Below are 54,073 nucleotides of genomic sequence, written 5' to 3' on the forward strand. Positions count from 1 at the left end.
GCGGACATACGGAGATCCCGTGGCGGCGCGGCGGGCCCGAGGTGCCCGCAGACTAGTCGGCCGCCCGGAGGCGGCCGAATGTCATAGGTCATGGAGCGCGGATGGCCTGATACGACAGGCCCGTGCGTTAGGCGCGCTTGCGGGCACCGGTGCCGCGGCCGCTTCGGCTCGTGGTGCCACGCGTGCCCTGCTTCGACGCCGCCTTCGAGCGGCCCTTCGGCGACGGCTTGGCCTTCGGCTTCGCTTCCACCTTCGGCTTGCGCTTGGGCTGCAGCATCGTGCCGGTGCAGTTCTTCGAGCCGCAGAGGCAGGCCCAGATCTTCTTCATGCGCGGCGTGTGCGCCTCGCCGAGCGTAATGCCGTAGTTGTACGTCAGCTCCTCGCCCGCCTTGATCGCCTTCTTGGCTTCGATGAACACGCGGTCCTTGGTGCGGTCGTCGCCGTCGGCTTCCTCGATGATCGAATCGCAGTTCGGCGAGCAGCTGTGGTTGATCCAGCGCGCCACGTTGCCGCGGCGCGCACCGTCGATCACGTACTCGTCGTTGAGCGTGAACAGGAAGGTGTGGCCGGAGTCCGCCGAACCGTCGTCGCTGTTATCGACGTCGTCGTGCGTGCGGCGCTGGCCGCGGTATTCGATGATCCGTTCGCCCTTGGCGATCGGCGCGATGGCGAACACGCCCGTTCCGTGGATGGCGGAGCGGCGGGCGACGACCTTGCTGGGCATGCGGTGGACCGGATGAAGGGATGCCGCATTCTGCCGTGCCCGAGCGTCGCGGTCACCACATCACGTTGCGGGTGAACCGGCCGGACGCCTGCATTGGCGCGGGCCGGCGTCAAATCGTACAATTCCGGTCCCGATTCGAAACCGCCTGGACGAGGCTCCCGCGCATGCTCCGGGTCACCAAGCTCACCGACTACGCGACCGTCGTGCTCACGGTCCTCGCCGCCGCCCGTGGCGAGGTGCTGAGCGCGACCGAGATCGCGGACCGCGCGGGCTTGGAAGCGACCACGGTCAGCAAGGTGCTCAAGCCGCTCGCGCAGGCCGCGCTGGTCGAAGGCTTCCGCGGCGCGCATGGCGGCTATCGCCTCGCCCGCCCGGCTCGCGACGTCGCGCTCATCGAGGTGATCGAGGCGATGGAAGGCCCGCTGTCGGTGACCGAATGCAGCGTGCACGAAGGGCACTGCGGCATCGAATCGTCCTGCGGTACGCGCCGAGGCTGGCGTCGAATCAACGATGTGATCACGCAGTCGCTGCGCGCGGTGACGCTGCAGGACCTGCTCGATCCGGAACCCGATCCACGCGCCACGCGCCGCATCGCCGTGCGGCTGGCGAGCGCCTGAGGCAACGCATGAACGAACACATCGCCAACGCCGAGATCCACCAGCAGCTCGGTCGACGCTACGAAGCCGGCTTCGTCACCGACATCGAGTCGGACACGTTCCCGGCCGGCCTGAGCGAGGACATCGTTCGCGCCATTTCGGCCAAGAAGGACGAGCCGGAGTGGATGACCGAGTGGCGCCTGTCCGCGTACCGCCACTGGCTGACGATGACCGAGCCGCACTGGGCGAAGCTGGACATCGCGCCCATCGATTTCCAGGCGCTGAGCTACTACTCCGCGCCGAAGGGCCCGAAGTACAAGTCGCTGGATGAAGTGCCGCAGGAGCTTCTCGACACCTACGACAAGCTCGGCGTGCCGCTGCATGAGCGCGCGAAGCTGGCGGGTGTCGCGGTCGATGCTGTGTTCGACTCGGTGTCGGTCGGTACGACGTTCCGTAAGGAACTCGCCGAGAAGGGCGTGATCTTCTGCTCGATGTCGGAAGCGATCCGCGAGTATCCGGAGCTCGTGCGCCAGTACCTCGGCAGCGTCGTGCCGGTGGGCGACAACTATTTCGCAGCGCTCAACTCCGCCGTGTTCTCCGACGGCAGCTTCGTCTTCATTCCGAAGGGCGTGCGTTGCCCGATGGAGCTGTCGACCTACTTCCGCATCAATGCCAGCGAGACCGGCCAGTTCGAGCGCACGCTGATCGTCTGCGAAGACGGCGCTTACGTGAGCTATCTCGAAGGCTGCACCGCGCCGATGCGCGACGAGAACCAGCTGCATGCGGCCGTCGTCGAACTGGTTGCGCTCGAAGGTGCCGAGATCAAGTACAGCACGGTGCAGAACTGGTATCCGGGCGACGAGAACGGCGTCGGCGGCATCTACAACTTCGTGACCAAGCGCGGCGAATGCCGCGGCGCGAAGTCGAAGATCAGCTGGACGCAGGTCGAAACCGGCTCCGCGATCACCTGGAAATATCCGAGCTGCGTGCTGCTCGGCGACGATTCCGTCGGCGAGTTCTATTCGGTCGCGCTCACGCATCACCGCCAGCAGGCCGACACCGGCACCAAGATGATCCACGTCGGCAAGCGCACCAAGAGCAAGATCATCAGCAAGGGCATCAGCGCGGGTCGCGGACAGAATACGTATCGCGGGCTGGTGCGCGTCGAACGCACGGCGGACGACGCACGCAACTACACGCAGTGCGACTCGCTGCTGATCGGCAAGAAGTGTGGCGCGCATACGTTTCCGTACATCGAGGTTCGGCATCCGGGCGCGAAGGTCGAGCACGAAGCGACGACCTCGAAGATCAGCGACGACCAGATGTTCTATTGCCGGTCGCGCGGTATTTCCGAGGAAGACGCGGTGTCGATGATCGTCGACGGCTTCTGCAAGTCGGTGTTCAAGGAACTGCCAATGGAGTTCGCCGTCGAGGCGAAGAAGCTGCTCGAAGTGAGCCTTGAAGGTTCGGTCGGGTGAGAGCCCGCGCTTAGCGACTGCCGGAAAGGCATTCGCTGCGTCACGCACGCTTGGGCAGGACGCCCGGGCCGGGGCAACCCGAAGCGACGAACGTCGCGCCATGGACGACTACGCAGATCACTGAGAAGCGAAACGAAACGATGCTGAAGATCGAAAACCTCCACGTCCGCGTCGCCGGCAAGGACATCCTCAAGGGCCTGACGCTCGACGTCGCGGCCGGCCAGGTCCACGCGATCATGGGTCCGAACGGCGCCGGCAAGTCGACGCTCGGCAACGTGCTCGCCGGTCGCGAAGGCTACGAGGTGGTCGACGGCACGATCGAGTTCGACGGCCGTGATCTGCTCGCACTCGAGCCCGAGGAGCGCGCCGCTGCCGGCGTGTTCCTCGCGTTCCAGTATCCCGTCGAAATTCCTGGCGTGAACAATACGTATTTCCTGCGCGCCGCGCTCAATGCACAGCGCAAGGCGCGCGGCGAAGACGAGCTCGACTCCATGCAGTTCCTCAAGCGCGTGCGCGAGAAGCTCGCCGTGCTGCACCTGAAAGACGAGCTGCTCCATCGCGGCGTCAACGAAGGGTTCTCCGGTGGCGAGAAGAAGCGCAACGAGATTTTCCAGCTCGCGCTGCTGGAGCCCAAGCTCGCAATCCTCGACGAAACCGACTCCGGGCTCGACATCGACGCGCTGAAGGCCGTTGCGGACGGCGTCAACGCACAGCGTTCGCCGGATCGCGCCTTCCTCGTGATCACTCATTACCAGCGCCTGCTCGACTACATCCGCCCCGACGTCGTGCATGTGCTCGCCGACGGCCGCATCGTCGAGACCGGCGGGCCGGAACTGGCGCTCGAACTGGAGCAGCACGGCTACTCGTGGGTGAAGGACCGCATCACGCCCGAGGCCGCTGCCTAACATGAGCCCCCTGCTCGACTCCCTGACCGCCGCGTTCGACACCTTGCCGCTGCGCGAAGCTGGCGGCCTCGGTGATGCACGCCGCGACGCACTCGATGCGCTGCGTCGCGACGGCCTTCCCGGCCCGCGAACCGAAGCGTGGAAGTACACCAGCCTGCGTCCGCTTGAGCGCCGTACATTCGCGGCCGCCAACGAGCCGCTGGTGTTCGACACCGCGTGGGTCGCCGCAATTCCGTCGCCACGCATCGTGTTCGTCAATGGTCGATTCGCGGCCGAGCTGAGCGACATTGCGTCGCTGGGCGACGGCGTCAGCGTCGAGCCGCTATCAGCGGTCCTCGGGCGCGGTGATGCGCGCGAATGCAACATCCTCGGTCGACGTTTCGACCGCGCGGATGAACCGTTCGCGCGCCTCAATGCGGCGCTTGCGATCGATGGTGCCGTCGTTCGCGTTGAGCCGGGTGTGCATGTCGCGCGACCACTGCATGTCGTGTCGATCGGTGCAGCGATCGGTGCCGATGTCGCATCGCATCTGCGTCACCTGTTCGACCTGCGCGAAGGCGCGAAGCTCGAAGTCGTCGAACACGCGATCGCTGCCGCGCCACACTCGAACCTCGCCACATCCGTCGCACACGCGCACCTGAAGCCCAACGCGCAACTCGTGCACGCGCGCCTGCAGGACGAGAGCGAAAGCGCGCAGCTGTTCGCGCGTACCGACGCCGTGCTCGCGCGCGATGCGAGCTATCGCCGCCTCGATCTGGAACTCGGCGCCGGCCTGTCGCGTCACGAACTCAACATCGCGCTGCAGGGCGAACGTGCCTGCGCGGACGCGAATGGCGTGCTGCTGGGCGGCGGCCGTCGCCATCTCGATACGCGCCTCGGGCTCGACCATGTGGGTCGCGACAGCCGTTGCGAGCTGACGTGGCGGGGGCTCGCGGCCGGTCGCTCGCGCGCCGCGTTTCATGGCGGCATCCTCATCCGCGAAGGCGCGGATGGCACACAGGCGTCGTTGTCGAACAAGAACCTGCTGCTGTCGGACGCCGCCGAGATCGACTCGCAGCCCGTGCTCGTCATCCATGCCGACGAAGTGCAGGCCGCGCATGGTGCGACCGTCGGCCAGCTCGATCCGACGTCGCTGTTCTACCTGCGTTCGCGCGGCATTCCCGTCGCTGAAGCACGCGCACTGCTGACCGCGGCGTTCTGCCGCGAGACGCTCGCCGTGCTGAATGACGGCCCGACGCGTGACCTGCTGGCTGTGCGCCTCGATGCCGCGCTCGCGCGAATCGAGTCGCCATGAACGCGACCGTCGCCCCGCTCACCGTCGACTGGACGCGCGTCCGCGACGACTTCCCGCTGCTGCAGCGCGAAGTCCACGGCAAGCCGCTCATCTATCTCGATTCCGCCAACACGTCGCAGAAGCCGGCGCACGTCATCGACGCAGTCGACACGTTCTATCGCCGCCATAACGCGAACGTCAGCCGCGCCGTGCATGCGCTCGGCTCGGAAGCGACTGATGCCTATGAAGGCGCGCGTCGCCGCCTCGCCGGTTTCCTCAACGTGCGGCCGGACGACCTCGTGCTTTGCAGTGGCACGACGTTCGCGATCAACCTCGTCGCCTACAGCTGGGCGCTGCCGCGGCTGAAGCCCCGCGACGCGATCGTGCTGACGCGCATGGAGCACCACGCCAATATCGTGCCGTGGCAGATCATCGCGCAGCGCACCGGCGCGGTGATCAAGGTGGCGGAGATCGACGAACGCGGCGAACTCGACCTCGATGCGCTGTATGCGCTGCTCACGCCCGAAGTGAAACTGCTCGGCCTGACGCACGTCTCCAACGTGCTCGGCACGGTGAACCCGGTGCGTGAGATCTGCCGCGAAGCGCATCGCCGCGGCATCGTCACCGTGGTCGACGGTTCGCAGGCCGCACCACATCGCACGCTGGACATCGCCTCGATCGGTTGCGACTTCTACGCGATCACCGGCCACAAGATGGTCGGCCCCACCGGCACCGGGGCGCTGTGGGCGAAGCGCGAACACCTGCAGGCCATGCCGCCGTTCCTCGGTGGCGGCGAGATGATCCGCGAAGTTCGGTTCGAAGGCACCGTCTACAACGATCCGCCGCATCGCTTCGAAGCGGGCACGCCGAACATCGCAGGTTTCGTCGGGTTGGGTGCTGCGGTCGACTATCTGTCGACGATCGGAATGGCCGCGATCGAAGCGCGCGAGAAGGAACTGCTCGCCCACGCGACGGAAGCGCTGTCGGCCGTCGAAGGCCTGCGCATCTTCGGCCAGGCGCGAGAGAAAGCCGCGGTGATCAGCTTCCTCGTCGAGGGCGCGCACGCGCACGACCTCGCCACGCTGCTCGATCTCGAAGGTGTCGCGGTACGCTCGGGCCATCACTGCGCGCATCCGCTGATGCATCACTTCGGCGTACCGGCGACCTGCCGCGCGTCCTTCGCGTTCTACAACACGCACGACGAGGTCGATGCCTTCGTCGCCGCACTCCGCAAAGTCCGCCGCCTTCTTGCGTGATCCGATGACCGACCTCCGCTTTCGCAATGCCACGCCGCGCGACATCGATGCGATCGTCGCGCTTGTCGAATCGGCCTATCGCGGCGACGACAGCCGTGTTGGCTGGACCACCGAAGCCGATCTGCTCGATGGCCAGCGAACCGACGCCGACGACGTACGCGCGAGCATCGCGCGGCCCGACAGCGTGATCCTGCTTGCGATCGATGCCGCCACGCGCGAACTCGTCGCCTGTGCGCACGTCGCGCAGGAGGACGGCAACGGTTATTTCGGCATGTTTTCCGTGCGTCCCACGCTTCAGGGCGGCGGCGTCGGCAAACAGTTGCTCGCGCGCGCGGAACGCCTCGTCTTCAACCATTGGCACCTGCCGGCCATGTGCATGACGGTGATCGACGTGCGCGCCGAGCTCATCGCGTTCTACGAGCGCCGCGGTTACCGGCGCACTGGCGTCAAGAAGCCGTTCCCGTACGGCGACGAGCGCTTCGGCCAACCGCGCCGCGACGACCTGCGTTTCGAGGTCCTCGAAAAGCGCGCACCCGCTCGCGCCTTGTCCCGCGCCTGAGCATGGACGGCTGGGCGCGCGTCGGCACGACCGGCGAGATCCTTCCGGGGGAACACCGCGTCGTCTGGGACGGTGACACTCCGATCCTGGTCGTGAACCTCGAGGGCGACTTCTACGCCCTGCTCGACCAGTGCACGCACGAGGACTACGAGCTGTCGGCGGGCCCGGTCGATGCGGACGAAGGCCTCGTCGAGTGCGTGCTGCACGGCGCGCGGTTCGACCTGCGCAGCGGCCGCGCGCTGTGCGGCCCGGCGTATCTGCCGGTGACCAAGTTCCCCGTCGAAGTCGTCGACGGCGTGGTCTGGACTCGCGACGACCGCTGAAAACAGCACGTGTTCCTGAGGACGGCCGCTTCCGTCGGAGCTGATTCGTCGATTTTGTAATTGCGAATCATTCTTAATTGCGTTTCAATAGCGCCACGGCCGGTCGCCTTGGCGCCACGGCTGCCCTTCGCTACAGCCGGATCCCATGACGTACATCAGGAGTCGCAAGCACGCCCCGCACCCGGACGCGCACCGCAGCCGGTCCATCGGCGCCACCCTGCTCGCCGGCCTCGCGCTCGGCGCATCGTTCGGGGCAGTCGCGGCCAGCCCGGCAGACGACGACAAGCAGACGCTCGACCGGGTCAAGGTCTACGGCGCGCGCACCAAGAGCTACGCCGGCGAGTCGAGCTCAGCGAAGTTCACACAGACGCTGGTCGACACCACGCAGACCGTCAACGTCATTGGCAGCGACCTGTTCAACGAGCAGGGCGGCGACGTCTCTCACCGACGCGCTGCGCAACAGTCCGGGCGTCGGCACGTTCTACGCCGGCGAAAACGGCAACACGAGCACGGGCGACGCGATCTACCTGCGCGGGTTCGACACGTCCGGCAACATCTTCGTCGATGGCGTGCGCGACCTCGGCGCGGTGAGCCGCGACGTCTTCAACATCGACCAGATCGAAGTGACGAAGGGTCCGGCCGGAACCGATACGGGCCGCAGTTCGCCGACCGGCTCGATCAACCTCGTCACCAGGCGCGCGAACCTGCGCGACGCCGACAGCGCGTCGGTCTCGATCGGCACCGACAATCAGTTGCGCGGCGTTGCCGACGTCAATCACCGCATCGGCGAAGGCTCCGCGCTGCGCGTGAACCTGATGGCGCAGGACAGCGACGTGCCGGGCCGCGATCGCATCAACAACAGCCGATGGGGCGTCGCGGCGTCGCTGGGTTTCGGGCTGGATGGCCCGACGCGCACGCATCTCGACGTGCTGCACGTGAAGCAGGACAACATTCCCGACGGCTGGGTGCCCACGGTCGGGCTGCCGGGTTATTCGACGCCCGACGCGACGCGGCCGTTCCTCTCGTACGCAGCGCCTGTCGATTCGTCGAACTTCTACGGCACCACGGCCGATTTCGACCACGTGACCGCCGACATGGCGACGCTGCGGTTCGAGCACATGACCGACAGCGGCGCGCAGCTGCGCAACATCACGCGCTGGGGCCGTACGTCCCAGGACTACATGCTGACGTCGTTCACCGCGACCGCGGCGAATCTCAAGACGGCGAACCCGGCCGATCCGTCGACGTGGACGCTCGCGCGCAGCAATCCCACGTTCAAGGACCAGGTCAATTCGATCGTCACCAACCAGACCAGCCTGGTGACACACTTCGGCGAAGGTTTCGTGCGCCACGACCTGAGCACCGGTGTCGAATTCGTCCACGAAACGCTGGATCAGCGCGGCATCGCGCCACGTGCGAACACCGCGTGGCCCGCGGCGAATCTGTACAACCCGGATGCCAACGTCAGCGGGCTCATCGCCGAGCACAACGGTGCGGACAGCTCCGGTCGCGTGAACACCGTCGCCGCTTATGCGTTCGACACGATCAGCTTCGGCACGCAGTGGCAGATCAATGGCGGCCTGCGCGTCGATCGCTACGACGCGACGTACCGCAACGCACGCGCCTGCATCGCTACGGTGACGGCGACATCGAATGCGCCGGCGTGCAATGGCGTGACGGTCGGCACCGTGCTGCCGTATCTCGACTCCACGACGTCCGACACGCTGCTCAACTGGAAAATCGGCGCGCTCTACAAGCCGACGCCAGACTCGAGCATCTACGCGAACTACGCCTTGTCATACCAGCCCCCAGGGGGTTCGACGCTGGAACTGAGCGGCGCGGCCAACAGCGCGAACAATCCGAACTACGACCCGCAGAAGGCGCGCACCGCGGAACTCGGCACGAAGTGGAACCTGATGGGTGACGCGCTGCTGCTGACGGCGGCGCTTTACGACACGCGCATCGAGAACGAAGTCGTGCTCGATCCGTCGGTGAACGCGTACTACCAGAACGGCGAGAAGCGGGTCCGCGGCATCGAATTGAGCGCGGTCGGACAGCTCACCAAAAACTGGTGGGTGTCGACGGGTTTCACGACGATGGACACGCAGGTCACGGCCGGCCCCAATGTCACGGCCGACGGTTCGCAACAGCTCGCCTACACGCCCGACCACGCGTTCACCGCGTGGACGACATACCGCTTCGACAACGGCCTGACGCTCGGCGGCGGCGCGCGCTACAACGGCGAAATGAAGCGCGGCACCGATGCCGCCATCGGCACGCCGGCGTTCGTCGGCGACTACTGGGTCTTCGACGCCGTGGCGACCTACGCGTTCAACGACGCGTTCGACGTCCGCCTCAACCTCTACAACCTCACCGATCGCGACTACGTTGCGGCGATCAACAAGAGCGGGTATCGCTACACGCCCGGCCAGCCGCGTTCGGCGCTGCTGACCGTCAACGTGAGGTTCTGACGATGCTGCTGCACGTGCCCGGCATTCTCGATAGCGACACGCTTGCGGACATTCGCCAGCAGCTTGCGGACGCCGACTGGACCGATGGCCGCGCGACCGTCGGTCCGCAGGGCGCCCAGGTCAAGCGCAACGAGCAGTTGCCGGATGCGTCGCCACTGCGGCAGCGCCTTTCCGCGCTGGTCGTCGAAGCGGTGTCACGCAGTCCGCTGTTCCATGCCGGCGCGTTACCGGCGCGCATCTTTCCACCGCGCTTCAATCGCTATCGCGGTGGTGGCGAATACGGCTTCCATGTCGACGGCGCGATCATGGCGGTCGACGCGGCAAGCGGCGCGCAGCAGATCCGCAGCGATATTTCGTGCACGCTGTTCCTCAACGAGCCGGACGATTACGACGGCGGCGAGCTGATCGTCAGCGATACCTACGGCGAGCACGAGGTGAAGCTGCCGGCGGGCGATCTGATCCTGTATCCGTCGAGCAGCCTGCATCGCGTTGCGCCGGTGACGCGCGGGGAACGTCTTGCATCGTTCTTCTGGGTGCAGAGCCTCGTGCGCGACGACAGCCAGCGCCGCACGCTGTTCGAACTCGATGCATCGATCCAGGCGCTGACGGACACCGGCGCCGAGCGCGAACCGCTATTGCGATTGACCGGCGTGTATCACAACCTGCTCCGCCGCTGGGCCGAGACCTGACGGCACCACGCTTTCCCATCATTCGCGGCGCACGGATGACGCCTGCCCCGACCACGACCCGAATCCATGACGCCGACCACCAACAAGCCGCGCACCGCATCCCGCAACACCACGTATCGCTGGGTTCGCCAGATCCACCTGTGGGTCGGCGCATGGGGCGCGCTCGCCGCCCTGCTGTTTGGATTCACCGGGCTGTTCCTCGCCAATCGCATGGGCGATAGCGCATTGCCGCAGGGCAAGTCCAACGAGGTCGGCACGCTGACGCTTGCGGTTCCTGCCGACGCGCGTGCGAATCCGAAGGCACTCGCCGCGTGGCTGCGTACGGCGTATCACCTCGACGCCACCGGTACGCGCGGCGGCAAGCCGGAGGGCGGTCGCGTGCAGGGTCGTGATGTGCAGCAACCCGCGAAGTGGTCGCTGACGGGTGGCAACGCGCGACATTCGTGGACGTTCGATTACGTGCCCGGCAACGCGACGGCTGAGCTCAAGCGCAGCGAACAGTCGCCGCTCGCTGCACTGCTCCGTCTGCACAAGGGCGTCGGTGGCGGACTGTTCTGGCGCGTGCTGCAGACCAGCTTCGCGATCGGCATGATCCTGCTCGGCGTGTCGGGCATCTGGATGTGGGCGCGCGGCCGCACCGCACGGCAGATGGCCTTCAGCGTGATGGGGCTTGCGACGCTGGTATTCGTCGCGGCGCTCGCACTCGCGCTGGCGTAATCGTCGCGCTCAGTCCTCGCTTTCGAGGGACAGACCCGCGCCGCTCGGCGCGTCGGCAGGTGTGAGGCGGATGAGCAGCGCTTCGCCTGCCCCGTCGAGCACGTGGCGCAGTCGCGCATCGCCGGCCTGCAGGATCGCGGTGTCTGCCATTGCGAGATCGGGCAACCCGCTGCCGTCGGCGAAACGCGTGTGTCCGGCGAGCTGGTGCACGATCCATGTCGACTGCGGCTCGGCGAATACGACCATCGCGCCCACAAGCGGACGCCGCCACAACTCGGCAGCGTAGCGCTCGCGTCGCCACATCAGGTTGAAGTCGTGCGTCGGGCCGTCGACGAGTTCGCCATGCACCGCGACTTCGCCTGCGAAACGGTGGCGCCCGTAAGGCGGCAACACGTCGGCGACGACGCCGTCGTCGAACCGCAACCGCACGCCCTCGCCCGCAAGCAGAACGAGCTCGCGGTCGACACCCGGTAACGTGGAGAACGGGCCATCGGCGGTGATCTCCGCGATGGACAGGCGCCAGTCCCAGTCCGCCCCGTCGATGCCCGGCTCGGCGTGAATCTCGCGCGTCCAGCCGGTGCCGTTGCGCCAGCGCGTGCGGCGGTACTCGTACGAAGGGATGACACGGGATCGGGCGGGCATGGGACGTCCGTGCGTGCGGCCCCGCCAGTATGCCGACGGGGCCCACACGCACGGAACCGCCGGCGGGCTCCCTGCCCGCCGGCGGTATACATCCCTGTCGGGGTCCATCCCCGTGTGTCAGGCGTCCGAGCCTGCCAGTCGTCTTCCCTGCGACCGGTGTGGCAGGTCAGCGCTGCAGGCTGGCGGCGCGCGCCGGCGTGCGCGCGGCGGTGGCCGGACGCGCCGGGACGTTGCCGAGCACGATGCGGTCGCGGTTCTTCTCGATGGTCTTGAGGCCGATGCCCTTCACCAGCGCGAGCTGGTCGATGGTGCGGAACGGGCCATTGGTGGTGCGGTAGGCGACGATTTCCTGCGCCTTGGCCGGGCCGACGTTGACGAGCACGCGGTCGAGCGTCGCGACGTCGGCGGTATTGATGTTGACGCGTTCGACCGCGGCCGCCGGAGCGGGGGCCGGGACGCGGGCGGGCGGAGCCGGGGTCGCGGCGGCGGCGGTGCTGGCGAGGGCGAGCGAAAGCGCGAGGGTCTTGAGGAGGCGGGCGAGGTTCATGACGTGATCCCTGTCGGTAAGTGGCCGTGTCGGCCGGTGAGGACAGTCTCCCGGTCGCGCCCGTCCCGGCCGATCGGCCGTTTGCCCCGCGGAGTGCAGGATTCTCCGTGCCGTGGGGTAGGAAAAGTCCGAGACACCGCGGGCGCTAGAATGATCGGCCCGCTTTTCCCCTCCCCCGAGGCCTCCATGGACGCCCGCCGCGTCGAAGCATTCGTGTCGAAGAAGTGGGACGACGAGATCGTCCCGCAGCTGGTCGACTACATCCGCATTCCCTGCAAGTCGCCCATGTTCGACGCCGACTGGGTCGCCAACGGCTACATCGACCAGGCCATCGCCCAGATGGAGCAATGGGCCCGCGCGCAGGCCATCGAAGGCGTGCATCTGGAAGTGGTGCGCCTCGAAGGCCGCACGCCGCTGATCTATGTCGATGTGCCGGCCGCGAACGGTGGCAGCGACGAGGATCCGATCCTGCTCTACGGCCACATGGACAAGCAGCCCGAGATGACGGGCTGGGACGACGACCTCGGCCCGTGGACACCGGTCATCAAGGGCGACCGCCTGTACGGCCGCGGCGGCGCCGACGACGGCTACGCGATCTTCGGTTCGCTCACCGCGATCATGGCGTTGCGCGAACAGGGCCTGGCGCATTCGCGCTGCGTGATCCTGATCGAAGCCTGCGAGGAATCCGGCAGCTATGACCTGCCCGCCTACGTCGACCACCTCGCCCCGCGCATCGGCATGCCGTCGCTCGTCGTCTGCCTGGACTCGGGCTGCGGCAACTACGACCAGCTCTGGTGCACGACGTCGCTGCGTGGCCTCGCCGGCGGCAACCTCACCGTGCGCGTGCTGCACGAAGGCGTCCATTCCGGCGACGCGTCGGGCATCGTGCCGTCGAGCTTCCGCATCCTGCGCGACCTGCTCTCTCGCATCGAGGACGAGGACACCGGCCGCATCCTCATCGAAGGCATGCATGTCGAAGTTCCGGCCGAGCGCATGGCGCAGGCGAAGGAAGCCGCGCGCGTTCTCGATACCGCCGTGTTCGACAAGTTTCCGTTCCTCGACGGCATGACGCCGATGGCGAGCGACCTCACCGAACTCGTGCTCAACCGCACCTGGCGCCCGGCGCTGTCGGTGACGGGCGTCGACGGCATGCCCTCGCTGTCGTCAGCCGGCAACGTGCTGCGTCCGTTCACAGCGGTGAAGCTGTCGCTGCGTCTTCCGCCGACGCTCGACGGCAAGCGCGCCGGCGAACTGCTGGAAAACGCGCTCACCGAAAGCCCGCCGTATGGCGCGCAGGTGACGCTGGAACTCGAGAAGGCGAGCACGGGCTGGAACGCGCCGGCAATGTCGGAATGGCTGGGTCGCGCGATCGATGAATCGAGCCGCGCGTACTTCGGCCAGCCCGCCATGTACATGGGCGAAGGCGGCAGCATTCCGTTCATGGGCATGCTCGGCGAGAAGTTCCCCGGTGCGCAGTTCATGATCACCGGCGTGCTTGGCCCGCATAGCAATGCGCATGGCCCGAACGAGTTCCTGCACATCCCGATGGGCAAGCGCGTCACCGCCTGCGTGTCCCATGTGATCCACCAGCATCACCTCGCGTCGCAGCGCGGCGAGACGGTCGGCGTCGCGGCAGTCGCCGGCGGCGAAGACCGCGGTAACCACGGCTGTTGCTGACGCCTGAACGCCGGTCGTCGCAACACCGCGGCGGCCGGCTTTCCTGCACGCGGCGGCAACACGGCCGCATGGACGATCGACGCTCCTGACGGAGGCGACGCCATGTTCCACGGCTTCTTCGGTTACCTGATCGGCGGCGCGATCATCGGTGTGCTCGCGCGTTTCCTGAAGCCGGGCCCCGACCCGATGGGTTTCATCATGACCATCCTGATCGGTGCCGCCGGCGCCGCGATCGGCGGGATGGTGGCCGGCCGCGGCGCGATCGCCTGGGTCGTCGCCATCGTCAGCGCGATCGTGCTGATCGCGATCTACCAGCGCATTACCGGACGAGGCCGCGGGCCTCGCGACCGAATCGCGCGCTGAGGCTCAGCGCAGCAGCGCGTCGACCACGCGGGCCGCGAGCGTTTCCGACGACTCGTTGACGGTGTCCAGCACCAGCTCGGCGTTTTCCGGCGCCTCGTATGGCGAATCGATGCCGGTGAAGTTCGGGATCTTTCCCGCGCGCGCCTTCGCGTAGAGCCCTTTCACGTCGCGCGATTCGGCGACGTCCAGCGGCGTGTCGACGAACACCTCGACGAACTCACCGTCGTCGAACAGTTCGCGCGCAAGTCGGCGCTCGGAGCGGAACGGCGAGATGAAGCTCACCAGCACGATGAGGCCGGCGTCGGTCATCAGCTTCGCGACTTCGGCGACGCGGCGAATGTTCTCGACGCGATCCTCCGCCGTGAAGCCGAGATCCTTGTTGAGACCGTGGCGCACGTTGTCACCGTCGAGAATGTACGTGTGCAGACCCATCGCGAGCAGGCGCTTTTCGACGAGGTTGGCAATCGTCGACTTGCCCGAACCGGAGAGACCCGTAAACCACACGCAGCGCGGCGTCTGACCCTTGAGGCGCGCACGCGTGGCCTTGTCGACATCGACGTGCTGCCAGTGGATGTTCGCGGCGCGACGCAGCGCGAAGTCGATCGTGCCGGCGGCGACCGTCGCATTCGTCTGGCGGTCGATCAGGATGAACGCGCCGAGCTCGCGACTGTCCGCATACGACTCGAACGGCACCGGCGTGTCGAGATACAAGTTGCAGTACCCGACCTCGTTCATCTCGAGGTGCTTGGCCGCAAGCGATTCCTGCGTGTTGACGTCGACCTTGTGCTTGATCTCGGTGACGCTCGCGCCGACCTCGCGCGCGCCGATCTTCAGCCAGTACGGACGACCCGGCAGCAGCGGTTGTTCGTCAAACCACAGCACGTGCGCGGCGAACTGGTCGCTGACTTCGCTGGGGTCGTGCGCGGCGGCGATGACGTCGCCGCGACTGATGTCGAGTTCGTCGGCGAGCGTGAGCGTGATCGCTTGGCCGTGCGTGGCCCCGTCGAGATCGCCGTCCGCGGTGACGATGCGCGCGACCTTCGACCGACGTCCCGACGGGAGCGCGACGACGTCGTCGCCCGGTTTCACTGCGCCCGCCGCGACGGTGCCTGCGAAGCCGCGGAAATCCTGGTTCGGGCGATTCACCCACTGCACGGGCAGGCGGAAGCCGAGATCGCTGGCCGGCGCATCCACCGGAACCGATTCGAGGAATTCGAGCAGCGACGGACCTTGGTACCACGCCGTGTTCGGCGAGCGGGCGATCAGGTTGTCCCCTTCGAGCGCCGACAGCGGCACCGCGGTGACGTTCGCGATGCCGAGCGACGCGGCGAGTTCGCGGTATTCATCCGCGATGCGCTCGAACGTATCGCGGTCGTAGCCGACCAGGTCCATCTTGTTCACCGCCAGCAGCACGTGGCGGATGCCGAGCAGCGAAACGATGTAGCTGTGGCGACGCGTCTGCGTGAGCAGGCCTTTGCGTGCGTCGACCAGCACGACCGCCGCGTCGGCGGTGGATGCACCCGTCGCCATGTTGCGCGTGTACTGCTCGTGCCCCGGGCAGTCGGCGACGATGAACTTGCGCTTCGCCGTGCTGAAGAACCGGTAGGCGACGTCGATGGTGATGCCCTGCTCGCGCTCGGCTTCAAGGCCGTCGAGCAGAAGCGCGTAGTCGACGCGTTCGCCCTGCGTGCCATGACGACGGCTGTCCGACGCGAGCGATGCAAGCTGGTCTTCGAACAGCCCGCGCGTGTCGTGCAGCAGGCGCCCGATCAGCGTGCTCTTGCCGTCATCCACGCTGCCGCAGGTGATGAAACGGAGCAGGCCGCGCGACTCGTGATCGGCGAGGTAGGCGGCGACCGTCGCGGCCGCGTCGTCCATGCGCGTCATCAGAAGTAACCCTCGCGCTTCTTCTTTTCCATCGATGCGGACGGATCCTGGTCGATCACGCGGCCCTGCCGTTCGGATGTCGTCGCGACCAGCATCTCGGCGATGATCTTTTCCAGCGTGTCGGCGTCGGAGTGGATCGCGCCTGTGAGCGGATAGCAGCCGAGTGTGCGGAAGCGCACGCGACGCATCGCCGGCGTTTCACCGTCGAGCAACGGGAAGCGTTCGTCGTCCACCATGATCAACGCGCCATCGCGTTCGACGACGGGACGCTCGGCTGCGAAATACAGCGACGGCACGGGGATCTTCTCGCGGTAGATGTAGAGCCAGATGTCGAGCTCGGTCCAGTTCGACAGCGGGAATACGCGCACCGATTCGCCCGACTGGATGCGCGTGTTGTAGAGGTCCCACAGCTCGGGGCGCTGGTTCTTCGGGTCCCAGGCATGCTGCCGATTGCGGAACGAGAACACGCGTTCCTTCGCGCGCGACTTTTCCTCATCGCGGCGTGCACCGCCGATCGCGGCGTCGAAACGGTACTTGTCCAGCGCCTGCTTCAGCGCCTGCGTCTTCATGACGTCGGTATGCACCGTCGCGCCATGCGACACCGGGCCGATACCCTGCGCGATGCCGTCGGGATTGGTGTGCACGCGCAGCTCGACGCCGGTTTCGGCGGCGCGGCGATCGCGGAACTCGATCATCTCGCGGAACTTCCACGTCGTGTCGACGTGCAGAAGCGGGATCGGCGGGCGTGCCGGATGGAAGGCCTTGACCAGCAGGTGCAGCAGCACCGAGCTGTCCTTGCCGACCGAATACAGCATCACCGGATTGCGGAAGCCGGCCGCCACCTCGCGCAGGATGTGGAGGCTCTCGGCCTCCAGGCGGTCCAGGTGGCTCAGGGTGGGCAGCGGCATCGGCGGCACGGCGACGGAACGGACCCGGCGATTATGGCGGTGCGCGGCGGCGTCGAGGCCGAATGCGTGGGTGAGGAGCGTCACGGCGGTGTGCGAAGTAGCGGAGCGCCAGTGTCTGTGCGCCGTGGTGGCCTCGGAAGGTGCGCTGCGGCATGAGGACATTCCGGCGCGTCCTTTCCGTGCGAACGCCGCCAGCGCGAGCCTGTGCACCCCAACGACATACGCCGCGCCATGTCCGCCGTTCTGCTTCCCCATCCGCTGCCCGACGGCCGCGCCGACCTGCTCGACCGCCTGACGGACGGGCTCGGGCGCGATGCGCTGTGGTGGCTGTCGGGCTACGCGGCGGCGCTGGCGCGATCGCAAGACGGCGATGCGTTGCCGGCACCGCAGGCCGTTGCGGCTAACGCGCAGCGTCTGACCATCATCTACGGAAGCCAGACGGGGAATGCGCGCCGCGCTGCCGAGCGTGTGACCGCGCGGCTCGGCGATACGGGTCTGGACGTTCGGCTGGTCAATGCCGCGGACTACCCGCTGCGCGAACTGAAGTCGGAAACACTGCTGCTCGTCGTCATCAGCACGCAGGGCGACGGCGACCCGCCGGACGACTCGCGTTCGTTCGTCGAGCATGTGCTTGGTCCGCGCGCGCCGCGACTCGAGAACCTGCGTTTCGGCGTGTTGGGACTTGGAGATTCGAGCTATCCGCAGTTCTGCGCGATCGGTCGTCAGTTGGACGAGCGCCTCGAAGCACTGGGCGCACAGCGTTGGGTATCGCGCGGTGATGCGGATCTGGATATCGACGAGGTCGCGACGCCGTGGCTCGACGCGGCACACATCGCCACACGTGAACTCGCGCCCTCCCCTGCGCTCGCGACCGTCAGGCCAATCCGCCCGAACGCCACGCCGACGCACCATCGGGATGCGCCGTTCGCCGCGCCGGTGCTGACCGTCCAGCGCATCACCGCGCGCGGCGCGGTCCGCGACGTGCGACATGTCGAGCTGTCGCTGGAAGGCTCGGGTCTGACCTACGAGCCGGGCGACGCGCTCGGTGTATGGCCGACGAATTCGCCCGCGCTGGTCGAGGAGATTCTCGAAACGCTGGCGCTCGATAGCGACACAGACGTCGAGCTGAAGGGTCGCACGATGCCGCTGCGCGACTGGTTGCTGCGCGAGCGCGAGATCACCCGGCTGTCGCGGCCGTTGCTTGTGCGGCACGCCGAGCGCTCGCCTTCGCTCGCCGCGCTTGAAGATTCGTACGTCGCGAGCGTGCTGGAATCGACGCAGTTCGTCGATCTGTTGCAGACGCATCGCGGCGAATGGTCAGCGAACGAACTCGTCGCCGCGCTGCGCCCCCTGACACCACGTCTCTATTCGATCGCGTCTTCGCCACTCGAAGTCGGTGATGAGGCGCATCTCACCGTCGCGCACGTCGAGTACGACGTTGACGGCCGCACGCGCTGGGGCACGGCATCGCACCAGCTTGCAGGATTTGCCGATGGCGATATCGCACGCGTATTCGTCGAACGCAACGAACGTTTCCGCCTGCCGAAAGACGGCTCGCGCGACGTGCTGATGATTGGCCCCGGCACGGGCGTCGCGCCGTTCCGCGGGTTCGCGCAGCACCGTACGCACCTCGGCGCGACAGGCCGCAACTGGCTGCTGTTCGGCGCACCGCATGCGCGCACCGACTTCCTCTACCAGCTCGAATGGCAGCAGGCACTCAAGCGCGGCACGCTGCATCGGCTCGACGTCGCCTTCTCCCGCGACCAGCGCGATAAGGTCTACGTGCAGCACCGCCTGCGCGAGCACGGTCGCGAGGTTTACGCGTGGCTCGAGAGCGGCGCGCACCTCTATGTGTGCGGCGCCCTTGCGATGTCGAAGGACGTGCATGCCACGCTCATCGACATCATCGCGACGCACGGCGGTCGCGGTGTCGACAACGCCAGGGCATGGCTGGATACGTTGTTGACCGAAGGCCGCTACGCGCGGGACGTCTACTGATGCGCCGCACGCGTGCCCGCCTCCGAATGCGCTGTCGACGCTGACGCACGCCAGCCCCGACATGCCTACGGAGAACACCATGACCGCGCACTCGGTCGAAGACATCAAGAAGAACAGTCGCGCGCTGCGCGGCACATTGCTTGACAGCCTCGCGGACCCGATCACCGGTGCGATCGCCGACGACGACCAGACGCTGATCAAGTACCACGGCAGCTATCAGCAGGACGACCGCGACCTGCGTGACGAGCGTCGTCGCCAGAAGCTCGAACCGGCGTACCAGTTCATGATCCGCACGCGCACGCCGGGCGGCGTGATTACGCCCTCGCAGTGGCTGAAGCTCGACGCGATCGCCTCCACATATGCCGAGCGCGGCCTGCGCATCACCACGCGCCAGGCGATCCAGCTCCACGGCATCGTCAAGCGCGAGCTCAAGGCAACGATGCAGGCGATCAACGATGCGCTGATCGACACGCTGGCCGCCTGCGGCGACGTGAACCGCAATGTCGCGATCGCCGCAAATCCGCTGCAGTCGGACGTGCATGCAGGCGTGTACGCGACGGCGGCCGCGCTCTCCGAGCACCTGCTGCCGAATACGCGCGCCTATCACGAGATCTGGCTGGACGAGGAGCGCATCGCCGGCACGCCCGAGCAGGACCCGATCTATGGCGAGACTTACCTGCCTCGCAAGTTCAAGATCGGCTTCGCGATTCCGCCCACCAACGACGTCGACGTATTCGCGCAGGATCTCGGCTTCATCGCGATCGTCGAGAACGGTCGCGTCGCCGGCTACAACGTCAGCGTCGGCGGCGGCATGGGCGCGACGCATGGTGATGCGGAAACATATCCGCGCCTCGGCGATGTCATCGGCTTCGTCGAGCCTCAGGACGTCATCGCACTCGCCGTCGCAGTCGTCACCGCGCAACGTGACTGGGGTAATCGCACGCTGCGCAAGCGCGCGCGTCTGAAGTACACCATCGACGATCGCGGCCTGAACGCGTTCAAGACCGAGGTCGAGCGTCGTGCTGGCTTCGCGCTGGCTCTCGCGCGCCCTTTCCGCTTCGACCACAACGGCGACCGCTTCGGATGGGTCGAAGGCCACGACGGCCGCGCGCATCTGACGCTGCGGATCGTGTCCGGCGGCGTGCAGGACGCGCGTGATGTCGCGTCACAGACCGGCCTTCGCGAAATCGCGCGGCTCCTGCAGGAGATCGACGGTGCGCAAATCCGGTTGACACCGAACCAGAACCTGGTGATCGCCAACGTCGACGTGGCGCATCGCGCACGCGTGGAAGCGATCGCCGCTGCACATGGGCTCGACGGACACGCTCGCGCCACGCCGTCGAGCCTCGCCGCCCTAGCGTGCGTCGCGCTTCCTACCTGCGGCTTGGCGATGGCCGAAGCCGAACGCTATCTGCCGTCCTTCCTCGACACCTTCGATGCACTGCTCGACCGCCACGGGCTGCGCGACACGCCCATCCACGTGCGCATCAGCGGCTGCCCGAACGGATGCTCACGTCCGTATCTGGGCGAGATCGCGTTGGTCGGTAAAGCGCCCGGACGCTACGCGCTGCGGCTCGGTGCCGATCATCGCGGACAACGCCTCAACACGACCTATCGGGAGAACGTCGACGAAGCCGGCATCGTTGAAGCACTCGATCCGCTGCTCGCGCGTTATGCGGCCGACCGCCTCGACGGCGAACGCTTCGGCGACTTCCTCATACGTGTCGGCGTAGTCGGTGTCCCGCGGCCGATCGCTGTGACGCTGCAGGAGGTGGCGGCATGAGTACGCCCGATCCGCTAACCGCCGCCGAGTCGCCGCGCGCTCTCGCCGAACTCAACGACTGGCTTGCCGTGCGCACCGCGCAGGAGCGCATCGCCTGGTCTCTCGAAAACCTGTCGGGCGAGCACGCGCTGTCGTCGAGTTTCGGCGCGCAGGCGGCGGTGAGCCTGCATCTCGCGACGCAACAGCGTGCCGACCTGCCTGTAATCCTGGTCGACACGGGCTATCTATTCCCGGAGACGTATCGCTTCGTCGACGAACTCTCGCAACGTCTCTCGCTGAACCTGCACGTGGTGCGTCCGCAGATCGGCATCGCATGGATGGAAGCGCGATTCGGTCGTCTATGGGAACAGGGGCTGGATGGGCTCGAGCGATACAACCGCTTGCGCAAGGTCGAGCCGATGCAGCGCGCGTTGCGCGACCTCGGCGTGCGCTGCTGGATCGCAGGCCTGCGTCGCAGCCAGTCGCGCTCGCGCGAGCACGTCGACTTCCTCGAGTTGCGCGACGGCCGCTGGAAGCTGCATCCGATCGCCGATTGGTCCGACTACGACGTTTTCCGCCATCTGCAACAGCACGACCTTCCCTACCACCCGCTGTGGCACGAGGGTTATGTGTCGATCGGTGACGTGCACACCACGCGGCCGCTGGAAGCCGGCATGAGCGAGGACGACACGCGCTTCTTCGGCCTCAAGCGCGAGTGCGGGTTGCACGAAGCGTGGGGCGCGGAAGGCCGCGCGGCGTAGCCGTCAGTGCGATGAGGTGTCCATCAGCGGGCGGATCTCGATCGCGCCGCCCGCGCGCGCGCACGGCGTTTGCGCGACGAGCTGAACGACTTCGTCGAGGCTGTCCGCCTCGATGATCGAGAAACCTGCCATCGGTAGGCGCGACATGGCGAATGCGGGGCCGTCGGTCTTCGCAGTGCCGTCCCACGCGGTCACCGTGGTGACATCGTCGTGCACGGCCGAAATGAACGCGCCACGGTCGCGGATGCGCTGATCGGCGGCAAGCAACGTCTCCTGCTCCGCCGGCTCGAGCTTGTTCCACTCGGCCCCATTGCCGTAGGCCAGGCACAGATATTTCATGTGGCACGCCTGCGTCGAATGACCGCCGTACTGTGCCTGCGGCGACGTTGCCGTCGCGTCGCTATGCCGCGATGGTCTTGCGCAACGCGCTCCAGCTCGGTGGTTCGGGCCAGCGCGGTTCGTCGGTGCCTGCGACCGCGCGACGCAGATCAGTGCGATCGAGTTGCGGCGCGACGGCGGTCAGCAAGGACAGCGTGTAGTCACGCAGCACGCGTTCGCGCGGCAGCAGCGCCCAGGCGATGCATTCGGGCACGACGTCGGGTGCGGGCAGCGCGACCAGCGATTCGAGGTCATCCTCGCCCACCGCCATCTCGGCGAGCAGGCCAACGCCGAGGCCGGCGCGAACGTACGTTTTTATGAGGTCCGCATCGCGCGCGGTCATCGAGATGCGCGGCTCGAGCCCTTGCTGCGCGAACGCGCGACGCAGCGACGAATCGGCCCGCACCGAGGACTCGTAGCTCACCAGCGGAAACGCGGCCAGCGTGTCGAGCATGGGCGCGCCCTGTTGCGATGCGAGCGCGTGGTCGCGCGGGACCAGCACCACGCGGCTCCAACGGAACAGCGGCACCGCGATGCCGCCCGCCGGGGTTTCGCCCGACGTACTGATCACCGCAACGTCCGCCTCGCCGCGCGCAAGCAGTTCGAGCACTTCGCCTTCGCCGCTGGGCTGCAGGTGCACGCTCATCTGCGGATACGCGGTGCGCACGCGCGCGATCGCGCCCGGCAGCACGTGGCGCGCCTGCGTGTGCGTGGTGGCGATGACGAGCCGGCCCTGCGCGTCACCGCGCACGTTGGCGGCATAGGCGCGAATGTTGGTCGCTTCGGCGAGCAGCCGGCGCGCATGCGCCAGCACCTGCTGCCCGGCCGGCGTGATCGAGTCCAGCGAGCGCCCCTTGCGGGAGAACAGCAGGAAGCCGAGCTCGTCCTCGAGCTGCTTCAACTGCTTCGACAGCCCCGGCTGCGTGGCGTGCACGCGCTCGGCGGCGACGGTGATGTTGAGGCCGGAGTCGGCGATGGCGACGAAATAACGGAGCTGGGCGAGGGTCATGGCGGCGGTGCTGGAAGTCGAGAGCGAAGGACGTCGGACGGCTGTCGTGCGTGGCGACACATGCGGCAGGCGGGTCGTTTCGTATTCATCGCTCAATCCGGATAGAACGATGCCTACGCTAGCGGGCGATCGGCCGCGTGTCCAGTCGCTCATGCCCCAGCGGAATGACGGCGTGGCGAGCGGTCATTTCTGCCGGCCTCGGGCGCGGCCTACGGTGCGGTCATTCGCTCGCCGGAAGATCACCGTGTCCGCAACACCCGGTTCCACGCCGCTGTTCCCGCTGTTCCTCGACCTGCGCGGCCGACGCGTCGTCGTGGTGGGCGGAGGCGTGGTCGCGCGTCGAAAGGTCGCGGCGTTGCTCGACGCCGGCGCGGATGTGGTCGTCGGCGCTCCGGATCTGATCGAGGCGTTGCACGCGCTGGCCGACGCAGGGCGCATCACGCACGTCCGTGGCACGTTCGATCCCGCATGGCTCGACGATGCGTGGCTGGTCGTCGCGGCAACGGACGACGCGACCGTCAATCGCGAAGTCGCCGCCGCGGCCGCTGCCCGCCGCATCTGGGCGAACGTCGTCGACGATGCGGAACTCTCGACCGTGCAGGTGCCGGCCCGCGTCGAGCGCGGACCGCTGCAGGTCGCGATCTCCAGCGGTGGCGGCGCGCCGATGCTGGCGCGGCATCTGCGCGAAACACTCGAAGCGCAGCTCGACGAAAGCTGGTCGTCCCTTGCGGTGCTGCTCACCCGATATCGCCGCGTGATCCGTGCTCGTTTTCCCGACACCGGCGCACGACGCGCGTTCTTCGACCGTGTGATCGCCGGCGAAATCGCCGACCTGCTGCGCGCCGGCCGCGATCGCGATGCGCGCGACGTGCTGCGCTCGTTGCTTGCCGACACCCCGACTCAGCGCCGCGGCCGCGTCATCCTCGTCGGCGCAGGCCCCGGCGATGCGGGACTGCTGACGCTGCGCGCTCTGCGCGTGCTCGCACAGGCCGACGTCGTGCTGCATGACCGGCTGGTCGGCGCCGACGTCCTCGCGCGCGTCCGCCGCGACGCCGAACTCATCGACGTCGGCAAGCACGCCACTGGAACGAATGCGACGACCGTGCACGACGACACGCAGTCGCGCATCCACGCACTGATGGTCGAACACGCGAAGGCGGGTCGCACGGTCGTGCGACTCAAAGGCGGCGACCCGTTCGTGTTCGGACGCGGCGGCGAGGAACTTGAAGCACTCGCAGCGCAAGGGATCGATTTCGAGGTCGTGCCCGGTGTCACCGCGGCCCTCGCCTGCGCCGCCTATGCCGGCATTCCGCTCACCCATCGCGACCACGCGCAGTCGCTGCACGTCGTCACCGCGCATGCGAAGGATGGTGGCGACGAACCGGACTGGGCTGTGCTCGCCAAGCCAAGACAGACGCTCGCGATCTACATGGGCGTCGCTGCGTCGATGCGTATATCGGCCAGCCTCATCGCGCATGGACTTCCAGCGGCCACGCCGATCGCCATCGTCGAGAACGGATCGCGCCCCACGCAGCGCGTCGTCACCGGCATGCTCGATTGCCTCGGCGCGCTCGTCGACATGCACGCAGTGAAATCGCCCGCGCTGCTCATCGTCGGCGACGTCGCGGCGCTCGCGACAACGCTGCACTGGTTCGGCGCCCCGCCGCTCGGCGAAGCATCGACGCGGCTGCAGGCGGCCGCATGAGCCGCTGTCGCCGCGCCGGCCGCTGAAACGCGGCATTCGACCAGCGGCACGCCACGCGAAGCACGCGGGCGGCACCCTACTCCATCCCCACACGACCCCGAGCCATGGCCCTCTACGACAGCATTCTCGACACCGTTGGCAGCACGCCGATCGTGCGCCTCAACCGCATCGCGCCGAAGAACGTCGCGCTGTACGCGAAGGTCGAATCGTTCAATCCCGGCGGCTCGGTGAAAGACCGGCTTGCGCTGGCGATCGTGCTCGACGCCGAACAGCGCGGGCTGATCAAGCCGGGCGACACCATCGTCGAAGCGACATCCGGCAATACCGGCATCGCGCTGGCGATGGTCGCGGCAGCGCGCGGCTACAAGTTCGTCGCGGTGATGTCCGACTCGTTCTCGATCGAACGCCGCAAGCTCATGCGCGTGTATGGCGCGAAAGTCATCCTGACGCCCGCCGCCGAGCGCGGCACCGGCATGGTGCGCAAGGCGAAGGAACTCGCCGAGAAGCACGGCTGGTTCCTCGCGCGCCAGTTCGAGAACGAGGCGAACCCGGCCTACCACCGCAACACCACCGGCCCGGAAATCCTGCGCGACTTCGCCGGCAAGCGGCTGGATTACTTCGTCACCGGCTGGGGCACCGGCGGCACCATGACCGGCGCGGGCCAGGTGCTGAAGCTCGCGCGTCCTGGCATCAAGGTCATTGCCGCCGAACCCGCGGGCGCCGCGCTGCTGTCCGGCGATCAATGGCAGCCGCACAAGATCCAGGGCTGGACGCCAGACTTCATTCCGGACGTGCTCGACCGCTCGATCGCCGACGACATCCTCAAGATCGACGACACCCTGGCGCGCGACACGGCGCGTCGCCTCGCGGCCGAAGAAGGCATCTTCGTCGGCATCTCCGCGGGTGCGACGGCCGCAGCCGCGCTGCGCGTCGCCGAATCGGCGCCCGAAGGCTCCGTCATCCTCACGATGCTGCCCGACACCGGCGAGCGCTACCTGTCGACCATCCTGTTCGAAGGCGTGGCGGAAGGCTCGGACGACGAGTGGCTGGCCTCGGTCGGCGACACCAGCCTGCCCTGATCGATCGAACGACGGCCGCCGGAAACACCGAGCGGCCGTCGCGATTTCCGCAGCGGCCGTTCAACGCGCCGCCCGTGCCGGCTACCCTGTCGGCCGCGGCCGTTGCCGCGCGGAGAACGCATGACGTCCAGCAGCAACCCGGCGCGCGAACAGGCGCGCCTCGACTGGGCCCGGTCCGCGACCGGGCATGACCACATCGATCTGGTCGCGGCATCGGCCGACGCCGGCTTCCGCAGTTACTGGCGCACGGTGGGCGAATCGCCAACGCGCATCGTCATGGACTCGCCGCCCGACAAGGAAGACGTGCGGCCTTGGCTTGCGTTGCGCGACGTGCTCGAAGCCGGTGGCGTGCGCGTGCCGCGCGTGCTGTCGCGCGACGTCGACAATGGTTTCCTTCTGCTCGAAGACCTCGGCGCGCAGACCTACCTTCACGTCATCGCCGAGACGAACGCCGACGAGCTGTTCGACGACGCAGTGACGCAGCTGCTCAAGCTGCAGGCCATCACGCCACCCGCCGACCTTCCGCATTACGACGAAGCGTTGCTTGCGCGCGAGCTGCGCTTGTTCGACGAATGGTTCCTGACGCGTCACCTCGGCCATGAACTCGACTGCGACGACCTCGAGAACCTCGACGCCGCCTATCGCGTGCTGATCGACGCGGCGCTCGCGCAGCCGAAAGTGCTGGTGCATCGCGACTACATGCCACGCAACCTGATGCCGACCGACGAAGGCAACGGCCCTGCAGTGCTGGATTTCCAGGACGCGGTGGTCGGCCCGATCGCCTACGACGCGCTAAGCCTGTTCAAGGATGCGTTCCTGAGCTGGCCCGAAGCGCGTGTCGATGGCTGGCTCGTCGACTACCACCGTCGCGCGTCCGAGGCGGGCCTCCAGGTGCCAGCGTTCGAGCGTTTCCGTCGCGACGCCGACCTGATCGGCGTGCAGCGTCACCTGAAAGTGCTCGGTATCTTCGCGCGGCTGAATCACCGCGATCACAAACCGAAGTACCTCGAAGACGCGCCGCGCTTCGTCGCGTATCTCGATGGCGTGTTGCCGCGTTATCCGGAACTCGCGCCGCTTGCGCGCGTGATCGAACGCCGCGTGCGTCCGCACTTCGCCGCATGAAGGCGCTCGTCCTTGCAGCAGGTCTCGGCGAACGCATGCGTCCGCTCACGCTGACGACACCCAAGCCGCTGCTCGAAGTCGGCGGCAAGTCGCTGATCGCATGGCATCTGGAAAAACTCGCGGCGATCGGTGTCGACGAAGTCATCGTCAATACGAGCTGGCTCGCAGAGAAATTCCCGGATGCGCTCGGCGACGGCAGCCGGTGGGGGCTGCGCATCCGCTGCATCGACGAAGGCCCGGTGCCGCTGGAAACCGGCGGCGGCATGTGGAATGCGCTGACTGACCTGTCACCGAACGGCGAGCCCTTCATCGTCGTCAACGGCGACATCTGGACCGACTACGACTTCGCATGCTTGCCGCACGATCCCGACGGGCTCGCGCATCTCGTGCTGGTCGACAACCCCGCACACAACGACGCTGGCGACTTCGCGCTCGACGGCCGGATGGTGCGCGACGAGGGCGTGCCGCGCTACACGTTCTCGGGCGTTGGCGTGTATCGACGCGGCCTGTTCGACGACTGGCGTTCCATCATCGGCGACATGCCGGGCGCTGCAGAAAAACCGCCGCGCTTCAAACTCGCGCCGCTGCTCCGCGCGGCAATGCGCGTCGACAAGGTGACCGGCGAACATCATCGCGGCGCATGGACGGATGTCGGAACGCCGGAGCGATTGCAACAACTCGACGCATCGCTGCGCGCAGACTGACGATCAAAGCGCGAGCAGTTCGGTCAGAGATGCGTGCAGGCCGGTAGCCTCGGCACTCAGAAAGGTATCGACGGCACGCGCGATCGGCGGCCATTCGCGGCCATCGAACAGGCGCACGAACAGGAACAGCGAATCCACGCTGCCGTGCTGCGCTTCCGGTGGCACGGTCCAGCGGCCCGGCTCCTGCTCGCGCAGCACTTCGCCAGCGTAACTGCCGAACGCGTAAAGCGACTTGTTGATCGCCTCCAGCGGCGCACCGGCCTCGCGCCATTCGGCGAGCACGCGGTCGACATGCGCGAGCGACGCAACGGAATAGTCCAAGCGAATGCCGTAGACGCTCTGCATATTGCGCACGGCGTCCTCCGCGTAGTCGCGGACGGTTTCAGGCGCGGGAGCGATATCGAGGCGCAGCGTCATGGCACGTCCGTCGTGGCGTCAGTCGCCTGATCGTACGTCCGATTCGCGGCCGAGAACCTCGCGGAGGAACGGAACTGTGAGCCGGCGCTGGGCGGCGAGCGCGGCGCGGTCGAGGCGGTCGAACAACTGCGTCAGGCTGCCGAGGTCACGGCCGACACGGCGCATCAGCCAGTCGAGGGCGGCCTCGTCGACGACAAGGCCGCGGCGTTGCGCACGCTGCCGCAGCACTTCGCGGCGTGACTCGTCATCGAGCGGCGTCAGCGCGATGCCGATGCACTGTCCGAGGCGCGAGCGCAGATCGGGCAGTACCAACGCGAGCGCATCGGGACGTGCCGTCGCGGCATAGACGACGCGTGCGCCGTTGGCACGTGCGCGATTGTGGAAATCGAACAGCGCGACTTCGTCGTCGCGATTTCCTGCGATGGCATCGAGATCGTCGAGTGCGAGGAGATCCATACCTTCGAACGCCTGCAAGGCATCGCTCAATCGACCGGCGGCGGTCGCGAGCGAGAGATATGCCGGACGCTGCGCATCCGCCAGCGCCTGCGCGCAGCTTCCGAGCAGCAGATGCGTCTTGCCGCAGCCTACGGGACCGCTGACGAAGACCCAATCGTTCGACTCGCCCGATGCGCAGGCCGTCAGCAGCGCAATCGCGCCGTCAGGCGGCGCAACAAACGTTTCGAGCCGCTGATCCGGCGGCGACCGCAGCGCCAGCGGCAGCTGCGGCACGTGACGCGACGTGGCCATCAGGGCGCGCCGGATTCCGGTGCCGATCCGTCCACGATGATCACCGGCGCCGTCTCCGCGCCATAGAGCCTGCTCGCGCGGTAGCGCTCCTGCGCATAGCGCAGCAGCACGTTGGCGACTGCCGCGACAGGCAACGCCAGCAGCATCCCGAGGAACCCGAACAGCTGGCCGCCCGCGATCACCGAGAAGATCACCGCCATCGGATGAAGGCCGATGCGATTGCCGACGAGTTTCGGCGTCAGCCAATAGCTTTCGATGACCTGGCCGACCGCGAAGACCACCAGCACGCCACCAAAATGCTGCCAGTCGCCGAACTGCACCAGCGCGGCGATGCCGCCCAGCGTCAGCAGGCTGACCGGGCCCATGAAGGGAACGAACGTCAGCATGCCCGCGACCATGCCGATCAGGATGCCGAGGTCGAGGCCGATGATCTCCAGCCCTACCGCGTACATCACACCGAGGATCAGCATCACCAGGAATTGGCCGCGCAGGAAACCGCCGAGCACGGCGTCCGACTCACGCGCAAGACGCGATACCACGGCGAGATGTCGCGGCGGCACCAGAGATGCGCAGCGGGCGACAAGCGCATCCCAGTCGCGCAGGAAGAAGAACGCGAGCACCGGCACCAGCACCGCGTTCGCGATGATGCCAAGCAGCATCGAACCGGAGCGCGTGACGTAACCGAGCACGGTCGCCGCGATGCCGCCCGCGCTCTGCCAGTGCTCGCGCACCAGCTGCGTGAGATAGCCGACGTCGAGGTAGTGGCCGACGTCGATCCGCGTATGCGCCTCGAACCATGGCACGGCCGTCGTACCGATCCACGCGCTGTAAGCGGGCAGCGACGCGATTAGCGTGAACAGCTGGCGCTGCAGTATCGGCAGCACGAGCACCAGCACGAGCACGAACAGCAGCGTCATCACGCTGAAGACGATGCCGACCGCGGCGCCACGTGACATGCCACGCGCTTCGAGCCGATCAGCGACGGGATCGCCGAGCCAACCCAGCAGCGCCGCGATGACGAACGGCGTCAGCACCGGCGCGAGCAACCCGAGCAACCACAGCGCCGCAACCACGACCGCGGCCCACTGAAGGCGACGCAGGAACCGCGCGATCTCCTCCAGCGGCGGGGCGTGCTCCATCAGCGCAGGTGGAACGTCGTCGCGTTGTCGTCGCCGTCGTCGACCGCTTCGACCACGCCGTCACGCGAGGCCATGCGGGAGAACCCGGCGACACCGCTCACGAGTTCGAGCTCGTAGACGAGACCCTCGGGCGTTGCGCGGACGGGCGTCGCGCGCTTCACCACCGCATTCCGCTCGAGGTAGGCCGCGAGGCGGATGAAGTCGTCGGTGCTGTTCACGCCGGTAAACGTGATCGTGTACGTGCCCGGCGGGCCGAGCGCCTTGCCCGGTCGCGCGTACTTGCGGATCAGCGCGTCGGCCGCGATGTCCGCGCCGCCCGACATCGCACGCCGCGCGTCGCGGTCGTACGTCGCCGACTTCGCGAGCTGCTTGCCGTTGTCGAGGAAGGTCCATTCGGCCTGCCAACCACCCGCGACCGTGCGGTACAGCTTGCCGATCAGCTGCATCGGCGGCGCGTACTTCGACGATGCACGCGCGATCGCCGCGCTGTCACCACGCCAGATCGAGCCGACCAGCGCCTGCTCCGCCGCACTGCCGGACGGCAGGCCGAGCGCATAACCGCGCTGCTTGGCGCGATCCAGCACCGGTCGCGCCGCGTTGCTCTTGTCGAGGCCGACCAGGCGCGGGCCCGAGCCGTCGTCGATCGCCAGCCACAGCACCGGCTTGGGACGCGGCTGCGGCCACATCGGCAGGCCGAGGGTCGCGATCGCTTCTTCGACCTTCTTGCCGTCGTACTGGACGATGAGCGTCGTGTTGAACGTCGGCGCTCCCGTCGGGCCGATGCCCTCGTCCTGGCGATAGTCGTAATGGTCGACGTAGGCCTTGGCGTTGCGCAGTTCGTCGCCGACGCCGGGGCGCTGGTTGACCGCGCGGTCGCCGGTCATTCGCTGCAGGACCTGCAACAGGCCGCGGGCGAAGCCGCTATTGCGCTGCGCGTCACCCTGGTTGGTGACGACGACTTCGGCGGCGTAGGCGCCCGCGGCCTGCGCGCGATCGCCCTCCACGCGTTGCGCCAGCACGGCGGTGCTGAACGCGAAAAGGAGAAGAGCAGTAAAGAGTCGGTGCGTGCGCGCCATCGCCGGCCCGGAGGTCGTGGACTGGCCGGACATGGTGCCGGAGCGCCGCCGGCACGTCCACGCTGGCCGGTCGAGGGCGCGGCCGCTGGTAGAATCGCGGGCTTCCCCGACGCCTCCGAGACCGCCGTGTCCCAGTCGAACGACGCCACTGGCCGCCCCCCGCTCACCTACCGGGAGGCGGGCGTCGATATCGACGCCGGCAACGAGCTCGTCGAGCGCATCAAGCCGCTGGTAAAGCGCTCCTTCCGCCCCGAGGTGATGGGCGGGCTCGGCGGCTTTGGCGCGATGTTCAACCTGGCGGGCAAGTACAAGGAGCCGGTGCTGGTCTCCGGCACCGACGGCGTCGGCACGAAGCTCAAGCTCGCCCAGCAACTCAACCGGCACGACACGATCGGCATCGACCTGGTCGCGATGTGCGTGAACGACGTGCTGGTGCAGGGCGCCGAGCCGCTGTTCTTCCTCGACTATTTCGCCACCGGCAAGCTCGACGTCGAAACGACCGTCGCGGTCGTCGGCGGCATCGCGCGCGGCTGCGAACTCTCCGGCTGCGCGCTGATCGGCGGCGAGACCGCCGAGATGCCCGACATGTACCCGCCGGGCGAATACGACCTCGCCGGTTTCTGCGTTGCCGGCGTCGAGAAGGCCAAGATCATCGACGGCTCGAAGGTGCGCGAAGGCGACGTGCTGATCGGCATCGCATCGTCCGGTCCACATTCGAACGGTTACTCGCTCGTGCGGCGCATCTATGACCGCGCGGGTCGCCCGGCGGATCTCGACGTCGGCGGCGTCAAGCTCGTCGATGCGCTGATGGCGCCCACGCAGCTCTACGTCAAACCCATCCTCGAACTGCTCACCGCGCACGACCTGCACGCGATGGCGCATATCACCGGTGGTGGGCTCAGCGAAAACATCATCCGCGTGATCCCGGACGGCCTCGGCGTGCACGTCGACGCCAGCGCGATCGTGCTTCCACCTGTGTTCGACTGGCTCAAGCGCGAAGGCGCCGTCGCCGACGAAGAAATGTGGCGCACGTTCAACTGCGGCGTCGGCTTCGTGCTGGTGGTTGCACCGAACGATGTCGCCGCGGTGTCGGGCGATCTGCAGCGTCTCGGCCTTGCGCATCGTGCGATCGGACAGGTCGTGAAGGCGGACGGTGAGCGCGTACGCATCGGTTGATGTTGCACTGCCGGCGGCGGGCATGGCGGCATCGCGTCGGATCGCTCTCGCCGCAGTCGTCGTCCTTTTCGCGGCGACCTGGATCCGGCCGATCTGGCCCGTCGAACAGGCGCTGCATAGTTCACTGACGGTCGTCGCGTTGGGCTTGCTGTACACGTACGCGCGGCGCGGAACGACACGCAACAGCGACTTCATTCTCCTCTGCGTGTTTCTGGCGCTGCACTGCGTCGCGTCGCGCTGGCTATATTCGAACGTTCCGTACGGCGAATGGTGTCAGCGACTGCTCGGCCTATCGCCGCAGGCGCTATTCGGCTGGCATCGCAATCATTTCGATCGATTGGTGCACTTCGCATACGGCGCCTGCCTGACGCCGGCCTTCGCGCACAGCCTTGCACTTCGCTACCCGCTCTCGCGTCGCCAAGGGTTCGCGTTGGCGCTTCTGCTGATCATGGCGAGCAGCCTTGTCTACGAGTGGATCGAATGGGCCGTCGCGTTGACGATGTCCCCGCATGACGCCGAGGCGTACAACGGCCAGCAGGGCGACATGTGGGATGCGCACGCGGACATGCTGATGGCGACCGTCGGTGCGGTCGTGCAAGGCCCATGGCTTGTGCGGAGTCGAACGTGATGCGACTGGCGGTTCTCGCCTCCGGCCGCGGCAGCAATCTCCAGGCGATCCTCGATGCGATCGGCGACGGCGCGTTGGATGCGCGCGTGGTTGGTGTGTTTTCCGATCGGCGAACCGCGAAGGCGCTCGATCGTGCGCGCGCTGCGGGCATCGAAGCAGTCGCGATTTCACCGTCGAAGTTCGAAACGCGCGAAGCGTTCGACGTCGCACTCTTCGCCGCGATCGCCGCCGTTCAGCCCGACCTCATCGTCTGCGCCGGATACATGCGCCTGCTGGGCGCCGCCCAGGTCGAGGCATGGCACGGCCGCATGATCAATATCCACCCTTCGTTGCTGCCGCTGTACAAGGGCCTGCGCACGCATGACCAGGCGCTTGCGGCCGGTGCGCCGGAGCACGGCTGCAGCGTGCATTTCGTTACTGCCGAGCTCGATGGCGGGCCGGTAATCGCACAAGCGACGGTGCCAGTCCTACCGGCTGACGATGCCGAAGCGCTGAGCGCACGCGTGCTCGATCGCGAACACCCGCTTCTGATCGCTACGCTGCAGCTGTTCGCGGCGCGTCGTCTCCGCCTCCACGGCGCATCCGTAGAGTTCGACGGTCGTCCGCTGCAGCGCCCGCTGCGATTAGCGGGTATGGATCTTCGGGAGATCGACGCATGAGCCGCTTGATCGCAGTCGTCATCGCCATCGCATCGCTGGCCGCTGCGCTTCCTGCGCAAGCGATGCAGCCGTTCCATGCGACCTACGACGTCTACCGCGGCGGCCGCGACCTCGGCGTCGCGACGCTGCAGGTCGTGCCCGACGGCAACCACTGGCGCGTCGACCTGGTGATGGACGGCAAGGGCCTGATCGGGCTTGCCGGCCTCAATGCGCAGCAGAGCACCGTCTTCGACGAGGTGAACGGGGCCTATCGCCCGCTCTCGCAAAGCACGCTGCGGAAGATGCTGTTCACGCGCAAGCAGACGACCGGTGTCTACGATTGGGCCTCGCAACGTGCGGTCTGGACGGGCGACGTGAAGAAGACCCGCCAGGCGCCGGTGGCGCTGCAGGCGGGTGACATGAGCGGACTTCTGATCAACCTTGCAGTGATCCGGGACGCACAACCGGGCCAGATGCTGCAGTATCGGTACGTTGACAGCGGTCGTGCGCGCCTTCAGCGCTACGCGGTGGCGACGCAGCCGGACGACATCAGCGTCGGGGAATTGCAGTACAGCGCGTTGCGCGTCGACCGCGTGCAGTCGGGCGACGAGCAGACCTCCATCTGGGTCGCGGAAGGCGTTCCGACGCCGATCCGCATCCTTCAGCGTGAAAACGGCGAGGACACGTATGACCTGCGCCTCATCGAATACAAGGGAGCCTGACCACATGACGAAGACGTTCCTCCGCGGCGCCGTGCTGGCCGCTTCGCTTGCCCTCGCCGCCCTGCCCGCCTTCGCGACGCAGCCCTTCAGCGCGCCCTACCAGGCGAACTACATGGGCATGAACGCCACCGGTCGCATGGCGATCGAATCGGCGGGCAACGGCCAGTGGCGCTACACGCTCGAGATCCGCAACCAGCTGGCCGACCTCGTGCAGACCACGGTGTTCGACGAGGACGGCGGCGTGCTGCGTCCGCTGTCCGGCAGCGACACCAACAAGCTGCTGATCAAGAAGTCCAGCAAGAGGGCCACGTACGACTGGGCCAAGGGCGTCGCGACGTGGTCCGGCGACGTCAAGCCCGATCGCGCTGGCCCGGTGAAGCTGCAGAAGGGTGACCTCGATGCGCTGCTGGTGAACATCGCGATCGCGCGTGACGCGGTGGCCGGCAAGCCGCTGCACTATCGACTGGTCGAAAACGGCAAGGCGCGCGACCTCTCCTATGCGATCGCGGGCAAGGAAGCGATCACGGTCAACGGCAAGTCGCAGCAGGCCACGAAGGTCGTGAGCACGTCGGGCGACAAGAAGACGACGATCTGGGTCGTCGCCGGCGTGCCGGTGCCGGTGCGCATCATGCAGGCCAACGGCAACGACACGATCGACCTGCGTATCGCGCAGTAAACGCCCGCGGTTTGTTGCAAAGAAAAAGCCCCGCTTCGGCGGGGCTTTTTCGTGTCCGGCGATGCAGCCCGTCAGCTGATGCGCGAGATCTTCGCCCCGACACCGGACAGCTTCTGCTCGATGTTTTCGTAGCCGCGATCCAGGTGGTAGATGCGGTCGATGATCGTCTCGCCATCGGCGACGAGGCCGGCAAGGATCAGCGATGCGGACGCGCGAAGATCGGTCGCCATCACCGGCGCACCGCTCAGGCGCGGCACGCCGCGCACCACGGCGGTATGCCCGTCGACATGGATGTCCGCCCCGAGGCGCACCAGCTCGTTGACGTGCATGAAACGGTTTTCGAAGATGTTTTCGTTGATCACCGCCACGCCGTCCGCGATGCAGTTGAGCGCCATGAATTGCGCCTGCATGTCGGTCGGGAAACCCGGGTGTGGCGCCGTGGTGATGTTCACGGGGCGCGGGCGGCGGCCCTTCATGTCGAGAGTGATGCGGTCGCCATCGCAGTCGAGCTCCGCGCCCGCTTCCTTCAGCTTGTCGAGCACGGCATCCATGGTGTCGGGACGCGTATGGGTGAGCGTCACGCGGCCGCCTGTCATCGCCGCGGCGACGAGGAACGTGCCGGCTTCGATGCGATCGGCGACGACCGTGTGTTCGCAGCTGTGCAGACGCTCGACGCCTTCGACCACGATACGACCGGTGCCAGCGCCGGTGATCTTCGCGCCCATCGCGATCAGGAAGTCCGCGAGGTCCACGATCTCGGGCTCCATCGCCGCGTTCTCAAGCACGGTGCGACCTTCGGCCAGCGTCGCCGCCATCAGCACGTTCTCGGTCGCGCCGACGCTGACGATGTCGAATACATGGCGCGCGCCGACGAGCTTGTCCATGCGCGCCTTGATGAAGCCGTTCTCGACGCTGATCTGCGCACCGAGCGTCTGCAGGCCCTTGATGTGCAGGTCGACCGGACGCGAACCGATGGCGCAGCCGCCGGGCAGCGAGACTTCCGCGTGGCCGTAGCGCGCCAGCAGCGGCCCGAGCACCAGCACCGAGGCGCGCATCGTCTTGACCAGCTCGTAGGGCGCGACCTGGCTGTGCACGGTGGTCGGATCGACCGTCACCACGCCGGGGCCGATGTCGCCGACGCGCGCACCGAGTTCGGCGAGCAGCCGCGCGGTGGTGTGCACGTCGTGCAGGTGCGGCACGTTGCGCAGCGTGACCGGGCCGTCGGCGAGCAGCGTCGCGCAGAGGATCGGCAGGACGGCGTTCTTGGCACCGGAAATACGGACTTCGCCGTTCAGCGGCGCGCCGCCTTCGACAACGATCTTCTGCATGGATGGGGTCTGGAAAGGAGTGGGAGGGCCGCGGGGGCTCAGCCGGCGTTGCCGGCTTCCTCGGGGGTCACGGTCTTGAGCTGCAGGGCGTGGATCTCGCCGCCCATGCGGTCGCCGAGCGTGGCGTAGACCATGCGGTGGCGCGCCAGCGGCAGCTTGCCGCGGAAGGCATCGCTGACGACGGTAGCTTCGAAATGCACGCCGTCGTCGCCGCGGACGTCGGCGCGAGCGCCGGGCAGGCCCTGCTCGATGAGGTGGCGGATGGTGTCGGGGTTCACGGGAGGCCTTCGGAAACGACGCGGGCGGCGGCCCCACGGGCGCGGGCCGCCTGAACCGCTTAAACTGAGCGACTTAGCCTAGCCGAAAGGACCCCCGTCCGAAATGGCGGATCCCATCGCGCCGGTGCACGGCGACATCGACTTCCCGGCCAGCGGCCGCCGCGTCTTCGCCGTCGAGGCCGAGGCGCTCGCCGCTGTTTCCGCTCGCCTCGACGGCGGCTTTGCCGACGCCTGCCGCCTGATGCTGCAGGCCCGCGGGCGCGTCGTCTGCGTCGGCATGGGCAAGTCCGGGCACATCGCCCGCAAGATCGCCGCGACGCTGGCGTCGACCGGCACGCCGTCCTTCTTCGTGCATCCCGGTGAAGCCGCGCATGGCGACCTCGGCATGATCACCGACGCCGACGTCGTGCTCGCCCTCTCCTACTCCGGCGAGAGCGACGAGATCCTCACGCTGATGCCGGTGCTCAAGCGCCAGGGCAATGCGGTGATCGCTATGACCGGCCGCGCGACATCGACCATGGCGCGCGAAGCCGACGTGCATCTCGACGTCTCGGTGCCCGCCGAAGCCTGCCCGCTGCATCTCGCCCCGACGTCGAGCACCACCGCGTCTCTGGCGATGGGCGATGCGCTCGCGGTCGCGCTGCTGGAAGCACGCGGCTTCACTGCCGACGATTTCGCGCGTTCGCATCCCGCCGGCGCGCTGGGTCGTCGCCTTCTGCTGCACATCGCCGACGTCATGCATGCGGGTAACGATCTGCCGATCGTTCGCCCCGATGCATCGGTGAGCGAAGCGCTGGTGGAGATGAGCCACAAGCGCCTCGGGCTCACCGCCGTCGCCGACGAGTCGCAACGACTGCTCGGCGTCTTCACCGACGGCGACCTGCGTCGCACGCTCGACGATGCACAGCTTGATCTGCGCTCCACCTCCATCGCACAGGTGATGACGCGCAATCCGCGCACCATCGGTGCGGACGTGCTCGCGGTGGAAGCTGCGCACGTGATGGAGCAACACAAGATCAACGGCCTGCTGGTCGTCGATGGTGAGGGCCGCGTCGTCGGCGCCCTCAACATTCACGACCTGTTGCGAGCCCGGGTGGTTTAAGGGCCGATACGCATGACGACCGATACCTCCGCCCTCGCCGATCTGCGCGACCGCGCCCGACGCGTGCGCCTCGCGTGCTTCGACGTCGACGGCACGCTGACCGACGGCCGCCTCATCTATGACGCGGCCGGCGGCGAAGCCAAGGCATTCCATGTGCACGACGGACAGGGCCTGGTGCTGCTGCGCCGCGCGGGCATCGAAGTCGCGCTGATCACCGCGCGCACGAGTCCCGTCGTCGAGCGACGTGCTGCGGAACTCGGCGTGCGTGCGTGCGCGGGCATCGGCGACAAGCTCGCCTGCGTGCAGAAGATCGCGAGCGCACTCGGCGTGTCGCTCGACGAAGTGGCGTTCATGGGCGATGACCTGCCCGACCTCAAGGTGATGCGCGGCGTCGGGTTGTCCGCATGTCCGGCGGATGCGCACGAATGGATCCGTCGCGATGCAGCGTGGACGTCGCAACGCGAAGGCGGCCGCGGCGCCGCGCGCGAATTCTGCGATTTCGTGCTCGACGCGCAGGATCGCGTGCAGTCGCTCATCGATGCACTGCTCGCTGATGCACCGGCGCCGCTCGGAGCGCAGGCATGAACTGGCGCCTGGTACTCGGGCTGGTGCTTGCGGCCGCGGCGGTCGCTGTCGGCATTTCGCTGTGGCGGCAGCATGTCGCGGACAACCTTCCGCTCGAAGCGGGCCGCTCCGATTACACGCTTTATGACTTCGAGCTGGTGTCGCTCGATGCGCAGGGCCGCGAGTCGTTCACGCTGCGCGGCCCGAAGCTGACACGCCAGCCCGAGGTGCACACGCTGTCCTTGCAGACGCCGGTGTTCGTGATTCCGCCGCGCGCGGGCAGCACCGATGCGCCGTGGACGGTCGATTCCAAGACGGCGTGGGTGTCGGCCAAGGGCGACGAGATCCGCCTTCGCGGCGACGTGCATGCGATCAGCACGCGCAGCGGCGGCGATCCGGTGCGCATGGATACGCAGGAACTCAACGTGTTTCCGGATGCGAATCGCGCGACCTCCGCAGTGGCGGTCAGCGTGAAACAACCGGGACTTATACTGAATGGCCACGGCATGGACGCGAGACTCGACGACCGCGTGGTGAAGCTCCAGAACGTCAAGGCCCGTTATGAAAAGTCGCAATAACCTCGCGCCCGTCGTCGCGCTCCTCCTCGTGTTCGTCGCGGGCTCCGCGTTCGCTCGTTCGAGCGATCGCCGCATGGGCATCGACATCGAAAGCGGGTCGGCGATCTATTCGACCGACGACAGCAAGCCGACCGTACTCAGTGGCGGCGTCACCATTACGCAGGGTACGTTGCACATCACCTCCAGCGGCGCGCAGATCACCATGCAGAACGGTGAAGCCGTGCGCGCGGTGCTCAATGGCGGGCCGGTGAAGATGAGCCAGCTGCTCGACGACGGCACGCCGATGAGTTCGACCTCGGCCGCGGCCGATTACGACATGAAGGCCGACGTCGTGGTGCTGAGCGGCAATGTCACCGTGCAGCAGACGCGCGGCACGCTCACCGGCGACCGCGTGAACTACAACATGCGCACCGGACAGGTCGCGAGCGGCGCGGCCGCGGGCGGTGGACGCGTGCACATGCACATCGCACCGAAGAACGCGGGCACGCCCTGATGCTCAAGGCCGAGGGTCTGCGCAAGAAGTACAAGTCGCGCGAGGTCGTTCGCGATTTCGGCCTGACGCTGGAAGCCGGTGAAGTCGTCGGCCTGCTCGGCCCGAACGGCGCGGGCAAGACGACGTGCTTCTACATGATCGTCGGGCTGGTGCCGGCCGATGCCGGCAAGATCACGCTCGACGGGCAGGACATCACCGCGCAACCGATGTATGCGCGCGCCAAGCATGGCGTCGGTTACCTGCCGCAGGAACCGTCGGTGTTCCGCAAGCTCACCGTCGCCGACAACATCCGGCTGGTGCTCGAACTGCGCACCGATCTCGATCGCAAGGGCCGTGAGCGCGAGCTCGCGTCGCTGCTCGACGAGTTGCAGGTCGCGCACGTGTCCGACCAAATCGGTGCGAGTCTTTCCGGTGGCGAGCGACGCCGTGTCGAGATCGCGCGCGCACTCGCCGCACGTCCGCGCATGATGCTACTCGACGAACCGTTCGCCGGCGTCGACCCGATTTCGGTCGGCGAAATCCAGCGCATCGTGCGTCACCTGACCGAGCGTGGCATTGGCGTGCTGATCACCGACCATAACGTGCGCGAGACACTCGGCATCTGCGACCGTGCGTACATCCTGAACGAGGGCGCCGTGCTCGCGCAGGGTTCGCCCGAATCTATCCTCGCGAATCCCGACGTACGCCGCGTCTACCTCGGTGAAACGTTCCGACTGTAATGTTTCAGCGCCCGACCGGCGGCAGCGATCGAAGCTGACGTCGTACCGGAACGCCGTGTACCTTGCATGTCGATGAAACCGCGCCTCCAGGCCTCACTGGGCCAGCATCTTGTGATGACGCCGCAACTGCGGCAGGCAATCCGCCTGCTCCAGTTGTCGTCCGTCGAACTCGATGCGGAACTGACGGAAGCGGTCGAGAGCAACCCGCTGCTCGAGTGGGACGAAGGCGGCGAAGTCATCACCACGCCCGATGCCGCGGCGCCGGACGGCGACAGTGCGGATGTCGAAGTGGAGATCGATCGGTCCGCGCTCGAAACGTGGACCGACTCGGAACTCGACGGCTGGGGCGAAGGCTCCGGCCACGGCTACAGCGGCGATGGCGACGGCGGCTCGCTCGCCGAGCAGATCGCGGACCGCGAAACGCTGCACGACCATCTTCTGTGGCAGCTGCATCTCAGCAGCCAGTCGCCGCGCGATCGCCAGATCGGCGCGGCCATCATCGATGCGATTTCCGACGACGGTTACCTGCGCGAGCCGCTGGAAGCGATCGCCGACACGATGGATCCGCCGGTGCCGGTGGAAGACGTCGCGACGGTGCTGCATGTCGTGCAGCACTTCGACCCGATCGGCGTAGGTGCGCGGTCGGTCTCCGAAGCCTTATGCGTGCAGCTTGGCGCGCTCGATCCGGACACGCCCGGTCGCGCGATCGCATTGCGCATCGCCGACGCGCATCTCGAACGCTTGCCTCGCCTCGGCGCCGATGGCCTTGCGCATGAGCTCGGTGAGCCGGTCGACGAAGTCGAATGCGCCATCGCATTGCTGCTGTCGATGGACCCTCGCCCGGGTGCGCAGCTCGGTGAAGTCGCGCCCGAAAGCTATGTCACGCCCGACGTGGTGATCTGGCGGCAGCATGGTGCCTGGCGCGTCGCGCTTGCCGACCTCAGCCGCCCGCGCCTGCGCATCAATCGAAGCTACGAATCGCTAATCGGACGCACTTCGACGGCGGACACCACGTATCTGCGCGGCCAGTTGCAGGAAGCGCGTTGGCTGCTGCGCAATGTCGAAGCGCGCGGCGAGACGCTGCTGCGCGTGGCGCGTTGCCTGGTGCAGCGTCAGTTGCAGTTCCTCGAATGCGGTGACGGCTCGTTGCGACCGCTCACGCTGCGCGAGGTCGCTGCCGAGCTCGGCCTTCACGAATCCACCGTCTCGCGGGCCATCGCACGCAAGTACGCGCGTACGCCACGCGGCACGTTGCCGCTGCGCTCGTTCTTCGCATCGAGCGTGGGCAATGGTACGGCGGAGGAGACATCGAGCGCGGCCGTGCAGTCGATGATCCGCCAGCTGATCTCCGCCGAAAACCCGCGCAAACCCTTGTCCGACGCGCGGCTGGCCGAGACGCTACAGAGCGCGGGCGTGCCGGTGGCGCGGCGTACGGTGGCAAAATATCGGGAAGCCATGAGCATCCCTTCGTCGCAGGACCGCGTGAGGATGAGCTGAGCAACGCAGTATTTGACGAACGTCATATCGCGGGGCCGGGAAAGTGACATGCTGAGACCGCGGCCACCGGGCCGCCTCTGCCGACAGCCTGGAGATGCCCATGCGTATCGAAGTCCACGGTCAGCACATCGATGTCACCCCCGCCCTGCGGGAGTACGTCGCCACCCGGTTCAATCGTCTCGGCCGACACATCGACCAGCCGTTCGAGGTCCGCACGGTGCTTCTCGTCGAAAAGACTCGCCAATGCGCGGAGGCGACGGTGGTCATGGCCGGCAGGACACTTCATGCGGACGCCGAAGGCGCGGATGTCTACGCCGCCATCGACGTGCTCGCCGACAAACTCGACCGTGGGCTGCTCAGGCACAAGGAGCGGCGAAGCGACCACCACCGCGGCGAGCGCCTCGCGCGCAGCGCCGAACTCGCCTGACTCCATGCCCTTTGCCGACCTGCTCAGCCTCGAACGCATCCAACGAATCGACGCCCCGCTCGACCGCGACCGCGTGATCGAGCACATGGCGACGCTGCTGGCCAGGCCGGTCGAAGGGCACGGACTTCCCGCTTCAGAACTCGCCGAGCGCCTGCGCGCGCGCGAAAAGCTCGCCAGCACGGCGCTCGGTTTCGGAGTCGCAATCCCGCATGCACGCATGGGCAGCCTCGATGCCGCCCGCGGTGCATTCGTGCGATTGGCCGAACCGGTGCAGTTCGCCGCGCCCGACGCACGCCCCGTCGACCTTCTCTTCGCGATGGCGGTGCCGGACGACGACGTCGCCGGCCACCTCGCACAGCTCGGCGAAATCGCCCAGCGTTTTTCCGACGAAAGCTTCCGCGACGCTTTGCGCGACGCGAGCGACGACCGCGAACTCGCGCGTCGCCTGCTCGGGTCCGACGCATGAACGCCCGCATCAGCGCGCAGGAGTTGTACGACCAGCAACTCGAACGCCTCGAGCTGCGATGGCTGGCCGGGCGACGTGGGACGTCCCGCGTATTGGAATCGGTCGACACCGTCGCACGACGTCCGTCTCTCGCCGGCTACCTCAACATCATCTATCCGAACCGCGTGCAGATCCTCGGTACCGAAGAACTCGCGTGGCTCGACGAGCTCGACTCGCGCGCGCGCTGGGAAACGATCGAGAAGATCATCCAGTTCCGCCCGCTCGCGCTGGTCATCAGCAAGGACCAGCGCTGCCCCGAAGACCTGCGGCTCGCCGCCGAGGAAAGCGATACGCCGTTGTGGGTGTCGCCGCGTCGCGGGCATGAGCTGCTGAACCACCTGCAGTACCACCTCGCGCGCAAGCTCGCGCCGCGGGTGACGCTGCATGGTGTCTTCATGGAGATCTATTCGATCGGCGTGCTCATCACCGGCGAGAGCGGTGCGGGCAAGAGCGAACTGGCGCTCGAACTGGTGACGCGCGGCCATCGACTGGTCGCCGATGACGCGCCCGAGTTCACCCAGATCGCGCCCGACGTGCTCGACGGAACCTGTCCCGACCTGTTGCAGGACATGCTCGAAGTGCGCGGCCTCGGCGTGCTGAACATCCGTCAGATGTTCGGTGACACGGCCGTCAAGCGGAACAAGTATCTTCGGCTGATCGTGCACCTGACGCAGCCGTCGTTGCATCCCGGGCCCGGTGGGCTCGAACGCATCACCGGCGACCTCGGCGCGCGCCGCGTCCTGGACCTGGATGTCCCCATGATCACCCTGCCCGTCATCGCCGGCCGCAACCTCTCCGTGCTGACCGAAGCCGCCACGCGCACGCATATCCTGCGAGCAAAGGGCGTCGACCCCGCGGCGGCCTTCATGGCGCGCCACAGCCACTTCCTCGAGCGGGGCGACTCGTGAGTTCACCGTCGCTCGCGACGCTGGTGCTGGTCAGTGGCATGTCCGGCTCCGGCAAGTCCGTCGCACTCAACACGTTCGAAGACCTCGGCTTCTATTGCGTCGACAACCTGCCCGCGATGCTGCTGCCGCAGCTCGTCGCCGACATCACCGGTGGCGAGGACGGCGGCCCGGCGAAAGTCGCGGTCGGCATCGACGTTCGCAACCGTCACGACGAACTCGACAAGGTGCCGGAAGCGCTCGCAGCGGTCGGTGGCCTCGGCTTCGATCCGCGCCTCGTGTTCTTCGACGCGGCCGATCCCGTTCTGCTCAAGCGTTATGCCGACACGCGTCGCCGCCATCCGCTGAGCCGGCTCGGGCTATCCCTGCCCGATGCGATCGCGCTCGAGCGGCAGGTGTTGCGTTCGCTTCGACAGCTGGCCGACGCCATCGTCGACACCAGCGAAATGAACGTGCACCAGTTGCGACGCCACGTCACCACGGAATTCGGGCTTGGCGCGGAAACCGGCATGTCGCTGATGTTCGAATCGTTCGCGTATCGACGCGGCGTTCCGGGTGATGCGGATTTTGTATTCGACGCGCGCGCGCTACCGAACCCGCACTGGATCCCGTCGTTGCGCCCGCTGTCCGGTCGCGATCCCGATGTGCGCGACTACCTGATGACGCAGCCGGACGTCGAAGCGTTCTACACGCAGATCAGCAGCTTCCTCGATGCATGGCTGCCGCGCCTGCAGGCCGACAGTACGCGCAGCTATGCGACGGTCGCTTTCGGTTGCTCCGGCGGCCGGCATCGCTCCGTGTATCTCGCCGAACGCATGGCCGACCACGCGCGCTCGCAGGGCTGGCCTGAAGTCGCCGTGCATCATCGCGAGCTCGACTAGGCAACGTTCCAACCGCCGCTTCCGGACGGTCACGCCGCTCTGCTAACGTCGAGCCATGGCCGTCGGCATCCTGCTCGTCACCCACGAAGGTATCGGTACCGCACTGCGCGGCGTCGCCGAGCGGCTGCTCATGCCTGTGCCGCTGCGCATCGAAGTGTTCGAGGTCGGTTTCGACGCCGACCCCGACGCCGTTCTGCCGATGGCCAGCGCCGCATTACGACGCGCCGACAGCGGCGATGGTGTGCTGGTGCTGACCGATCTCTTCGGTGCCAGCCCGGCGAACATCGCGTCACGACTTTCCCGCCTCGGCACGCCCATCCGCCGCGTGTCCGCACTCAACCTTCCGATGCTGCTGCGCGTCCTCAACTACGCCGACCTCGAACTCGACGCGCTGCCCGCCGTGGCCGTCGCGGGTGGCCGCAACGGCGTTCAACTCGACGACGCCTGACCGACATGATCGAACGCGACCTCACCGTTTCCAACCGCCTCGGCCTGCACGCACGCGCCACCGCCAAGCTCGTGCAGACGCTGTCGCACTACAAGAGCGCATGCACGCTCACCGCGAAAGGCCGCGAGGTCAACGCGAAAAGCATCATGGGCGTGATGCTGCTCGCCGCCGGGCAAGGCACGGTGGTGAAGCTGCGCATCGAAGGCGAAGACGAACAGACCGCCGCCGACGCCGTGCAGGCGCTGTTCGAACGCGGCTTCGACGAAGGCAGCTGATCGCATGCGACAGACGCTGTCCGGCCAGGGCGCATCACGCGGCACCGTGCTCGGCCGGGCCCGCGTCCGCCTGCCGCATGCGTTGCAGATCGCCGAACAGCACATCGAGCCAGCCGCGGCTGACGAAGAACTCGCACGCTTGCGCCGCGCCATCGACGCCGTGCGCGCGGAGATGCACGAGCTGCGTGCACGCTTGCATGGCGCGCTTGCACAGGAAGTCGGCGAGTTCCTCGACCTGCATGCTTTGATGCTCGACGACCCCGAGCTGCTGCACGGGCTCGACGAGCTCGTCCGCACGCGTCACTTCACCGCCGACTACGCCTTGCGCGTGCAGCGCGATCGCCTCGCCGCGGTGTTCGAGGCGATGGACGACCCCTACTTCAAGAGCCGCGTCGAGGACATCGACCAGGTCATCGGGCGCGTGCATGCCGCTCTGCATCGCCGCGACTTCGAACTGCGCGGCTTCGCCGGCGAGATCCTCGTCGCCGAAAGCGTGGCGCCCGCGGAGATGGCGCAGCTGCAGGCACAGGGTGTCGTCGGGCTGGTCACCACGAGCGGCAGCGCGCTCGGCCACACCGCGATCTTGGCGCGCAGCCTGCACATGCCGCTGATCGTCGACTGCGCGGACGCGCTGGATCGAATCAACGACGGCGACGCGCTGATCCTCGACGGCGGCAGCGGGCTCGTCGTCGCCGAGCCCGATGCCGACGACCTGCGCGCGCACAACGAACGCGAGAAGGGGCATGTCCGCGAGAAGCGCACCCTGGCCCGCCTGCGTCGCGAGCCGACGCGCACGCGCGACGGCGTCGACATTCGCCTGTTCGCGAACGCCGAATCGCAGGAAGACGTCGCCGAAGCGCACGCACTCGGTGCTGCGGGCGTCGGCCTCTATCGCACGGAGTTCCTGTTCCTGCAGCGCAATGCCCTGCCCGATGAGGACGAACAGTTCCGCGCGTACCGCGATGTCGTGATGGGCATGAACGGTCGGCCGGTGACGATCCGCACGCTGGACGTCGGCGCGGACAAGACCGACCGCACCGGACTGTCGCTGCGGGACGAACACAATCCCGCGCTCGGGCTGCGCGGCGTGCGTCTGTCGCTCGCACGTCGCGGCCTGTTCGAAACGCAGTTGCGCGCGTTGTTGCGTGCATCGGCCTACGGGCGCATCCGCCTGCTCATCCCGATGATCACGTCGGCGGAGGAAGTGCGCGAGGTGCGACGCGAAGTCGATCGTGTGACTGCACTACTGCGCGACGAAGGCCATGAAATCGGCCAGGACGTCCCATTGGGTGTAATGATCGAAGTGCCGGCCGCGGCGCTTGCGCTGCCCGCCTTCATCGACGAGGTGGACTTCCTATCCGTCGGCACGAACGATCTCGTGCAGTACCTGCTTGCCGTCGACCGCAATCACGAAGGGCTCGGCAAGCTCTATACGCCACTCCATCCCGCGGTCATCCGCGTGCTGCGCGACGTCATCCGCCTTGCGCAGCGTCGTGGGCGTTCGATCGCGGTCTGCGGGGAAATGGCTGCAGCGCCCGACTACGCACCCCTGCTTCTTGCGCTGGGGCTCACCGACTTCAGCCTACATCCGGGCACCATGCTCGAAGTGCGAAAGCGCATCCGCGACTGCGACCTCGCGCGACTGCAATCGCGCCTGCCCGCGCTGCTGCGCGCCCGCGATCGCGCGACCATCGAGCGCTGGCTCGCCACCGCCTGATCGCGCCGCGGCATCGATGTGCGACGGCGATTGTCCATCGCGCGACCCAGCGGCGATAATGTGCGCATGAACCTCTGACCTCGGTCGCATATCGCGGCGTTCAACGCCGGCGGGTGCGACTCGCCCACGGACCGCATAGGTCCCCGCCGGAAGCCGCGCATGGCCGAATCCGTCCGCCACGAGAAGACCGCGCGGCAGCTCAGGCTGCTGTCGGACGCGCTCGACAGCGGGCGCCTCGGTCCGGTCCGTCGCCTGGTCAATACGCTCTCGCCCGCCGAGATCGGCAACCTGCTCGAATCACTGCCGCCCGCCAAGCGCACGGTGGTGTGGGGGCTGGTGGACGCCGAGGACGACGGCGAGGTGCTGGTGCACGTCGGCGACGAGGTGCGCGAAGGCCTGCTGGCCGAGATGGACCCGGACGAGATCATCGCGGCGGTCGAGGACCTCGACATCGATGACCTCGCCGACCTCGTCGAGGACCTGCCGGACGCGGTGATCGAGCAGGTTCTGCTTTCGATGGACCGCGAGAACCGCGAGCGCCTCGAGCAGGTGCTGTCGTATCCGGAGGACACCGCCGGCCGCCTGATGAACCCCGATGTGGTGACGGTGCGGACCGACACCACGATCGAGGTCGTGCTGCGTTACCTGCGCCTTCGCGGCGAGCTGCCCGAGCACACCGACCATCTGTACGTCGTCAGCCGACGCCATCAGTACCTGGGCCGCATCGCGCTGACCGACCTGCTCACGCAGGACCCGGCGACGCCGATCAATCGCCTGGTCGACGATGAGCAGCCGGCGATCCGCGTGGGCGAGACGGCGAACGAAGTAGCACGGCGCTTCTCGGACTACGACTGGGTGAGCGCCCCGGTGGTCGACGAGAGCAACATCCTGCTCGGCCGCATCACGATCGATGACGTGGTCGACATCATCCGCGAACAGGCCGAGCACCAGGCGCTGTCGGCGGCGGGTCTCGACGAGGAAGAGGATCTCTTCAGCCCGGTACCGCGCGCGACGCGCCGTCGCCTGATGTGGCTGACGATCAATCTCGGCACCGCGTTCCTCGCGTCGTACGTGGTCGGCCAGTTCGAGGGCACGATCCAGCAGATCGTCGCGCTCGCCGTGCTGATGCCGATCGTCGCCGGCATGGGCGGCAACGCGGGCACGCAGGTCCTCGCGCTGATGGTGCGCGGCCTCGCGCTCGGGCAGGTCGGCTATTCGAACTACCTGACGCTGCTGTGGAAGGAGTGCAAGGTCGCGCTGCTGACCGGCCTCGGCCTCGGCCTCATCCTCGCCACGGTCGTGCAGTTGCGCTTCGGCAATTGGGGACTCACCGCCGTCATCGCGGCCGCGCTGCTGATCAACCAGCTCGCAGCGGCCATCGCCGGCGTGCTGATTCCCGTCAGCCTCCGCCGTTTCGGCTTCGACCCGGCGCTGGCCAGCAGCATCTTCCTCACGACGGTTACCGACGTGATGGGGTTCTTCTCGTTCCTCGGGCTCGCGACCTTCTTCCTGCTCAAGTGACGGCCTTGCCCGCCGTTACCATGTCCGTGAGCCCGGACTCTGTCCATGGACCGGCCGACCAGGGGGAACCTCGATGATCACCCGACTGCTGCGGCGCCTGCAGGGCCGCCCCGCGTCCGCGCCGACCGCTGCGCCGTCCCTCGCGGGCGATGCATTGGTCGTCTACGACGCGTGGAACGACATGGATGACGAGGCAGTGGCTGACGCGACCGTGCTCGCACCGCCCGAACTTGCCGCGCGATTCGTCGCCCACCTGTTCGGCACTCCGTTGGATGCGCCCGTCGTCGACGGCATGGCCGACGACATCCTCGACCAGCTCGACATGCAGATGCAGCGGCTCGACGTCGCGCGCCTGCCCCGCCTTCCTGCGCTCGTACCGCAGTTGCTCGCCGCGCTGCGTCGCGACGACGTGGATGCCAACGCGATCGCCGCGGTGCTGGCGCGCGATCCGACGCTCGCGGGTGACGTCGTTCGCGTTGCCAACAGTGCGCACTACCGTCGCGGTGCGCCGATCAATGCATTGCCGCAGGCGGTGAACACGATCGGCAGCGACGGCCTGCGTTATGTCGTGCTGACCACCGTGATGCGCCCGATCCTGCAGGCCGATCCCTCGCAACAGGGCGCGCAGTCGGGTGCCCGTCTGGCCGTGCAGTCCGAAACGCGTACATGGCTCTGCGGAACGCTCGCGCGCGGCGCCTGCGACATCGGCGAAGCACAGCTCGCGTCGGTGATCGCGTCGACCGGCGCATCCGCGCTGATGCGCATGATGCCGCGGCCGTTGATTACGCAGGCCGCGGCAGACGCGACGTTCGGGCCACGATTCCTCGCCCTTGCGGGGACGTTGTCCGCTCGTGCTGCAGCGCATTGGCGGCTCGGCGATTCGGTATGCACTGCACTGGCTTCGATGTCGACCGACGATGGAGCGCCGCTCGTTCGCGTGCTCGCGCATGCCGATCGGCTGTCGATGCTGCACACGCTTCAACAGTGCGGCGAGATCGCCGCGAGCGTGTCGATCGCCGCGTCAGCAGATGATCGTCGCAAGGACGCAGGGCTTCTTGCGTCGCTGCCGCACATGTCCGAATCCGTCGCTGCCTGATCGCCTGAGGCTCGGCGCGCCCGCTCGCCTCAATTCGCGAGCAGACGCTCCAGCACCGCCATCCGCACGGCGACGCCATTCGCGACCTGACGCAGGATCAGCGACTGCCGGCCGTCCGCCACTTCGTCCGTGATCTCGACGCCGCGATTGATCGGGCCCGGATGCATCACCACTGCATCAGGTGCCGCATGTCGCAGGCGCTCTACGGTGATGCCGTAGTCGCGGTGGTAATCCTCGAGCGAATCGACCAAGCCGTCTTCCATGCGTTCGCGCTGCAGGCGCAGCGTCATCACCGCGTCGGCGCCGTCGATGGCCTCATCGATATCTTGCGTGACGCGGCAGCCGGCGAGCGTTTCGTCGTCCGGCAGTAGCGATGCCGGGCCGCAGACGCGCACGTCGCCCGCACCGAGCGCGCGCAGTGCATGCAGGTCCGAACGCGCGACGCGCGAATGCTTGACGTCACCAACGATGGCGATGCGGAGCTTCGAGAAATCGCCGCCTTTTGCCTGCCGCAACGTCAGCATGTCGAGCAGGCCTTGCGTCGGATGATTGCTGCGGCCGTCGCCGGCATTGAGCAGCGCGGTCCCGGGCTTCGCCGCGTCCGCCAGCTGCGCGACTGCACCGTCGTCGTGATGCCGCACGATGAAACCACGCACGCCCATCGCTTCGAGGTTGCGCATCGTGTCCAGCGCGGTCTCGCCCTTGCGAGCGGATGACGTGGACACGTCGAAGTTGAGCACGTGTGCACCGAGGCGCTGCGCCGCGAGCTGGAAGCTCATGCGCGTGCGCGTGGACGGCTCGAAAAACAGCGTGCAGACCGCGATGCCGCGAAGCGCATCCGAATCGCCAGTCAGCTCGGCGAAGTGTTGGGCGCGGTCGAGCAGCTCGACGACGGTGGCGCGTGGCAGGCCGTCGAGCGTGAGCAGGTGATGCATGGCTTATCCGGTGAGGGAGGCTTCGAGTTCGATCGCATCGGCCGGCGCGTGTAGCCAGCGCTCGACGATGACCGCCGCGGCCACGGCGTCGAGGATCTGCGCGTCGCGCCGGCGCTTGCCGCCCTGCGCGCGTTCGACCGCAAACCGCTGCGCGGCTTCGACCGACGACGATCGCTCGTCGACCAGCATCACCGGCTTGCCGAACTTGCGTCCGAGCTCGCGGGCGAAGGCATGCGCGCGCTTGCGGATGGGCTGATCGCCGCCGTCGAGCGTCATCGGATCACCGACGATGAACGCGTCGGGCCGCCATTCGCGCACCAGTCGATCGATGGCCGGCCAGTCCGGCCCGCTCGCGTGCACGTCCACTACCGCCACCGGGCGTGCGCCGGTACCGAGCGCGCTGCCCACGGCGACGCCGATCCTGCGTGCGCCGACATCGAAACCGAGAACTGTGGTCGCGGCCGTCATGTCAGGCGTGCCCCGTGTAATCGGTCAGGCGCGACATGTCGACGCCGATGCGTCCCGCCGCCGCCTGCCAGCGGTCTTCCAGCGGCGTGTCGAACAGCAGCGTGGCATCGACCGGTGCCGTGAGCCAGCTGTTGTCGACGACGAGTTCCTGCTCGAGCTGTCCGGCGCCCCAGCCGGCGCATCCGAGCGCAATCACCGCATGATCGGGGCCTATTCCATTGGCCATGGCTTCCAGAATCTCGCGCGAGGTGGTGAGGTACAGATCATCGCCGATCGCGAGCGTGGAATCCCATCGCGCGCCGCCGTCGTGGATGACGAAGCCGCGCTCTCGGTGCACCGGGCCGCCGTTGAGCACGACCTGGGCACGCAGCACGTCGCCGCCGCCTTCGAAACCCATCTGGCTGAGCACTTCGCCGACCGTGTATTCGGACGGGCGATTGACGACGATGCCGAGCGCGCCGTCCTCGTCGTGCTGGCAGATCAGCGCGACGCTCTTGGAGAAGCTGGATTCGGCCAGCGACGGCAGCGCGATGAGCAGCTGGTTCGCGAGCGGCGTCGGGCTGTCGAGCAAGGACATGCGGCCATCATGCCCGCACCCGCCGCGCGAATGGAAGCGCTCGCCGCCGCCGGAAATGACGAAGGCGCCCGTAGGCGCCTTCGCGTCGTAACCAAAGCCCGATTCAGCGAATATCGGCGACACCGACGTCGCCCAGCCCCGCCGCCAGCGTGCGGGCGTCGCCGCCCTGCGCGAGCTTGATGCGCAAACGTACCTCGTTCTGCGAATCGGCGAAGCGCAGCGCGTCCTCGTAGGAGATCTCGCCGGCCTGGTAGAGCTCGAACAGCGCCTGGTCGAAGGTCTTCATGCCCAGGTTGGTCGACTCCTTCATCACTTCCTTGATCTTGTGGATCTCGCCTTCGCGGATGTAGTCCTGCACCAGCGGCGTGCCGAGCAGGATTTCCATCGCGACGCGGCGGCTCTTGCCGTCCGGCGTCGGGATCAGCTGCTGCGCGACCACGCCCTTGAGGTTGAGCGACAGGTCCATCAGGAGCTGGTTGCGGCGATCTTCCGGGAAGAAGTTGATGATGCGGTCCATCGCCTGGTTGGCGTTGTTCGCATGCAGCGTGCACAGCACCAGGTGGCCGGTTTCAGCGAATGCGATCGCATGGTCCATGCCTTCGCGCGTACGCACCTCGCCGATCATGATGACGTCGGGCGCCTGGCGCAGCGTGTTCTTCAGCGCGGCTTCCCAGCTGTCGGTGTCGATGCCGACTTCGCGCTGCGTGATGATGCAGCCCTCGTGCTTGTGCACGAACTCGATCGGGTCCTCGATCGTGATGATGTGGCCGGTCGAATTCTTGTTGCGGTAGCCGATCATCGCGGCGAGCGACGTCGACTTACCGGTGCCGGTCGCACCGACGAACATGATGATGCCACGCTTGGTCATCGCCAGCGTCTTGATGATCGCCGGCAGCTGCAGCTCTTCGATGGTCGGGATCTTGCTCTCGATCCGGCGCAGCACCATGCCGACCTGGTTGCGCTGGAAGAAGCAGCTGACGCGGAAGCGGCCGACGTTGGCGACGCCGATCGCGAAGTTGCATTCGTGCGTCTTTTCGAACTCTTCGCGCTGTGCCGGGCTCATTACCGACAGCACGAGATCGCGCGACTGCTGCGGCGTCAGCGGCTGCTGCGTGATCGGCGTGATCTTGCCGTTGACCTTGATCGCCGGCGCCATGCCGGCCGTGATGAAGAGATCCGACGCGCGATGCTGCGCCATCAGCTTCAGGTACGACGAGAAGTCGATCGATCCACCGCCGGCTGCGGCGGGGGTCGCTGGTGTATCGGGGGACATGCTCATCGTTAACTCTCCGCGTGGCTCGAGGCAGCCGCCTCCGCGACCGGCCACCGCAGCGATGTATCCCCCGGTGCGCGCGGTGGCCCGCGCTCCGCGGTGCCCGCCCGAAGGCGGGCCGTCGACGTCATTCGAACAGGCGCTTGTCGCGCGCGTATTCGCGCGCCTGCACCTTGAGGATCAAACCACGCTTCACGAGGTCCTGCAGATGCTGGTCGAGCGTCATCATGCCCACCGACTGACCCGTCTGGATCGACGAGTACATCTGCGCGACCTTGTCCTCGCGGATCAGGTTACGGATGGCCGGCGTGCCGACCATGATTTCCCATGCGGCCGTACGACCGCCGCCGACCTTCTTCAGCAGCGCCTGCGAGATCACCGCGCGCAGCGATTCGGACAGCATCGAGCGAACCATCGGCTTTTCGCCGGCGGGGAACACGTCGATGATGCGGTCGATGGTCTTCGCGGCCGAGCTGGTGTGCAGCGTGCCGAACACCAGGTGGCCGGTTTCCGCGGCGGTCAGCGCGAGGCGAACCGTCTCGAGGTCGCGAAGCTCGCCGACCAGGATGTAGTCCGGGTCTTCGCGCAGCGCCGAGCGCAGGGCTTCGTTGAAGCCGTGGGTGTCGCGGTGCACTTCGCGCTGGTTGATCAGGCACTTCTGCGAGGTGTGCACGAACTCGATCGGGTCTTCGACCGACAGGATGTGCGCGTACTCGTTCTTGTTGATGTGGTCGAGCATCGCCGCCAGCGTGGTCGACTTGCCCGAACCCGTCGGGCCGGTGACCAGGATCAGGCCCTGCGGCTGGTTGATCAGCTCGCGGAAGATCGGCGGCGTCGCCAGGTCTTCGAGCGTCAGCACTTCCGACGGAATCGTACGGAAGACCGCCGCGGCGCCGCGGTTCTGGTTGAAGGCGTTGACGCGGAAGCGCGCCAGACCCGGGATCTCGAATGAGAAGTCGACTTCGAGGAACTCTTCGAAGTCGCGACGCTGCTTGTCCGACATGATGTCGTAGACGAGCGCGTGCACCTGCTTGTGTTCGAGAGCCGGAATGTTGATGCGACGGACGTCGCCGTCGACGCGGATCATCGGCGGCAGTCCTGCCGACAGATGAAGGTCCGACGCCTTGTTCTTGACCGAAAAGGCCAGCAGCTCGGCGATATCCATGCGTTTCCCCGTGAAGCGATCGAGCCCCGAATCCATGCGGTCTGGCCGCATGGACCCCCTCGGGGCAGTATAGGGCCCCGCAACGCCCCGGCAACGGCCGGTTCCCGAGGTCACCGACGTGCTCGCCGACGCCCTCCGCGAGGTCTCCGAAAGCCTTTATAGCGCGGCCACCGCGGCGCAACGCCCCGTACCGACGCTGGTCGCCGTTTCAAAACTGAAACCTGCGACTGCGATCGCGGAACTGGCGGCCCTCGGACAACGGGACTTCGGCGAGAACTACGTGCAGGAGGCCATGCGCAAGCGGCAGGAACTCGATGCCGCAGGCCTGTCCCAGCCCGGCGTCTGGCACCTGATCGGCCATCTGCAAAGCAACAAGGCGAAAGAGGCCGCCGCCCTGTTCGACTGGGTGCAGACGGTCGACCGGCCGTCGATCATCGATGCCCTCGCCCGCAATCGCCGCGACGACCAGCCACCGCTGAACGTGCTGCTGCAGGTCAACATCGACGACGAGACCAGCAAGCACGGCTGCCGCCCGGACGACGTGCCGGCGCTGGCCGCCGCCGTCGAAG

57 protein-coding genes and 2 pseudogenes (2 of these 59 cut by a window edge) are annotated in these 54,073 nt (G+C 67.2%); 40 read left to right on the plus strand and 19 right to left on the minus strand.

Going from position 1 to position 54,073, the window contains the following annotated elements; genetic code table 11:
• Both ACVWZN_RS07130 and ACVWZN_RS07135 read right to left on the minus strand, forming a co-directional pair.
• Positions 1 to 8, minus strand: partial view of a DUF5916 domain-containing protein gene (locus ACVWZN_RS07130; protein ID WP_456953206.1) — the beginning only. It extends 2,266 nt beyond the left edge of the window; 8 of the gene's 2,274 nt are visible here — the first part of the coding sequence; it begins with the start codon at positions 6 to 8; the stop codon falls past the left edge of the window.
• 251 nt (positions 9 to 259) lie between these two features.
• A pseudogene (locus tag ACVWZN_RS07135) lies at positions 260 to 724 on the minus strand (SET domain-containing protein); the annotation flags it as partial.
• A 164-nt stretch (positions 725 to 888) separates the two neighbouring features.
• Between ACVWZN_RS07135 and ACVWZN_RS07140 the strand changes: the two are divergent.
• From ACVWZN_RS07140 to ACVWZN_RS07185, 10 genes and pseudogenes are all read left to right on the plus strand, one after another.
• Complete coding sequence (locus tag ACVWZN_RS07140) at positions 889 to 1,341, plus strand: SUF system Fe-S cluster assembly regulator (RefSeq protein ID WP_456953207.1); 453 nt, start codon at positions 889 to 891, stop codon at positions 1,339 to 1,341.
• Positions 1,342 to 1,349: 8 nt separating this feature from the next.
• Positions 1,350 to 2,798: a Fe-S cluster assembly protein SufB gene (gene sufB, locus ACVWZN_RS07145; RefSeq protein WP_027083390.1), complete on the plus strand. Its 1,449-nt coding sequence runs from the start codon at positions 1,350 to 1,352 to the stop codon at positions 2,796 to 2,798.
• A gap of 140 nt (positions 2,799 to 2,938) precedes the next feature.
• Positions 2,939 to 3,703, plus strand: coding sequence for a Fe-S cluster assembly ATPase SufC (gene sufC, locus ACVWZN_RS07150; protein ID WP_027083389.1), 765 nt, complete (start codon positions 2,939 to 2,941; stop codon positions 3,701 to 3,703).
• Between the two features lies 1 nt (position 3,704).
• Positions 3,705 to 4,997, plus strand: coding sequence for a Fe-S cluster assembly protein SufD (gene sufD, locus ACVWZN_RS07155; protein WP_456953208.1), 1,293 nt, complete (start codon positions 3,705 to 3,707; stop codon positions 4,995 to 4,997).
• On the plus strand, positions 4,994 to 6,232 hold the full coding sequence (locus ACVWZN_RS07160; protein WP_456953209.1) for a cysteine desulfurase: 1,239 nt from the start codon (positions 4,994 to 4,996) through the stop codon (positions 6,230 to 6,232). Before sufD ends, ACVWZN_RS07160 begins: the two co-directional genes overlap by 4 nt.
• 4 nt (positions 6,233 to 6,236) lie before the next feature.
• Positions 6,237 to 6,791, plus strand: coding sequence for a GNAT family N-acetyltransferase (locus tag ACVWZN_RS07165; RefSeq protein ID WP_456953210.1), 555 nt, complete (start codon positions 6,237 to 6,239; stop codon positions 6,789 to 6,791).
• 2 nt (positions 6,792 to 6,793) lie between these two features.
• A complete protein-coding gene (locus tag ACVWZN_RS07170; RefSeq protein ID WP_027083385.1) occupies positions 6,794 to 7,114 on the plus strand; it encodes a non-heme iron oxygenase ferredoxin subunit in 321 nt (106 codons plus the stop codon).
• A gap of 145 nt (positions 7,115 to 7,259) precedes the next feature.
• Positions 7,260 to 9,585 (plus strand): annotated as a pseudogene (locus ACVWZN_RS07175) (catecholate siderophore receptor Fiu).
• Between the two features lie 2 nt (positions 9,586 to 9,587).
• Entirely contained in the window at positions 9,588 to 10,274 is a 687-nt protein-coding gene (locus tag ACVWZN_RS07180; RefSeq protein ID WP_456953211.1) for a Fe2+-dependent dioxygenase, read from the plus strand.
• Between the two features lie 66 nt (positions 10,275 to 10,340).
• On the plus strand, positions 10,341 to 10,991 hold the full coding sequence (locus ACVWZN_RS07185; protein WP_456953212.1) for a PepSY-associated TM helix domain-containing protein: 651 nt from the start codon (positions 10,341 to 10,343) through the stop codon (positions 10,989 to 10,991).
• A gap of 9 nt (positions 10,992 to 11,000) precedes the next feature.
• On the opposite strand, the gene ACVWZN_RS07190 is transcribed toward ACVWZN_RS07185, so the two are convergent.
• Entirely contained in the window at positions 11,001 to 11,633 is a 633-nt protein-coding gene (locus ACVWZN_RS07190) for a HutD/Ves family protein (protein ID WP_456953213.1), read from the minus strand.
• A 166-nt stretch (positions 11,634 to 11,799) separates the two neighbouring features.
• Positions 11,800 to 12,180, minus strand: a complete 381-nt coding sequence (locus ACVWZN_RS07195) for a ComEA family DNA-binding protein (RefSeq protein WP_456953214.1) — start codon at positions 12,178 to 12,180, stop codon at positions 11,800 to 11,802.
• 186 nt (positions 12,181 to 12,366) lie between these two features.
• Here ACVWZN_RS07195 and ACVWZN_RS07200 point away from each other — a divergent pair, with 186 nt between their 5' ends.
• Together ACVWZN_RS07200 and ACVWZN_RS07205 are read left to right on the plus strand one after the other, a co-directional pair.
• Entirely contained in the window at positions 12,367 to 13,857 is a 1,491-nt protein-coding gene (locus ACVWZN_RS07200) for a M20 family metallopeptidase (protein ID WP_456953215.1), read from the plus strand.
• A 102-nt stretch (positions 13,858 to 13,959) separates the two neighbouring features.
• Positions 13,960 to 14,220: a GlsB/YeaQ/YmgE family stress response membrane protein gene (locus ACVWZN_RS07205; protein ID WP_456953216.1), complete on the plus strand. Its 261-nt coding sequence runs from the start codon at positions 13,960 to 13,962 to the stop codon at positions 14,218 to 14,220.
• Positions 14,221 to 14,223: 3 nt separating this feature from the next.
• Here ACVWZN_RS07205 and cysN read toward each other — a convergent pair whose 3' ends face one another.
• Both cysN and cysD read right to left on the minus strand, forming a co-directional pair.
• Complete coding sequence (cysN, locus tag ACVWZN_RS07210) at positions 14,224 to 16,107, minus strand: sulfate adenylyltransferase subunit CysN (protein ID WP_456953217.1); 1,884 nt, start codon at positions 16,105 to 16,107, stop codon at positions 14,224 to 14,226.
• Positions 16,107 to 17,015: a sulfate adenylyltransferase subunit CysD gene (gene cysD / locus ACVWZN_RS07215; RefSeq protein ID WP_456954731.1), complete on the minus strand. Its 909-nt coding sequence runs from the start codon at positions 17,013 to 17,015 to the stop codon at positions 16,107 to 16,109. The genes cysN and cysD overlap by 1 nt, the downstream gene beginning before the upstream one ends.
• 231 nt (positions 17,016 to 17,246) lie before the next feature.
• Between cysD and ACVWZN_RS07220 the strand changes: the two genes are divergently transcribed.
• The 3 genes from ACVWZN_RS07220 (at position 17,247) to ACVWZN_RS07230 (ending at position 21,536) form a co-directional block, all read left to right on the plus strand.
• A complete protein-coding gene (locus tag ACVWZN_RS07220) occupies positions 17,247 to 19,013 on the plus strand; it encodes an assimilatory sulfite reductase (NADPH) flavoprotein subunit (protein ID WP_456953218.1) in 1,767 nt (588 codons plus the stop codon).
• A gap of 61 nt (positions 19,014 to 19,074) precedes the next feature.
• Entirely contained in the window at positions 19,075 to 20,796 is a 1,722-nt protein-coding gene (gene cysI / locus ACVWZN_RS07225) for an assimilatory sulfite reductase (NADPH) hemoprotein subunit (RefSeq protein ID WP_456953219.1), read from the plus strand.
• Complete coding sequence (locus ACVWZN_RS07230) at positions 20,793 to 21,536, plus strand: phosphoadenylyl-sulfate reductase (RefSeq protein WP_456953220.1); 744 nt, start codon at positions 20,793 to 20,795, stop codon at positions 21,534 to 21,536. Before cysI ends, ACVWZN_RS07230 begins: the two co-directional genes overlap by 4 nt.
• 3 nt (positions 21,537 to 21,539) lie before the next feature.
• On the opposite strand, the gene ACVWZN_RS07235 is transcribed toward ACVWZN_RS07230, so the two are convergent.
• Together ACVWZN_RS07235 and ACVWZN_RS07240 are read right to left on the minus strand one after the other, a co-directional pair.
• Positions 21,540 to 21,875, minus strand: coding sequence for a YciI family protein (locus ACVWZN_RS07235; RefSeq protein WP_456953221.1), 336 nt, complete (start codon positions 21,873 to 21,875; stop codon positions 21,540 to 21,542).
• 61 nt (positions 21,876 to 21,936) lie between these two features.
• Positions 21,937 to 22,923 carry a LysR family transcriptional regulator gene (locus ACVWZN_RS07240; protein ID WP_456953222.1) on the minus strand — a complete coding sequence of 329 codons (987 nt, stop codon included), beginning with the start codon at positions 22,921 to 22,923 and terminating at the stop codon, positions 21,937 to 21,939.
• A 244-nt stretch (positions 22,924 to 23,167) separates the two neighbouring features.
• On the opposite strand from ACVWZN_RS07240, the gene cysG reads away from it, so the two are divergent.
• The 4 genes from cysG to murU all read left to right on the plus strand — a co-directional run bounded on the left by cysG (position 23,168) and on the right by murU (position 27,533).
• A complete protein-coding gene (gene cysG / locus ACVWZN_RS07245; RefSeq protein WP_456953223.1) occupies positions 23,168 to 24,628 on the plus strand; it encodes a siroheme synthase CysG in 1,461 nt (486 codons plus the stop codon).
• 104 nt (positions 24,629 to 24,732) lie between these two features.
• The gene (gene cysK / locus ACVWZN_RS07250; RefSeq protein WP_456953224.1) at positions 24,733 to 25,707 is read left to right on the plus strand and encodes a cysteine synthase A; all 975 of its coding nucleotides are present in this window, start codon (positions 24,733 to 24,735) and stop codon (positions 25,705 to 25,707) included.
• Between the two features lie 120 nt (positions 25,708 to 25,827).
• Positions 25,828 to 26,829, plus strand: a complete 1,002-nt coding sequence (locus ACVWZN_RS07255) for an aminoglycoside phosphotransferase family protein (RefSeq protein ID WP_456953225.1) — start codon at positions 25,828 to 25,830, stop codon at positions 26,827 to 26,829.
• Positions 26,826 to 27,533 carry an N-acetylmuramate alpha-1-phosphate uridylyltransferase MurU gene (gene murU, locus ACVWZN_RS07260; protein WP_456953226.1) on the plus strand — a complete coding sequence of 236 codons (708 nt, stop codon included), beginning with the start codon at positions 26,826 to 26,828 and terminating at the stop codon, positions 27,531 to 27,533. The genes ACVWZN_RS07255 and murU overlap by 4 nt, the downstream gene beginning before the upstream one ends.
• 3 nt (positions 27,534 to 27,536) lie before the next feature.
• Here the strand turns inward: murU and ACVWZN_RS07265 are convergent, their stop codons facing one another.
• The 4 genes from ACVWZN_RS07265 to ACVWZN_RS07280 are packed head-to-tail and all read right to left on the minus strand — an operon-like array spanning position 27,537 to position 30,855.
• Positions 27,537 to 27,950, minus strand: coding sequence for a hypothetical protein (locus ACVWZN_RS07265; protein WP_456953227.1), 414 nt, complete (start codon positions 27,948 to 27,950; stop codon positions 27,537 to 27,539).
• A gap of 18 nt (positions 27,951 to 27,968) precedes the next feature.
• A complete protein-coding gene (gene hda, locus ACVWZN_RS07270) occupies positions 27,969 to 28,697 on the minus strand; it encodes a DnaA regulatory inactivator Hda (protein WP_456953228.1) in 729 nt (242 codons plus the stop codon).
• Complete coding sequence (locus ACVWZN_RS07275) at positions 28,697 to 29,836, minus strand: AI-2E family transporter (RefSeq protein ID WP_456953229.1); 1,140 nt, start codon at positions 29,834 to 29,836, stop codon at positions 28,697 to 28,699. The genes hda and ACVWZN_RS07275 overlap by 1 nt, the downstream gene beginning before the upstream one ends.
• On the minus strand, positions 29,836 to 30,855 hold the full coding sequence (locus ACVWZN_RS07280) for a DUF2066 domain-containing protein (protein WP_456953230.1): 1,020 nt from the start codon (positions 30,853 to 30,855) through the stop codon (positions 29,836 to 29,838). Before ACVWZN_RS07280 ends, ACVWZN_RS07275 begins: the two co-directional genes overlap by 1 nt.
• 183 nt (positions 30,856 to 31,038) lie before the next feature.
• Here ACVWZN_RS07280 and purM point away from each other — a divergent pair, with 183 nt between their 5' ends.
• From purM to ACVWZN_RS07305, 5 genes are read left to right on the plus strand one after another with little or no spacing between them, the layout of a single operon-like run.
• Positions 31,039 to 32,088, plus strand: a complete 1,050-nt coding sequence (purM, locus tag ACVWZN_RS07285; RefSeq protein ID WP_456953231.1) for a phosphoribosylformylglycinamidine cyclo-ligase — start codon at positions 31,039 to 31,041, stop codon at positions 32,086 to 32,088.
• Between the two features lie 22 nt (positions 32,089 to 32,110).
• Positions 32,111 to 32,716: a DUF2238 domain-containing protein gene (locus ACVWZN_RS07290; protein ID WP_456953232.1), complete on the plus strand. Its 606-nt coding sequence runs from the start codon at positions 32,111 to 32,113 to the stop codon at positions 32,714 to 32,716.
• Positions 32,716 to 33,375: a phosphoribosylglycinamide formyltransferase gene (gene purN, locus ACVWZN_RS07295; RefSeq protein ID WP_456953233.1), complete on the plus strand. Its 660-nt coding sequence runs from the start codon at positions 32,716 to 32,718 to the stop codon at positions 33,373 to 33,375. Before ACVWZN_RS07290 ends, purN begins: the two co-directional genes overlap by 1 nt.
• Entirely contained in the window at positions 33,372 to 34,076 is a 705-nt protein-coding gene (locus ACVWZN_RS07300) for a DUF3108 domain-containing protein (RefSeq protein WP_456953234.1), read from the plus strand. Before purN ends, ACVWZN_RS07300 begins: the two co-directional genes overlap by 4 nt.
• Before the next feature lie 4 nt (positions 34,077 to 34,080).
• Positions 34,081 to 34,752, plus strand: coding sequence for a DUF3108 domain-containing protein (locus ACVWZN_RS07305; protein ID WP_456953235.1), 672 nt, complete (start codon positions 34,081 to 34,083; stop codon positions 34,750 to 34,752).
• A 71-nt stretch (positions 34,753 to 34,823) separates the two neighbouring features.
• On the opposite strand, the gene murA is transcribed toward ACVWZN_RS07305, so the two are convergent.
• Together murA and ACVWZN_RS07315 are read right to left on the minus strand one after the other, a co-directional pair.
• On the minus strand, positions 34,824 to 36,080 hold the full coding sequence (gene murA / locus ACVWZN_RS07310) for a UDP-N-acetylglucosamine 1-carboxyvinyltransferase (RefSeq protein ID WP_456953236.1): 1,257 nt from the start codon (positions 36,078 to 36,080) through the stop codon (positions 34,824 to 34,826).
• A gap of 38 nt (positions 36,081 to 36,118) precedes the next feature.
• Entirely contained in the window at positions 36,119 to 36,358 is a 240-nt protein-coding gene (locus tag ACVWZN_RS07315; RefSeq protein ID WP_027083363.1) for a BolA family protein, read from the minus strand.
• A 103-nt stretch (positions 36,359 to 36,461) separates the two neighbouring features.
• Here ACVWZN_RS07315 and ACVWZN_RS07320 point away from each other — a divergent pair, with 103 nt between their 5' ends.
• The 15 genes from ACVWZN_RS07320 (at position 36,462) to ACVWZN_RS07390 (ending at position 49,086) form a co-directional block, all read left to right on the plus strand.
• The gene (locus tag ACVWZN_RS07320) at positions 36,462 to 37,460 is read left to right on the plus strand and encodes a KpsF/GutQ family sugar-phosphate isomerase (RefSeq protein ID WP_456953237.1); all 999 of its coding nucleotides are present in this window, start codon (positions 36,462 to 36,464) and stop codon (positions 37,458 to 37,460) included.
• 12 nt (positions 37,461 to 37,472) lie between these two features.
• The gene (locus tag ACVWZN_RS07325) at positions 37,473 to 38,045 is read left to right on the plus strand and encodes a KdsC family phosphatase (RefSeq protein ID WP_456953238.1); all 573 of its coding nucleotides are present in this window, start codon (positions 37,473 to 37,475) and stop codon (positions 38,043 to 38,045) included.
• Complete coding sequence (gene lptC / locus ACVWZN_RS07330) at positions 38,042 to 38,602, plus strand: LPS export ABC transporter periplasmic protein LptC (protein WP_027083361.1); 561 nt, start codon at positions 38,042 to 38,044, stop codon at positions 38,600 to 38,602. The genes ACVWZN_RS07325 and lptC overlap by 4 nt, the downstream gene beginning before the upstream one ends.
• Positions 38,586 to 39,095 (plus strand): lipopolysaccharide transport periplasmic protein LptA, encoded by a 510-nt coding sequence (gene lptA, locus ACVWZN_RS07335; RefSeq protein WP_456953239.1) that lies wholly within the window; start codon positions 38,586 to 38,588, stop codon positions 39,093 to 39,095. The genes lptC and lptA overlap by 17 nt, the downstream gene beginning before the upstream one ends.
• Complete coding sequence (gene lptB / locus ACVWZN_RS07340) at positions 39,095 to 39,814, plus strand: LPS export ABC transporter ATP-binding protein (protein ID WP_027083360.1); 720 nt, start codon at positions 39,095 to 39,097, stop codon at positions 39,812 to 39,814. The genes lptA and lptB overlap by 1 nt, the downstream gene beginning before the upstream one ends.
• Positions 39,815 to 39,886: 72 nt before the next feature.
• The gene (locus ACVWZN_RS07345) at positions 39,887 to 41,311 is read left to right on the plus strand and encodes an RNA polymerase factor sigma-54 (RefSeq protein WP_456953240.1); all 1,425 of its coding nucleotides are present in this window, start codon (positions 39,887 to 39,889) and stop codon (positions 41,309 to 41,311) included.
• Positions 41,312 to 41,411: 100 nt separating this feature from the next.
• Positions 41,412 to 41,738 (plus strand): ribosome hibernation-promoting factor, HPF/YfiA family, encoded by a 327-nt coding sequence (gene hpf, locus ACVWZN_RS07350; RefSeq protein ID WP_456953241.1) that lies wholly within the window; start codon positions 41,412 to 41,414, stop codon positions 41,736 to 41,738.
• Between the two features lie 4 nt (positions 41,739 to 41,742).
• Positions 41,743 to 42,204 (plus strand): PTS sugar transporter subunit IIA, encoded by a 462-nt coding sequence (locus ACVWZN_RS07355; RefSeq protein WP_456953242.1) that lies wholly within the window; start codon positions 41,743 to 41,745, stop codon positions 42,202 to 42,204.
• Entirely contained in the window at positions 42,201 to 43,151 is a 951-nt protein-coding gene (gene hprK / locus ACVWZN_RS07360; protein ID WP_027083356.1) for an HPr(Ser) kinase/phosphatase, read from the plus strand. The genes ACVWZN_RS07355 and hprK overlap by 4 nt, the downstream gene beginning before the upstream one ends.
• Positions 43,148 to 44,029 (plus strand): RNase adapter RapZ, encoded by an 882-nt coding sequence (rapZ, locus tag ACVWZN_RS07365; protein WP_456953243.1) that lies wholly within the window; start codon positions 43,148 to 43,150, stop codon positions 44,027 to 44,029. The genes hprK and rapZ overlap by 4 nt, the downstream gene beginning before the upstream one ends.
• A gap of 55 nt (positions 44,030 to 44,084) precedes the next feature.
• Positions 44,085 to 44,477 (plus strand): PTS sugar transporter subunit IIA, encoded by a 393-nt coding sequence (locus tag ACVWZN_RS07370; RefSeq protein ID WP_027083354.1) that lies wholly within the window; start codon positions 44,085 to 44,087, stop codon positions 44,475 to 44,477.
• 5 nt (positions 44,478 to 44,482) lie between these two features.
• Positions 44,483 to 44,752, plus strand: a complete 270-nt coding sequence (locus ACVWZN_RS07375; protein ID WP_027083353.1) for an HPr family phosphocarrier protein — start codon at positions 44,483 to 44,485, stop codon at positions 44,750 to 44,752.
• A gap of 4 nt (positions 44,753 to 44,756) precedes the next feature.
• Positions 44,757 to 46,469, plus strand: a complete 1,713-nt coding sequence (ptsP, locus tag ACVWZN_RS07380; protein WP_456953244.1) for a phosphoenolpyruvate--protein phosphotransferase — start codon at positions 44,757 to 44,759, stop codon at positions 46,467 to 46,469.
• Between the two features lie 159 nt (positions 46,470 to 46,628).
• Positions 46,629 to 47,990: a magnesium transporter gene (gene mgtE / locus ACVWZN_RS07385; protein ID WP_027083351.1), complete on the plus strand. Its 1,362-nt coding sequence runs from the start codon at positions 46,629 to 46,631 to the stop codon at positions 47,988 to 47,990.
• A gap of 73 nt (positions 47,991 to 48,063) precedes the next feature.
• Positions 48,064 to 49,086 carry an HDOD domain-containing protein gene (locus tag ACVWZN_RS07390; protein ID WP_456953245.1) on the plus strand — a complete coding sequence of 341 codons (1,023 nt, stop codon included), beginning with the start codon at positions 48,064 to 48,066 and terminating at the stop codon, positions 49,084 to 49,086.
• Positions 49,087 to 49,115: 29 nt separating this feature from the next.
• Here ACVWZN_RS07390 and ACVWZN_RS07395 read toward each other — a convergent pair whose 3' ends face one another.
• The 5 genes from ACVWZN_RS07395 to ACVWZN_RS07415 form a co-directional block, all read right to left on the minus strand.
• Complete coding sequence (locus tag ACVWZN_RS07395; RefSeq protein WP_456953246.1) at positions 49,116 to 50,021, minus strand: aspartate carbamoyltransferase catalytic subunit; 906 nt, start codon at positions 50,019 to 50,021, stop codon at positions 49,116 to 49,118.
• Between the two features lie 3 nt (positions 50,022 to 50,024).
• Positions 50,025 to 50,489, minus strand: a complete 465-nt coding sequence (gene ruvX, locus ACVWZN_RS07400; RefSeq protein WP_456953247.1) for a Holliday junction resolvase RuvX — start codon at positions 50,487 to 50,489, stop codon at positions 50,025 to 50,027.
• Between the two features lies 1 nt (position 50,490).
• Positions 50,491 to 51,066, minus strand: a complete 576-nt coding sequence (locus ACVWZN_RS07405) for a YqgE/AlgH family protein (RefSeq protein WP_456953248.1) — start codon at positions 51,064 to 51,066, stop codon at positions 50,491 to 50,493.
• Positions 51,067 to 51,169: 103 nt separating this feature from the next.
• Complete coding sequence (locus ACVWZN_RS07410) at positions 51,170 to 52,339, minus strand: PilT/PilU family type 4a pilus ATPase (protein WP_051235475.1); 1,170 nt, start codon at positions 52,337 to 52,339, stop codon at positions 51,170 to 51,172.
• A 127-nt stretch (positions 52,340 to 52,466) separates the two neighbouring features.
• On the minus strand, positions 52,467 to 53,504 hold the full coding sequence (locus ACVWZN_RS07415) for a type IV pilus twitching motility protein PilT (protein ID WP_027083343.1): 1,038 nt from the start codon (positions 53,502 to 53,504) through the stop codon (positions 52,467 to 52,469).
• Positions 53,505 to 53,622: 118 nt separating this feature from the next.
• Between ACVWZN_RS07415 and ACVWZN_RS07420 the strand changes: the two genes are divergently transcribed.
• Positions 53,623 to 54,073 carry the 5' portion of a YggS family pyridoxal phosphate-dependent enzyme gene (locus ACVWZN_RS07420; RefSeq protein ID WP_456953249.1) on the plus strand. The gene runs 242 nt beyond the window's last position, so 451 of the gene's 693 nt are visible here — the first part of the coding sequence; its start codon is at positions 53,623 to 53,625; its stop codon lies off the right edge, out of view.

Source organism: Lysobacter sp. HA35, assembly GCF_054061195.1.

What these genes read in the sequence shown, in the direction of transcription:
- ACVWZN_RS07390 (WP_456953245.1), top strand. Translation starts at nt 48,064, where the DNA reads ATGATCACCCGACTGCTGCGGCGCCTGCAGGGCCGCCCCGCGTCCGCG.
- sufB (WP_027083390.1), top strand. Translation starts at nt 1,350, where the DNA reads ATGAACGAACACATCGCCAACGCCGAGATCCACCAGCAGCTCGGTCGA.
- ACVWZN_RS07205 (WP_456953216.1), top strand. Translation starts at nt 13,960, where the DNA reads ATGTTCCACGGCTTCTTCGGTTACCTGATCGGCGGCGCGATCATCGGT.
- ACVWZN_RS07275 (WP_456953229.1), bottom strand. Translation starts at nt 29,836, where the DNA reads ATGGAGCACGCCCCGCCGCTGGAGGAGATCGCGCGGTTCCTGCGTCGC.
- ACVWZN_RS07370 (WP_027083354.1), top strand. Translation starts at nt 44,085, where the DNA reads ATGGCCGTCGGCATCCTGCTCGTCACCCACGAAGGTATCGGTACCGCA.
- ACVWZN_RS07190 (WP_456953213.1), bottom strand. Translation starts at nt 11,633, where the DNA reads ATGCCCGCCCGATCCCGTGTCATCCCTTCGTACGAGTACCGCCGCACG.
- sufD (WP_456953208.1), top strand. Translation starts at nt 3,705, where the DNA reads ATGAGCCCCCTGCTCGACTCCCTGACCGCCGCGTTCGACACCTTGCCG.
- hda (WP_456953228.1), bottom strand. Translation starts at nt 28,697, where the DNA reads ATGGCCACGTCGCGTCACGTGCCGCAGCTGCCGCTGGCGCTGCGGTCG.
- ruvX (WP_456953247.1), bottom strand. Translation starts at nt 50,489, where the DNA reads ATGACGGCCGCGACCACAGTTCTCGGTTTCGATGTCGGCGCACGCAGG.
- ACVWZN_RS07255 (WP_456953225.1), top strand. Translation starts at nt 25,828, where the DNA reads ATGACGTCCAGCAGCAACCCGGCGCGCGAACAGGCGCGCCTCGACTGG.
- ACVWZN_RS07290 (WP_456953232.1), top strand. Translation starts at nt 32,111, where the DNA reads ATGGCGGCATCGCGTCGGATCGCTCTCGCCGCAGTCGTCGTCCTTTTC.
- cysI (WP_456953219.1), top strand. Translation starts at nt 19,075, where the DNA reads ATGCCTACGGAGAACACCATGACCGCGCACTCGGTCGAAGACATCAAG.
- cysD (WP_456954731.1), bottom strand. Translation starts at nt 17,015, where the DNA reads ATGCCGCTGCCCACCCTGAGCCACCTGGACCGCCTGGAGGCCGAGAGC.
- ACVWZN_RS07410 (WP_051235475.1), bottom strand. Translation starts at nt 52,339, where the DNA reads ATGTCCCCCGATACACCAGCGACCCCCGCCGCAGCCGGCGGTGGATCG.
- sufC (WP_027083389.1), top strand. Translation starts at nt 2,939, where the DNA reads ATGCTGAAGATCGAAAACCTCCACGTCCGCGTCGCCGGCAAGGACATC.
- lptA (WP_456953239.1), top strand. Translation starts at nt 38,586, where the DNA reads ATGAAAAGTCGCAATAACCTCGCGCCCGTCGTCGCGCTCCTCCTCGTG.
- ACVWZN_RS07235 (WP_456953221.1), bottom strand. Translation starts at nt 21,875, where the DNA reads ATGAAATATCTGTGCCTGGCCTACGGCAATGGGGCCGAGTGGAACAAG.
- ACVWZN_RS07345 (WP_456953240.1), top strand. Translation starts at nt 39,887, where the DNA reads ATGAAACCGCGCCTCCAGGCCTCACTGGGCCAGCATCTTGTGATGACG.
- purN (WP_456953233.1), top strand. Translation starts at nt 32,716, where the DNA reads ATGCGACTGGCGGTTCTCGCCTCCGGCCGCGGCAGCAATCTCCAGGCG.
- ACVWZN_RS07305 (WP_456953235.1), top strand. Translation starts at nt 34,081, where the DNA reads ATGACGAAGACGTTCCTCCGCGGCGCCGTGCTGGCCGCTTCGCTTGCC.
- hpf (WP_456953241.1), top strand. Translation starts at nt 41,412, where the DNA reads ATGCGTATCGAAGTCCACGGTCAGCACATCGATGTCACCCCCGCCCTG.
- ACVWZN_RS07405 (WP_456953248.1), bottom strand. Translation starts at nt 51,066, where the DNA reads ATGTCCTTGCTCGACAGCCCGACGCCGCTCGCGAACCAGCTGCTCATC.
- ACVWZN_RS07395 (WP_456953246.1), bottom strand. Translation starts at nt 50,021, where the DNA reads ATGCATCACCTGCTCACGCTCGACGGCCTGCCACGCGCCACCGTCGTC.
- murU (WP_456953226.1), top strand. Translation starts at nt 26,826, where the DNA reads ATGAAGGCGCTCGTCCTTGCAGCAGGTCTCGGCGAACGCATGCGTCCG.
- lptB (WP_027083360.1), top strand. Translation starts at nt 39,095, where the DNA reads ATGCTCAAGGCCGAGGGTCTGCGCAAGAAGTACAAGTCGCGCGAGGTC.
- ACVWZN_RS07140 (WP_456953207.1), top strand. Translation starts at nt 889, where the DNA reads ATGCTCCGGGTCACCAAGCTCACCGACTACGCGACCGTCGTGCTCACG.
- mgtE (WP_027083351.1), top strand. Translation starts at nt 46,629, where the DNA reads ATGGCCGAATCCGTCCGCCACGAGAAGACCGCGCGGCAGCTCAGGCTG.
- ACVWZN_RS07325 (WP_456953238.1), top strand. Translation starts at nt 37,473, where the DNA reads ATGACGACCGATACCTCCGCCCTCGCCGATCTGCGCGACCGCGCCCGA.
- ACVWZN_RS07265 (WP_456953227.1), bottom strand. Translation starts at nt 27,950, where the DNA reads ATGACGCTGCGCCTCGATATCGCTCCCGCGCCTGAAACCGTCCGCGAC.
- lptC (WP_027083361.1), top strand. Translation starts at nt 38,042, where the DNA reads ATGAACTGGCGCCTGGTACTCGGGCTGGTGCTTGCGGCCGCGGCGGTC.
- hprK (WP_027083356.1), top strand. Translation starts at nt 42,201, where the DNA reads ATGAACGCCCGCATCAGCGCGCAGGAGTTGTACGACCAGCAACTCGAA.
- ACVWZN_RS07195 (WP_456953214.1), bottom strand. Translation starts at nt 12,180, where the DNA reads ATGAACCTCGCCCGCCTCCTCAAGACCCTCGCGCTTTCGCTCGCCCTC.
- ACVWZN_RS07300 (WP_456953234.1), top strand. Translation starts at nt 33,372, where the DNA reads ATGAGCCGCTTGATCGCAGTCGTCATCGCCATCGCATCGCTGGCCGCT.
- ACVWZN_RS07160 (WP_456953209.1), top strand. Translation starts at nt 4,994, where the DNA reads ATGAACGCGACCGTCGCCCCGCTCACCGTCGACTGGACGCGCGTCCGC.
- ACVWZN_RS07240 (WP_456953222.1), bottom strand. Translation starts at nt 22,923, where the DNA reads ATGACCCTCGCCCAGCTCCGTTATTTCGTCGCCATCGCCGACTCCGGC.
- ACVWZN_RS07200 (WP_456953215.1), top strand. Translation starts at nt 12,367, where the DNA reads ATGGACGCCCGCCGCGTCGAAGCATTCGTGTCGAAGAAGTGGGACGAC.
- ACVWZN_RS07165 (WP_456953210.1), top strand. Translation starts at nt 6,237, where the DNA reads ATGACCGACCTCCGCTTTCGCAATGCCACGCCGCGCGACATCGATGCG.
- cysK (WP_456953224.1), top strand. Translation starts at nt 24,733, where the DNA reads ATGGCCCTCTACGACAGCATTCTCGACACCGTTGGCAGCACGCCGATC.
- ACVWZN_RS07320 (WP_456953237.1), top strand. Translation starts at nt 36,462, where the DNA reads ATGGCGGATCCCATCGCGCCGGTGCACGGCGACATCGACTTCCCGGCC.
- ACVWZN_RS07415 (WP_027083343.1), bottom strand. Translation starts at nt 53,504, where the DNA reads ATGGATATCGCCGAGCTGCTGGCCTTTTCGGTCAAGAACAAGGCGTCG.
- cysN (WP_456953217.1), bottom strand. Translation starts at nt 16,107, where the DNA reads ATGACGCGCATGGACGACGCGGCCGCGACGGTCGCCGCCTACCTCGCC.
- ACVWZN_RS07220 (WP_456953218.1), top strand. Translation starts at nt 17,247, where the DNA reads ATGTCCGCCGTTCTGCTTCCCCATCCGCTGCCCGACGGCCGCGCCGAC.
- ACVWZN_RS07185 (WP_456953212.1), top strand. Translation starts at nt 10,341, where the DNA reads ATGACGCCGACCACCAACAAGCCGCGCACCGCATCCCGCAACACCACG.
- ACVWZN_RS07230 (WP_456953220.1), top strand. Translation starts at nt 20,793, where the DNA reads ATGAGTACGCCCGATCCGCTAACCGCCGCCGAGTCGCCGCGCGCTCTC.
- ACVWZN_RS07170 (WP_027083385.1), top strand. Translation starts at nt 6,794, where the DNA reads ATGGACGGCTGGGCGCGCGTCGGCACGACCGGCGAGATCCTTCCGGGG.
- murA (WP_456953236.1), bottom strand. Translation starts at nt 36,080, where the DNA reads ATGCAGAAGATCGTTGTCGAAGGCGGCGCGCCGCTGAACGGCGAAGTC.
- ACVWZN_RS07180 (WP_456953211.1), top strand. Translation starts at nt 9,588, where the DNA reads ATGCTGCTGCACGTGCCCGGCATTCTCGATAGCGACACGCTTGCGGAC.
- ptsP (WP_456953244.1), top strand. Translation starts at nt 44,757, where the DNA reads ATGCGACAGACGCTGTCCGGCCAGGGCGCATCACGCGGCACCGTGCTC.
- ACVWZN_RS07355 (WP_456953242.1), top strand. Translation starts at nt 41,743, where the DNA reads ATGCCCTTTGCCGACCTGCTCAGCCTCGAACGCATCCAACGAATCGAC.
- ACVWZN_RS07375 (WP_027083353.1), top strand. Translation starts at nt 44,483, where the DNA reads ATGATCGAACGCGACCTCACCGTTTCCAACCGCCTCGGCCTGCACGCA.